Source organism: Pontibacter diazotrophicus, from assembly GCF_003367245.1.
Lineage (GTDB): Bacteria > Bacteroidota > Bacteroidia > Cytophagales > Hymenobacteraceae > Pontibacter > Pontibacter diazotrophicus.
Map to the genome: position 1 here is coordinate 1 of NZ_QRGR01000033.1, position 42621 is coordinate 42621.

39 protein-coding genes, 1 tRNA gene and 1 pseudogene are annotated in these 42621 nt (G+C 47.0%); 22 read left to right on the forward strand and 19 right to left on the reverse strand.

Going from position 1 to position 42621, the window contains the following annotated elements:
• Both DXT99_RS22325 and DXT99_RS22330 read left to right on the forward strand, forming a co-directional pair.
• Nucleotides 1-351, forward strand: a 351-nt coding sequence (locus DXT99_RS22325) for a DUF481 domain-containing protein (RefSeq protein WP_115567817.1), incomplete at its 5' end; no start/stop codon positions are given.
• Nucleotides 352-427: 76 nt separating this feature from the next.
• On the forward strand, nt 428-1723 hold the full coding sequence (locus DXT99_RS22330) for a serine hydrolase (protein WP_115567818.1): 1296 nt from the start codon (nt 428-430) through the stop codon (nt 1721-1723).
• Between the two features lie 193 nt (nt 1724-1916).
• Here the strand turns inward: DXT99_RS22330 and DXT99_RS22335 are convergent, their stop codons facing one another.
• Together DXT99_RS22335 and DXT99_RS22340 are read right to left on the reverse strand one after the other, a co-directional pair.
• Nucleotides 1917-2420, reverse strand: coding sequence for a hypothetical protein (locus DXT99_RS22335; RefSeq protein ID WP_115567819.1), 504 nt, complete (start codon nt 2418-2420; stop codon nt 1917-1919).
• 152 nt (nt 2421-2572) lie between these two features.
• Nucleotides 2573-3229: a pseudouridine synthase gene (locus DXT99_RS22340; RefSeq protein WP_246000958.1), complete on the reverse strand. Its 657-nt coding sequence runs from the start codon at nt 3227-3229 to the stop codon at nt 2573-2575.
• A 405-nt stretch (nt 3230-3634) separates the two neighbouring features.
• Here DXT99_RS22340 and DXT99_RS22345 point away from each other — a divergent pair, with 405 nt between their 5' ends.
• The 7 genes from DXT99_RS22345 to DXT99_RS22375 all read left to right on the forward strand — a co-directional run bounded on the left by DXT99_RS22345 (nt 3635) and on the right by DXT99_RS22375 (nt 7573).
• Entirely contained in the window at nt 3635-4258 is a 624-nt protein-coding gene (locus DXT99_RS22345; RefSeq protein ID WP_115567821.1) for a hypothetical protein, read from the forward strand.
• Nucleotides 4259-4324: 66 nt separating this feature from the next.
• A complete protein-coding gene (locus DXT99_RS22350) occupies nt 4325-4573 on the forward strand; it encodes a winged helix-turn-helix domain-containing protein (RefSeq protein ID WP_394851341.1) in 249 nt (82 codons plus the stop codon).
• Nucleotides 4574-4657: 84 nt separating this feature from the next.
• A complete protein-coding gene (locus DXT99_RS22355; protein WP_115567823.1) occupies nt 4658-4996 on the forward strand; it encodes a potassium transporter KefB in 339 nt (112 codons plus the stop codon).
• A 56-nt stretch (nt 4997-5052) separates the two neighbouring features.
• Nucleotides 5053-5382: a hypothetical protein gene (locus DXT99_RS22360; RefSeq protein ID WP_115567824.1), complete on the forward strand. Its 330-nt coding sequence runs from the start codon at nt 5053-5055 to the stop codon at nt 5380-5382.
• A gap of 49 nt (nt 5383-5431) precedes the next feature.
• A complete protein-coding gene (locus tag DXT99_RS22365) occupies nt 5432-5722 on the forward strand; it encodes a hypothetical protein (RefSeq protein WP_115567825.1) in 291 nt (96 codons plus the stop codon).
• A 142-nt stretch (nt 5723-5864) separates the two neighbouring features.
• Nucleotides 5865-7109 carry a DUF4153 domain-containing protein gene (locus DXT99_RS22370; protein ID WP_115567826.1) on the forward strand — a complete coding sequence of 415 codons (1245 nt, stop codon included), beginning with the start codon at nt 5865-5867 and terminating at the stop codon, nt 7107-7109.
• Nucleotides 7110-7306: 197 nt separating this feature from the next.
• Complete coding sequence (locus DXT99_RS22375; RefSeq protein WP_115567827.1) at nt 7307-7573, forward strand: hypothetical protein; 267 nt, start codon at nt 7307-7309, stop codon at nt 7571-7573.
• Between the two features lie 320 nt (nt 7574-7893).
• Here the strand turns inward: DXT99_RS22375 and DXT99_RS22380 are convergent, their stop codons facing one another.
• Complete coding sequence (locus tag DXT99_RS22380; protein WP_115567828.1) at nt 7894-8994, reverse strand: Gfo/Idh/MocA family protein; 1101 nt, start codon at nt 8992-8994, stop codon at nt 7894-7896.
• A 273-nt stretch (nt 8995-9267) separates the two neighbouring features.
• On the opposite strand from DXT99_RS22380, the gene DXT99_RS27155 reads away from it, so the two are divergent.
• A complete protein-coding gene (locus tag DXT99_RS27155) occupies nt 9268-9429 on the forward strand; it encodes a hypothetical protein (protein WP_181885223.1) in 162 nt (53 codons plus the stop codon).
• A 629-nt stretch (nt 9430-10058) separates the two neighbouring features.
• Here DXT99_RS27155 and DXT99_RS22385 read toward each other — a convergent pair.
• Nucleotides 10059-10754, reverse strand: a complete 696-nt coding sequence (locus DXT99_RS22385; protein ID WP_115567829.1) for a hypothetical protein — start codon at nt 10752-10754, stop codon at nt 10059-10061.
• A gap of 877 nt (nt 10755-11631) precedes the next feature.
• Between DXT99_RS22385 and DXT99_RS22390 the strand changes: the two genes are divergently transcribed.
• Both DXT99_RS22390 and DXT99_RS22395 read left to right on the forward strand, forming a co-directional pair.
• Entirely contained in the window at nt 11632-13665 is a 2034-nt protein-coding gene (locus DXT99_RS22390) for a serine hydrolase (protein WP_115567830.1), read from the forward strand.
• A gap of 833 nt (nt 13666-14498) precedes the next feature.
• The gene (locus DXT99_RS22395) at nt 14499-17027 is read left to right on the forward strand and encodes a glycoside hydrolase family 9 protein (protein ID WP_115567850.1); all 2529 of its coding nucleotides are present in this window, start codon (nt 14499-14501) and stop codon (nt 17025-17027) included.
• Nucleotides 17028-17482: 455 nt separating this feature from the next.
• Here DXT99_RS22395 and DXT99_RS27160 read toward each other — a convergent pair whose 3' ends face one another.
• From DXT99_RS27160 to DXT99_RS22405, 4 genes are all read right to left on the reverse strand, one after another.
• A complete protein-coding gene (locus tag DXT99_RS27160) occupies nt 17483-17626 on the reverse strand; it encodes a hypothetical protein (RefSeq protein ID WP_181885224.1) in 144 nt (47 codons plus the stop codon).
• Between the two features lie 85 nt (nt 17627-17711).
• Nucleotides 17712-18362, reverse strand: a complete 651-nt coding sequence (locus tag DXT99_RS27595; RefSeq protein ID WP_394851342.1) for a Rossmann-fold NAD(P)-binding domain-containing protein — start codon at nt 18360-18362, stop codon at nt 17712-17714.
• Between the two features lie 6 nt (nt 18363-18368).
• Nucleotides 18369-18779, reverse strand: coding sequence for an NAD-dependent epimerase/dehydratase family protein (locus tag DXT99_RS27600; protein WP_246000961.1), 411 nt, complete (start codon nt 18777-18779; stop codon nt 18369-18371).
• A gap of 73 nt (nt 18780-18852) precedes the next feature.
• Nucleotides 18853-19203, reverse strand: a complete 351-nt coding sequence (locus tag DXT99_RS22405) for a winged helix-turn-helix transcriptional regulator (protein WP_115567831.1) — start codon at nt 19201-19203, stop codon at nt 18853-18855.
• Between the two features lie 243 nt (nt 19204-19446).
• On the opposite strand from DXT99_RS22405, the gene DXT99_RS22410 reads away from it, so the two are divergent.
• The 5 genes from DXT99_RS22410 to DXT99_RS22435 all read left to right on the forward strand — a co-directional run bounded on the left by DXT99_RS22410 (nt 19447) and on the right by DXT99_RS22435 (nt 24606).
• On the forward strand, nt 19447-20238 hold the full coding sequence (locus tag DXT99_RS22410; protein ID WP_115567832.1) for an NADPH-dependent F420 reductase: 792 nt from the start codon (nt 19447-19449) through the stop codon (nt 20236-20238).
• Nucleotides 20239-20277: 39 nt separating this feature from the next.
• On the forward strand, nt 20278-21024 hold the full coding sequence (locus DXT99_RS22415; protein WP_115567833.1) for an NADPH-dependent F420 reductase: 747 nt from the start codon (nt 20278-20280) through the stop codon (nt 21022-21024).
• Between the two features lie 11 nt (nt 21025-21035).
• Nucleotides 21036-22424 (forward strand): NtaA/DmoA family FMN-dependent monooxygenase, encoded by a 1389-nt coding sequence (locus tag DXT99_RS22420; RefSeq protein WP_115567834.1) that lies wholly within the window; start codon nt 21036-21038, stop codon nt 22422-22424.
• A 43-nt stretch (nt 22425-22467) separates the two neighbouring features.
• Nucleotides 22468-23148 carry an NADPH-dependent F420 reductase gene (locus DXT99_RS22425; RefSeq protein ID WP_115567835.1) on the forward strand — a complete coding sequence of 227 codons (681 nt, stop codon included), beginning with the start codon at nt 22468-22470 and terminating at the stop codon, nt 23146-23148.
• A gap of 453 nt (nt 23149-23601) precedes the next feature.
• Nucleotides 23602-24606 (forward strand): LLM class flavin-dependent oxidoreductase, encoded by a 1005-nt coding sequence (locus DXT99_RS22435; protein WP_115567836.1) that lies wholly within the window; start codon nt 23602-23604, stop codon nt 24604-24606.
• A 72-nt stretch (nt 24607-24678) separates the two neighbouring features.
• On the opposite strand, the gene DXT99_RS26880 is transcribed toward DXT99_RS22435, so the two are convergent.
• Nucleotides 24679-25065 carry a hypothetical protein gene (locus DXT99_RS26880; RefSeq protein ID WP_147294278.1) on the reverse strand — a complete coding sequence of 129 codons (387 nt, stop codon included), beginning with the start codon at nt 25063-25065 and terminating at the stop codon, nt 24679-24681.
• Between the two features lie 538 nt (nt 25066-25603).
• Here DXT99_RS26880 and DXT99_RS22440 point away from each other — a divergent pair.
• Together DXT99_RS22440 and DXT99_RS22445 are read left to right on the forward strand one after the other, a co-directional pair.
• On the forward strand, nt 25604-26746 hold the full coding sequence (locus DXT99_RS22440) for an AraC family transcriptional regulator (protein WP_115567837.1): 1143 nt from the start codon (nt 25604-25606) through the stop codon (nt 26744-26746).
• An 88-nt stretch (nt 26747-26834) separates the two neighbouring features.
• Complete coding sequence (locus tag DXT99_RS22445; RefSeq protein WP_115567838.1) at nt 26835-28706, forward strand: serine hydrolase domain-containing protein; 1872 nt, start codon at nt 26835-26837, stop codon at nt 28704-28706.
• A gap of 160 nt (nt 28707-28866) precedes the next feature.
• On the opposite strand, the gene DXT99_RS22450 is transcribed toward DXT99_RS22445, so the two are convergent.
• The 4 genes from DXT99_RS22450 to DXT99_RS22465 form a co-directional block, all read right to left on the reverse strand.
• Nucleotides 28867-28938, reverse strand: a tRNA-Glu gene (locus tag DXT99_RS22450).
• A gap of 156 nt (nt 28939-29094) precedes the next feature.
• Entirely contained in the window at nt 29095-29988 is an 894-nt protein-coding gene (locus DXT99_RS22455) for a transglutaminase (protein ID WP_115567839.1), read from the reverse strand.
• 863 nt (nt 29989-30851) lie between these two features.
• On the reverse strand, nt 30852-31979 hold the full coding sequence (locus DXT99_RS22460; protein ID WP_147294279.1) for a hypothetical protein: 1128 nt from the start codon (nt 31977-31979) through the stop codon (nt 30852-30854).
• Between the two features lie 90 nt (nt 31980-32069).
• Entirely contained in the window at nt 32070-32864 is a 795-nt protein-coding gene (locus tag DXT99_RS22465; RefSeq protein ID WP_115567841.1) for an FRG domain-containing protein, read from the reverse strand.
• A gap of 323 nt (nt 32865-33187) precedes the next feature.
• Here DXT99_RS22465 and DXT99_RS22470 point away from each other — a divergent pair, with 323 nt between their 5' ends.
• Entirely contained in the window at nt 33188-34060 is an 873-nt protein-coding gene (locus DXT99_RS22470; protein ID WP_115567842.1) for a manganese catalase family protein, read from the forward strand.
• 403 nt (nt 34061-34463) lie between these two features.
• Here DXT99_RS22470 and DXT99_RS22475 read toward each other — a convergent pair whose 3' ends face one another.
• Nucleotides 34464-35525, reverse strand: a complete 1062-nt coding sequence (locus DXT99_RS22475) for a PA0069 family radical SAM protein (RefSeq protein ID WP_115567843.1) — start codon at nt 35523-35525, stop codon at nt 34464-34466.
• 215 nt (nt 35526-35740) lie between these two features.
• On the opposite strand from DXT99_RS22475, the gene DXT99_RS22480 reads away from it, so the two are divergent.
• A complete protein-coding gene (locus tag DXT99_RS22480) occupies nt 35741-37270 on the forward strand; it encodes an FAD-dependent oxidoreductase (RefSeq protein WP_115567844.1) in 1530 nt (509 codons plus the stop codon).
• Between the two features lie 306 nt (nt 37271-37576).
• Here the strand turns inward: DXT99_RS22480 and DXT99_RS22485 are convergent, their stop codons facing one another.
• The 4 genes from DXT99_RS22485 to DXT99_RS22500 all read right to left on the reverse strand — a co-directional run bounded on the left by DXT99_RS22485 (nt 37577) and on the right by DXT99_RS22500 (nt 41722).
• On the reverse strand, nt 37577-38155 hold the full coding sequence (locus DXT99_RS22485; RefSeq protein WP_115567845.1) for a DUF922 domain-containing protein: 579 nt from the start codon (nt 38153-38155) through the stop codon (nt 37577-37579).
• 84 nt (nt 38156-38239) lie between these two features.
• Nucleotides 38240-39583 carry an MATE family efflux transporter gene (locus DXT99_RS22490; RefSeq protein WP_115567846.1) on the reverse strand — a complete coding sequence of 448 codons (1344 nt, stop codon included), beginning with the start codon at nt 39581-39583 and terminating at the stop codon, nt 38240-38242.
• A 399-nt stretch (nt 39584-39982) separates the two neighbouring features.
• Nucleotides 39983-41149 carry a sigma-54-dependent transcriptional regulator gene (locus DXT99_RS22495; RefSeq protein WP_115567847.1) on the reverse strand — a complete coding sequence of 389 codons (1167 nt, stop codon included), beginning with the start codon at nt 41147-41149 and terminating at the stop codon, nt 39983-39985.
• A 207-nt stretch (nt 41150-41356) separates the two neighbouring features.
• The gene (locus tag DXT99_RS22500) at nt 41357-41722 is read right to left on the reverse strand and encodes a hypothetical protein (RefSeq protein ID WP_147294280.1); all 366 of its coding nucleotides are present in this window, start codon (nt 41720-41722) and stop codon (nt 41357-41359) included.
• Between the two features lie 470 nt (nt 41723-42192).
• Here DXT99_RS22500 and DXT99_RS28100 point away from each other — a divergent pair, with 470 nt between their 5' ends.
• Nucleotides 42193-42483, forward strand: coding sequence for a DUF7149 domain-containing protein (locus DXT99_RS28100; RefSeq protein WP_115567849.1), 291 nt, complete (start codon nt 42193-42195; stop codon nt 42481-42483).
• Here DXT99_RS28100 and DXT99_RS27400 read toward each other — a convergent pair.
• Nucleotides 42428-42621, reverse strand: a pseudogene (locus tag DXT99_RS27400) (IS110-like element ISCaa14 family transposase); the annotation flags it as partial. The gene DXT99_RS28100 and the pseudogene DXT99_RS27400 overlap by 56 nt on opposite strands.

The window sequence follows — 42621 nt, forward strand, 5'->3', positions numbered from 1 at the left end:
CTGCAGACCGAGCGAAATACCCTGACGCTAACAAATGCCATCATACATGAATCAACTAATTTCGTAGAGCGGAACACTATTGTCACGCAACGAAACTCTTTTCGTGTAAAGGGCAGCCATAGCTTTCACAGGGAAAGAATAAGATTCAATCACCTTACTTTTGTACAACCCTCGCTGAGGGACTTTTCAAACTTGCGCTGGAACACCGTTCTCACCCTGGAAATTCCCCTGAACAAATGGGTTGCTATCCGCACCAGTTTCGCCAATACCTATGAGAGCGAAGTGGAAGCCACCCGCAAACACAACGACTCTCACCTGACCTTTGGCGTTTCTCTGGGCAGGCAGCCATAAGCTGAAACATATTAACTCGCTGATACTTATAAGCATACACTCACAAGCCTTATTAATAGCTTTAAGAAATCAATTTATGACGAGATATTTACTGCTCTTAATATTGCTGTTTTTCATCTCAAAGCCTTCTATTTCTCAGCAAAGAACAGATGACTTCCTGAAAAATATTCTTCTCAAAGCAGGAAACGATAGTGTGAACATGCTGCTCAGAAACCCGGGCGAGTACCGGTTGCAGATTATTTACACTGAAATTAACCGCGATAAGAACAACAATCCCTCTTTCAAGAACTATTACTTCAACCATGATCCTGATCTCTACTTCAACCCGGCGTCTATGGTAAAGCTGCCACTGGCTTTTCTGGCATTGGAGAAACTGAACAGGCTTCAAAAGAAGGGGGTAAACAAGCATATACCGCTCGTTTTTGATAGTAATTATGTGGGGCAGAAGCCTCTCTATACAGATGCTACGTCTGCTAACGGCCTGCCTTCCATTGCGCATTTTATTCGGCGGGCTTTCCTGGTAAGTGAGAACGATCCCTATAACCGATTATACCAGTTTGTAGGTCAACAGGAAATTAACCGGAACCTTCACCGTAAAGGCTATAAAGACTCCCGCATCGTCCGGCAGTTTATGGGCTTTACAGAAGAGCAAAACCGCCATACGAACGCCGTCCGCTTTGTAAATGATGATGGCAGCACAAGATATTCCCAGCCGCCTGCGTACAATTCCGATTCACTTGATTTTAATAAGGTGGTACTATTGGGAAAAGCCCATTACAACAGCAGCGATAGTTTAGTGAATGCCCCCTTTGACTTCACGAAACAGAATAACCTTCCGCTGGAGGACCTTCAGCAGTTACTGCAATCCGTTATGTTTCCTGCGTCTGTGCCGAAGAAGCAAAGGTTTAACCTTTCAGAAGACGACTATAGCTTCCTGTACTGCTATTTGTCGCAGTACCCCTCCGAGACTCCCTACCCCAAGTATGAAGCAACTCTCTTTTATGACAGTTACGCTAAATTCTTTTTTCGCGATAGCAGTCAGCCTATGCCGGCAAATATCCGGGTTTTCAACAAAGTAGGTTGGTCTTATGGGTTCCTGACCGATGTTTCGTACGTGGTAGATTTTGAAAACAAAGTGGAATACATGCTAGCTGCCACCTTGTATGTAAACAGTGACGGCATATTGAACGACGGAAAGTATGATTATGACTCAGTCGGATATCCTTTTCTATACAACCTGGGGCAGATTATTTATAACTACGAATTATCAAGAGCGCGTACATTCAAACCCGACCTTTCTGCATTTCAGGTGCAATATGAAAAGCGAAACATCAATGATACCCGCCCTTCTTTGAAAGAGGTAGATAATTAACTTTTGTTGGTCAATCATAAAGAGAGGCTGCCTATTTCAGACAGCCTCTCTTTATAAGTTGAAGTAAAATTAGCTCTCCGTTACCTACCTTCATCTCCAGTGGCTTGACTACTGATGCTGCATCCTGTTGAACCAGCTGCGGCCATGAATTTCTTGTGGAGACCTGAACTTAGCCTGTGCTGATGTGGCTGGTTTACTGTGATTGCCGAAACGTCAGGTCTGCCAAATAAAATTTGTACTCTTTCTGCTTGGTATCATATTCAATGCGGTAGTTTTGAGGGTAATATCCTGTCTCCTGAACAGCAGCAGGCTGTTTGATGGCAATTGTCGCTTGGGGCTTGCTGAGAATGTAGTCCAGTATGAACATCGGTTCATAAAAAATCACGCTTTCCTGATACCCGCCAAAAAGAAAAGTCTGTGTAAAGGGAATACTATGTAATTCAGGAGAGGTAACGTCTATGAAGTGCGTCCCCATAGCCTGGATGCGGCCCGGTAGCATCACATAGTCAGTCGGGAGGTAAGCTGGAGCGGGTGGCGCCGGGTCTAGCTCCGTTGGCGCCAGACCTGGAATGGACTTGCGCAGATCATCTGAAATGGTGTAGAAGTGGAAGTCAAAATGAGGTTTGTCATATACCTGCTCCGGTATTACAAATAAATATAAAATAAATATTGTTATAAATAAATTACAAGGAGGCAAATCACTTACGCCTTTAAAAATATTCTCACCCTGACCAGCAGGGTAGGAGGCGTACTAGGCAAGGGGTTTGACTGTGACGTAAAAGGGGGCGTGAGTATATTCCCGGAGCACATTAAATAAAAAGGATTCACAGATTAAGTCAGGCAGCCGACTCAATCAGAAACCTCCTGAATCAAATCACTTATTTCTGACTGACTTAAATAGCGCCAATCCCCAGGTGCTAAATTTCCAAGTTCAAGGGTAATGATACGGATGCGCACGAGTTTCTCCACCTGGTATCCCAACTTGTAGCACATTCTCCTGATCTGCCGGTTGAGCCCCTGTTTCAGGGTGATATTAAAAGTTATGTCATTTACCTGCCTAACAACGGCGGGCCGTGTTTTTTTCCCCATAATGACTATACCAGCAGCGAGACTGTCTACTGACTGTTGTGTCAAAGGCTTATCCACTAGTACCTGGTATTCCTTTTCCTGGTGCCTCTCTGCGTGGAGTATTTTGTATAATAGTTCTCCATCGTTAGTGAGTAGCATAAGCCCTTCTGATGCTTTGTCCAGTCTGCCTACAGGAAATATACTTTGGGCAATGTCTAAAGCTTGTGAAAGATTGTTTTCTATTTGAACATTCATCGTGGATTCTATGCCACGTGGTTTATGATAGGCTATATATACTTTTTTTTGCTGCTCTTTGATAACCTGGTCATCCACCTGAACTTCGTCTTCTGATAGCAGCACCTGCTTTAGTGTCCCTTTTTTGCCATTTACCAACACCCTACCCGAAAGAATATGCTGGACAGCATCTTTATTTGACAACTTTAATTTCTGAACAATAAAAAACTTAAGGGAGGAATTGAGTGCTTTCATTTATAACAGAAAAGCTGCGTATGAACCAGGTGAAATTGATAGGGTGTAATTTAGCAAAGACTTATTAGTTTTAGCTGCCTTAAAGGCATTTGCTTTATAAAACCACCGACTATCAACCAAAGGATTAAAGCATCAAACTCTTATCTAAAAGGATTTTAAAGATGAAATGGGTTCTCTTTACCGACTATACCTGCTGTCCTAGAATACCTGCTTTGTTGATCAAGCACAAAGAAACAGTCTGCCAATGCAAGTAGAAGCTTTATTTTTGGTTTAAAGAAACGCAGGAAAAAATTAAAATCATTTTACTTGACTTTACGTAAAGCAATATTAACTTTGAAACACAAAGTACTTTATATGAATCAGCAGCAAGACCAGTTATCCACCCTGCACGAGATCCGCAACATCATGGATCGCTCTTCCCGGTTTATTTCGCTTAGCGGACTATCGGGTGTGGCCGCCGGAGTTTCGGCGCTTATAGGTGCAGGTGTTGTAAAGTGGTACTTGGTTACGCATGATATAAACTATCAACAGAACTTAAGCCTCCACCTGACAAGGGAGTCCATCCTGTTTATGCTTTCGGTGGCGGGGTTTGTATTTATACTGGCACTTTGCTCGGCTACTTATTTTACCGCACGCAATGCCCGCAAAACAAATCATCGGGTTTGGGACAGCAAAACAGAGCGGATGCTGGTGAACCTGTTTATACCACTGGCAGCAGGCGGCGTTTTCTGTGCGATACTTATATACCACAACCTGCTATACCTGGTGGCCCCGGTCATGCTTATTTTTTATGGTTTTGCTTTGTTAAATGCCAGCAAGTATACCCTGAGCGACATCCGGTATCTTGGTTTCTTTGAAATTATACTTGGCTTACTTACCAGCTTTTTTGTGGGGTATGGATTACTTGCCTGGACGCTGGGCTTCGGGGTGCTGCACATTGTGTATGGCATGCTGATGTACTTTAAATACGAACGATAGCAGGCTGTGAAAGCGTACCTTGAAAATATAAATAAAGCCTTCGAAAGTAAGGCGCGGCTTGGTATTATGTCGGTGCTGATGGTGGAGGACCGTGTAGATTTTAGTACGCTGAAGGACACCCTGCAACTAACGGACGGCAACCTGGCCAGCCACCTGCGTGCGCTGGAAGAAGCAGAATACCTGCAGGTAGAAAAGCAGTTTGTTGGCCGTAAACCAAACACGACGTACCAGGCCACTGAAACAGGTCGCAAAGCTTTCAACAGCCACCTGGATGCACTGGAGCAGCTTATTTTAAATAACAGGAAAGACAGCTGATATTTTTTTTATACTTACACTTTGTAACTCAAAGTACTTTATGCAAAAACGAAGAATTATTTTTAAGTCTAAAACTCAATTATCATGACACAAAGAAACGAATCACAAAACCAGCCGATCCATCCAGCTTCAGTGGGTAGACGCATGCTGCAGGGCGCAGGGATTGGTTTACTCCTTATCCTGTTTTTTCTGGTTGGAGCTGGTGAACCAGACCCGGAATGGCCAAAGTTCTGGATGGTTAAACCTTTGATTGTGGTGCCTTTAGCCGGTGCACTGGGTGGTGTGTTTTATTACAACATGGACCATCTGCGTTGCCTGGGCGGTTGGAGAGAGGCATTGGCTTATATATTGAGCCTGCTTGTGTTCTTCATTGTGCTGTGGCTGGGTACTGTTCTGGGGTTGAACGGCACCATGTGGGATTGATCGGCCAAACAAGTACCGGTTGAAAATTGATTTAAATATTTTAAAACTATAAGATCATGAAAGACAAAAACGAATTAAAAGGAGAAATAGCGGTGAACGACGGATCTACTGCTTTAACTATTATCAGTAGGATATTTGGTGTAGCTTTTTTTGCAATTGGCTTCATAAATACGTTTTGGGGGAACGACCCCGGTTTTGGAGTTTTTATTATTCTTCTTTCTCTCATTTATTTTCTTCCGGTAGATACCATTCTGGATAAAATGACAAATTTCTCAATTCCTATAATGAGATTAGTAAAAATCCTGTTGGGCATTTCTATTCTTTGGGCATCGCTAGGCGTGGGCGAATTGTTCGACAAGATTGAATTGATGATGATGGACTTCTAATCTTAAGAGTTAAACATCTAAAAATCTAATATCCATAAAAAATAAGACTATGATTATTCAAAACAAAAGACTTACCGGCATTGTGCTCGCAGTCGTATTTATTTTGCTTATACCACTAATAGCAATGCAATTCACAGAAGAAGTAAACTGGAATCTGTTCGATTTTGTGGTAGCTGGTGTCCTGTTGCTTGGCATTGCTCTCCTGTGTGAACTTGTCATAAGGAAGGTAAAGAATAGGGATTACCGAATCGGTGTTATTGCAGTTATTTTGTTGGCACTCTTCCTTATTTGGGCAGAGCTTGCAGTCGGCATCTTCGGGACACCGTTCGCCGGAAGTTAGGCAGTAGAACCATCAAGGACGGTGTAGGTGTAAGTGACCAGGGGTAATGATGGACTGATTAGATAAACAAAACCGCGGTGATGAATGAACCGAAAATGAGGAAAATCTGGAGTACGCTTTATACAAATCGAAAACAACAGCCATGAAAAATGAAATACGTACCCATTTGAACGATCCCGGGCAACTCGAAAAGCTTTACCGAACGAACAAGGTGCCTTTTAAGCGGGAGTTCAGTACCATGTACCCGGAACTAAAAGGCAACGCGCTCGCCGATTTCTGGAACGAAAGACTAAATTACGAAAGTGATGAGATTAACTGGGGAACGGGCAGGGAATTGCTATTCGTGATAATTGCTTCGCTGCTGGCAGGTTTTATTGCTAAAATACCTGCCATGTTCCAGATAAACGAAGAGTTCTTCTATCCAAGAAATATAGGTTTCATTTTTCTACCACTCCTGACGGCCTACTTTGCCTGGAAAAATAACTTGCAGCTTAAACAGATTGCTGTAATCTGCGGCGCGATGATCGTCTCACTCATCTATATCAACGTTCTTCCAGCATCTACTAAAAGCGACACCTTACTACTGGCATGTATCCATTTGCCTCTGCTGTTGTGGGTAATGTTAGGAGCTGCATTTGTAGGCAATAACCTAACAGATTATAATAAACGACTTGATTATTTAAGATACAACGGCGACCTGATTGTAATGACAACGCTTATCCTGATAGCCGGGGGCATCATGACGGGACTCACAATCGGCTTATTTTCGCTCATCGGGTTTCAGATTGGGGAGTTTTACTTTCAATATGTCGCTGTTTTCGGGCTGGCAGCTGCGCCTGTAGTTGGCACTTACCTGACGCAGACCAATCCACAGCTGGTAAATAAAGTCTCACCTGTGATAGCTAAAATCTTTAGCCCGCTGGTTTTAATAATGCTTGTCATTTACCTGTTTGCCATCGTCTTCTCAGGTAAAGACCCTTACAACGACCGGGAATTCCTGATCATATTTAATTTGCTGTTGATTGGGGTTATGGCTATTATTTTCTTTTCGGTGGCAGAAAGCTCCAAAACAGCTAGAAACACCACCGCTACCTGGGTACTTTTCCTTTTATCAGCAGTCACTATAGTTGTAAATGGTATTGCGCTGTCGGCCATCCTGTTCCGAATAGCGGAATGGGGCATTACACCAAACAGGCTGGCTGTGCTGGGTGGTAATTTACTGATGCTGCTAAACCTGCTCTTCATAACTGTACTTCTTTTCAGGGCACTTACAAAGAAATCTGATATAGCAGCAGTAGGGAAATCTATCGCCTTATTTCTACCAATTTATAGTATTTGGGTACTGATCGTGATCTTTTTATTCCCGTTGATTTTTGGATTTGAATAACAGCTGCAAATTATAAAGCTCTAGCTAATAATATTACGGGTACCAGATTTTAAGTTCTGACTAAGCTCATTTTGAGTGTCATAGCAGCGCTATTACGCTACAAATAGCTACCGTCAGGTTCTGAAAGCGCCCATTTGCAGCTCAAAGGATAAAGTTTAAATGCTCTGAGTTAACTATAAAAATAAGGAGAAACAGCTATGAATAAGACAGTACATGTTGGCAATATATTCAGTGGGATATTTGCCGCAGTTCTTTTTGCAATCGGCGTATTGAATATGTTTCTGGTACACCCCGTTCCGGGAATTGCTTACCTCCTGCTTTCTTTCCTTTACTTACCCCATGCAAATGGCATTATCAGGGTAAGGTTTGGTTTTTCTATTCCGCTTGTGGTGAAAATAATTCTGGGCATAGTCATTATTATGTTCACATTAGGTGTAAGTGACCTTGGAGACATGATTGATTGACCGGTGTAAGGTATCTTTAATGACAACAACAAACTTTTGCAAATAGAAGCACCATAGGTGAAGTTCGCTAACGGAGAGGAGCGGTAATGCCTTTATCAGAGGTAACATTTCAATGCCCGATTTACATTAGATATGTTTTTAAGTTCTACATCTATCAATACTGTATTAGAGGATTTATTCCTCAAGCACTATATTCCCTATTTACGGTGCAGAACAAATAAACAGGTTTATATATGCGCATGATGCGCCAAGTGGCAGCATAGAAAATGTACAAAAAGAACGTTTGCTTACCTGATGTATATAGGAAATTAATCCTGACCCTATAGCTTCACGCGCTGGCCCGACTCTGCGGCTTTATAGATCGCTTCCACTATCCGGATGTCGCGGAGGCCTTCCTCGCCTGGCACCAGCATCGGCTTGTTCTGCATGATAGCCATGGCGTCATCGTCCATTTGCTTTGCCTGCTGCCACGGCACCTCGTACGGGTAGTTGATTTCTCCGAGCGGGCTGCTGCCTTTTACACCGGCATAGCTCTGGTACGGCTCCATCTTGATTTCCCCTTTCTCGCAGGCGATGTTCAGGTAGTTAATGTTCTCACCGAAGCTGGTCTTGATGTCGGCGACCACACCACCCGGAAACTCCAGCTTTGCCACTGTTGTCTCGTCTATGTTGGTGTATATCTCAGGGCGCGTAGTGGAAATTTTCGCCGATGCAATGGCGATAGGCTCCAGGCCTGTTCCCAGTCGCGCACCTTGTATGGAATACACGCCCATGTCGTAGAGCGCCCCCCCGCCCAATTCCTTTGTTTGCTTCCAGTGGTTTGTGCGGCTCTCGCGGTAGCCGGCGCCGCAGCTTGCCTGCTTCACCTTGCCCAGCAGCTTCTGGTTCACGATACGCATGTACTCCTGTGTGTTAGGTTCGTGCTGCAGGCGGTAACCAATCGCCAGCTTTTTCTTGTTCTTGTTACAGGCATCAATCATCTCCCGGCATTCCTGCTCCGTCATGGCCATCGGTTTCTCGCACCACACATGCTTGCCGGCATTGGCCGCCCGCACCGTGTACTCTTGGTGCATGGACGGGGGCAGCACCACGTACACCACATCTATATCCGGGTTGTTGGCAATCTGGTCAAAAGTCTGGTAGTTATATATGTTTTTGTCGGGGATGTTGTACTTCTTCTTCCACTCCTCGGCCTTAGAGGGGGTACCGGTCACGATGCCGGCGAGGTAGCAATTCTTCGTTTGCTGCAGGGCCGGTGCCAACAGATCGGTGCTGTAGTAGCCCAGGCCTACCAGCGCCACACCGAGGCGGTCTTTTTGCTGGCGTGTGGCCGCCAGTAGCGCATGTGGTGAAAAAAGAGCGGCGGTAGTACCTAATGCAAGGCTTTTCAGGACGTCGCGGCGGGAGGAGGTAAATGTCATGGCTTCCGTTTTGGGGGTTTATATAGGGCAGGATATTTTTTTAAACTACCGGAGTTATATATACTGCTAGTTTAACTATAAAACCTGATGTTTCCATACGAAAAGGTTTAACATTTGGCTATCAATCAGTAACCTCCTGGTTCAAAAAATCCCATTCATCCTATTATACCCAATGCAGAAAATGATTTGTTTCGTTTAAGCGTATAAATAAGATGATGATGATGTTAGGGCTTAGAGGTCCAAAGATTAGTTACAAGTAAATTAATTTAGACAATGAGCACCAGATCAAGAGACCAACAAAAGAAGCAGCGCCAAAAAGAATTCAGGGAAAGGAAAGAACATCAGGAGTCTCTAAAAATTGCGGCAAAAAAAGCTAAGCGCGATTCATCTGGAAAAGATGATGAAACTGATAAGATGTCTAAAATCGAAGACTAAGCTTATTTCCTTTTTTTCAGAACATTATGCGGTTACTTGCTTTGATGTAGAAGTTTCCTTGAAATAAACAAAATTGATAATTTAGCTTCATATCCACCATTCTAAAACTGGGCAGGAATATGTTTTCTTCTGCTTTAATCTAGGATGCCCTAAACTTTGGGAGCCCTATAAAACGATTATAAGAGAACCCAAAGTGATACTTATTGAACCATAAAAGCCGCTCCATTTGATGTGAAGCGGCTATTTACATTAGTAGACCGAAGGAGTGAAATGTCGAACCACATCCACAAAGATTTGATGGCTTTGGATAAGTATATAGCTTTAGGAGAGGAGCAATAAACACCCTCTTCAACATTAGCAAATGACTATCTGTTTATCATTAGAAGTGTTATGAACTAGCCGAAGAGAGGATTGATAAACCTGCTTCTTAGCGCTTTGCCGAAGCACCTCCTCCACCTGCAAATAGGGTACTTCCCGCGCCGCTTCCTGGATGTGGCATGGAGTGGCCAGGGTGCGGCAGGGATGTGACCCAACAAAGCCGTTGCACCTCTCATTAGTACAGAAGCGCTTTGTGTACCTATAAGTACATGCAATTCCCAGGCATGCGTATCCATTTGCCATGAGAGGGGCTACTGTCCGCCACTAAAAGCACCCCCCCAAGCCAAGATTCCAATCAAGGCCACCAGAAACACAACCAGCAATGTAGAACTGATAACTAACCCAGCACGTGCTTTTTCTCTCCCAGCAAGCTTGCCAGGATTTTTTTTAATTTCTGAGAGCGCTGCTATACTCGCTATCATGCCGAAGACAGCTGCTAACGCCGCCAGCAGGAAAGGAACGAGGGAGGATATCGCTATTCCAACAAGGATAAGAGCCGCCGCCAGCAGGCTAAGCATCAAACCAATTCCGGCCTCTTTGCTTTTCTCCGTTTCACCCTCAGGCGTAGCCTGTACTCCCTGTCGCAGTGTTTTCTGCGATCTGCTATTTCCTTCTGGTCCTTTGGCCAGCCTGGCCGCCACTTTGCCTGGAGTTATAGCAGGCTTGTAATCAACAGGCTGCACTGGCCCAGGAGTAGATTCCGATAAATTTGCTGCTGTGCTGGCATTAGCTTCTGGGGGTAGAGTATCGGTTTTAAAGACTTTCTCCTGAGCAGATTGTAAAGTGAGCGCAGCAGCATGAGCCGGCATCCCCTCTGCTTTCCGGGCTTCCTTGTAAAAACCATAGGGATCGGCACCTTTAGAAATGAAAAGCGCTTCTTTTTGGGAACAACTTACTAAGAGCAGCAAGACAGCTGCCAAATGAAATGCAGAGTAGGCGTGTTTCATATGATATTCCCTCCACTTTTGATTATCCTACTCTGGGGCAGCTGCTGACATCAGGGCCTCTGACATGCCTTTGGTTACCTGTCTTTATACGGTAAAACAGGCTATTTGATAGTCTCCTTCCTCCGTGCTAAAACATTCAGATTAGGTATATTCATTGGCGGAAGCCCAAGAGAGAGGGTTTGTAAAGTCTATAGGTTAAGCTCCCTGTTACTGGCAACCTTAAACAAAGCTCTTTGGGCCTATAGAAAATAACAAAGCTCATCTGCTGCGAATAAGGAATGCTTCTTACATGAGGAGGCTTCCTTATTTTATTACGAAGGTATGTTTAGCAGGAACGCCAGTATAGCAACGTTAAAGCCCCTCTTTATACACTTACTTTTACATTCCTATTACTCCGAATGAGCAATTGATATTTGAATCATTTACGAGAGTGCCTGCATCAGATACAGTGTTATGAATGAAATCATTTTACAACAGTTCAGTTTTATAGAAGGAACTCACTTTTCTATAACTACTACCAAAATGGCGGAAAATATCGAGATTTGGGAGAGGAAGGTACATAATCCTATTTTGGGGCTTTAAAAATTTTAACAAGTAGAAACAGGAGGCTAACTCTTGGTTAGATTTTACGTATCATGAATTGGATTATGCTAATTATAAATTTCGCCTACACTTCCTGTTATCCTATTATCCACTCCTAAAGCGGTTGCTTGAGGAGCATGTGTTTGCACCCTTTCTTCTATGCCCTGGTATTTTGCCAGTTTCTTTATTTGATTTTCTGCCCGGGGTGCCCCAGTTGCACCTAGCCCTGCTCCATGTCTGCTCCAGTCAGTTACCTGTTGCCTCTATCTCATCTCCTTCCTTAAATCTACAAATAATGAAATACCATCTATACTCATTTATCAGGCGCATTGGCTCGCTGGTAATACTTTTTGCCATTAGTCTTGCATCATACGGGCAAGGGTTCGGTCCTGAGACGGAGGCCCGGCTGCAGGAGGTGATTGACAGTATCCAAAACGATACCTCCGAACCTTTTGTGGGGGGTATGTCAGTCGCTGTAAAGGTAGGCGACAACTTCCTGTGGGCGGGAGCCACCGGATACGCTGCCCGCAATATAGACGCGCAGAACAACCTGCTGCCTGGTGGTATTCCTTTCACCACTGGTACACTGTCCCAGATCTATAGCATCACCAAAACCTTCACGGCCCCGCTCGTGCTGGAGTTAGCGCAGGAAGGAGTGTTCAGTTTGGATGATCCTGTCAGCAATTACCTCCCGCTCAGCCAGATTAACCCGCGTCTCAACAGTGAGGTCACCATTCGGCAGCTGCTTGCCCACGAGAGCGGGTTCTCTGACTATGCCGTGGAGCAGCAGCTCCAGATAGCGGTGGCGGCTCAACCGGGAAGGATATGGTCACCCTTCGAGGCGATATCCTTCACCAACCAGATCTTCCCAACCGGCACTGAGCGCCGCTACTCCAGCACCAACTACATCCTGCTGGGTGCATTGGTGGAGGTTGTTACAGGTAAGCCAATAGAGCAACACTACCGGGAACGATTCTTTGAGCCACTTGGCCTTGAGTCGATGTACCTGGGGGTAAGAGAGCCCCTGGGAGACCGCGGTGTGCTGGCTGCGCCACACGATAATATTAGCCCCTTCAACCCGGTTTTTGCCCAGACCGGCCAACCCACTTTCCCGGATGCCTACACCAATATCTCACGGTTTCCCATGGATGCAATTGTGTCGCTGGCTTTTGCGGGCGGGGGCATCGTCTCCAATGCGACGGACCTTGCTGAGTGGGGAGATGCGCTGTTCAGAGGCAGGGCGACCAGCCAGGCAACACTGGACATGATGCTGGAATCTATTTCTTCTTCTCCAGACATGAACGGCAATTTCCTTGGATACGGTATCAAACAGATTCCGCACATTAGCGACAGCGAGGTCTTCCTGGGGCATAATGGGGATGCTGTTGGATATCGCACTGTTATGGTGCATCAGCCGGAGAGAGACGTAACACTGGCAGTGCTCTCCAACTTCGCCGGAGCCGATCCATACGCCATTGCCAGAGCACTTTACCGGGCTTTAGCCCCGCAAATAAGTTCTTTTTCACCTAAGCAGGGGCTGCCAGGCACCACTGTCACCATTGACGGCAAGAGACTGGCCACCACTACTTCCGTACGCTTCAATGGAGTGGAGGCAGATTTTACAGTTATCAGCGAGAACAGGGTAACGGCTGTTGTACCCGCCACGGCTTCCAGTGGTCTTATCACCTTAGAAGCAGCGGGCGGCACTGCAGAAAGTAAACGTTCCTTCACGGTACTTCAGCCCCGCATTCAAGCCTTTTACCCGGACAGAGGTTGGCCTGGATCAAAGGTGCTATTGGTGGGCAGGCATTTAGGAACTACGCGGGAGGTATATTTTAATGGTGTGAAAGCCGAAAAGTTTCGGACCTACTTTGATTTCCTTGTACTAGCTGAGGTGCCACAGGGGGCCACTACGGGCAAGATTAGCGTCCTGCTCTCTGGCGGCGGACAGGCCTACACCAGCTCAGACTTCACCATTTACACCATACCACTTTTAGCAGCCAAAGCTGAAGAGGCTAAATCTCAAAGCGAAGATAAAACCACCAGGCCAGAAGCTCTTATTCAGGAGCAGGAGCTAATGGCTTATCCGAATCCTTTCACAGAGCATGTGACCCTTGTCTTCACCTTAGCACATACGCAACCAGTAAACGTGAAAGTATATGACATCAAAGGGCGGGAAGTAGGGGTGTTGTACAGAGGGGAAGCCCAGGGCAACAGCAGGTATCAGCTGATGTGGAAGCCAGGGAAAGAGCTATCTCCGGGACTTTACATTCTCAGGCTACAAACCTCCAGCGAGGTAAGGCAGCAGAAAATAATGCTGACAAAATAGAATAAGTGCATTACTGTGATCCGTCCTAAAGTAGGCTGACATTTTCAGGCACACCATCAAAAGACCCTAATCTATGAAAAGTTAGGGTCTTTTGATGGTGTGCCTGAGCTGTGAAGTCACACCTACATCACCTAAAGGCAAAGAGTAGGGGAGGGCACCAAGAGGAATAATGTAAGCAACAGAAGCTTTACCTCCTCTAATAAAAATATTTATTGGCCTAATTAAAAGGTGTTAAATTTACAGGTGGCGGTTTTAGTATCCGGAGATAATAAAAGCCCCTCAGTTGCTACTGAGGGGCTTTCCTGTAGACCTGAGTATCGAATTATCGAACCATGTCCACAAAGATTTAGTGGCTGTTGATAAGTATATAGCTGTAGGAGAGGGTCAATAAACACCCTCTTCTATAATAGCAACTCATTGCCTGTTTATTATATGAAGTGTTATGGTAGAAACCGCCTTTCAAGCCTCTTGGAGTGGTTGCCGGTGAGTACTTTTGCGGGAAGCAGAAACTTTCTGCAGGTTGCTTAATACTAGCCCCATTCCGGTTTTTTGTAGATTCCGACAAATAAGCCGAATAGACTTCAGCTTATATTATAATTTAGTAAAAAATGCGTGCTGCTCACCAGATACCATCATTAAAAATGGTATTTTAATGATGTCTTGCAGAAAGTTCAATGTGCAGAGATAAATTGGCCACTGCACAAAAGTGACGATTAGCATTATTGGGAAATTTGTAACCTCTACTATTTTTATCTTTTTCTTTAATGTTAATGACTGTTTATTATATCTTTATAAGATTGCAATCGGTTTCATAAATGATTTTTACAATAAACATGAAAAGACGAATATTTTTATCAGTTGTAGTGCTGCTACTGGCGGCATTCAACTATGCTTCAAGCCAGGATCTGAAACTCAATGATCTTGAGTATTTCGAGACGCAAGGCATCAATGTCCTGGTGTACAATAATCTTTTTACAGGAGGTTTCAACGATGAGAAGAACGCCGGTATAGAAATAATTCACCATGGCGTCAGAACAGCGCAAGGCGGCGCTGTGAGACTTTCCAACACTCCCGAGCAGTGGGATCTAGTTCCGGAAATACTGAACCGAAAGGTAGACCGTGCCTCGAATACCATCGAGGCTACCTTAAGGTATAAAGAGTATGATTTTGATTCGCGGGTGGTTGTCACGCCGAAGGGTAAAGGGATTGAGATAGCTGTGTACCTTGACAAACCTCTTCCAAAGGCACTTGAAGGGGCCGCCGGATTCAATCTTGAGTTTCTACCCTCGCAGTATTGGAATAAGGCCTATTTGATGGATGGGCGTTATAATCGGTTTCCGCGCTATGTGGTAGGCAACACCGTAACGAGGCCTAACAGTGAAAAACCAAAGCAGTTTAAGGGGTTTGTAACTTCCGACGACAGGGGGACCGGCAAATATATCGATCCGCTCCCGCTCGAAACCGGCCGTACCTTTCTCCTTGCACCCGATGAACCCGAACGTTTGGTAAAAATCGCCTCGCCGGATGCCGATTTGATGCTTTTCGATGGGCGTATGCTGGCACAGAACGGCTGGTTTGTCGTTCGCAGTTTACTTCCGGCAGGAAAAACAGGCAAGGTGTTGACCTGGACCATTGAACCAAATGCAATAAAAGGTTGGAAAAGAGAACCAAATATCGGTTTCTCACAAGTGGGCTACCTCCCTTCGCAACAAAAAGTGGCTGTTATTGAGCTTGACAAGAAAGACAAACCGCTTGCAAAAGCCTCGTTGTATAAAGTGGGCAACGACGGCAAAGCTACCGAAGTATTCGGCGGTAAAATCGCGCCGTGGGGCAACTATTTCAAATATCACTATGTGAAATTTGATTTTACTTCAGTCAATACCCCTGGTATATACTATATCCAGTACGGCAATCTTAAAACAAACAATTTTTTAATAGAAAATAACGTCTACGACAAGATCACCGATGCCACCAGCGACATATGGATCCCCATCCATATGAACCATATGTTCGTCAACGAGGGGTACCGGGTATGGCATGGCGAGCCCTTCAAAGAAGGTTATCTCCAGGCTCCGCCCAACAGCGACCATTTCGACCTGCATGCCCAGGGACCAACAACCGATACCAAGTATAAAGCACTCGAATCGATCCCTGGTTTAAATGTAGGCGGTTTTTTCGATGCCGGCGATTTTGACATCGAGACTGGATCGAATATAAACGTGGTGCAGAACTTTGTTCATACCTGGGAGTATTTTAAACCCCAACGCGACCAGACGTTTGTAAGCCAGAAGCAGCGTTATGTTGATCTTCACCGGCCCGATGGAACGCCGGACATGTTGCAGTTTATAGAGCACGGAACATTGAACCTGGTAGCGCAGGCAGAGGTTATCGGCCACATGTCACAAACCCTTTCCAACGCTGTTCTTGATAATTACCATCACCTTGGTGACGCAGCCTCAGCAACAGACGGCCTCCCCTATAATCCGAACCTTGGCCCTTACGAAGTAGCCCCCGACGGCCAGTCGAGTGGCGTGAAGGATGATTTGTGGGCATTCACAAGCCGCAACCCCAGCCTCGATCTTCGTGCAGCAACCATGTTGGCCGCTGCAAGCCGGGCGTTGAAAGGATATAACGACGATCTTTCTGCAAGAGCGTTGGAACAGTCGAAAAGACTTCTAAAAGAGGCAACGGAACTACTTGCCAACCAGCCGGAGGATACCTCAAGATGGAGCAGATCAGCAAATGTGGGGACCAATCTCCAACTGTATATCGCAACCGGGGAGCAACAGTACAAGGATAAGTTTCAGGAACTTTTATGGCCTGCACTTGACCGTGGCGTTACCTTCCAACTTTTGACGGCACTAAACGCCATACCGCACATGGACGCATCCTACAAAGATAAGCTCCGCCCGTTTGTGGTAAAGTACAATGATTACATCAAAGGGCTTGAAAAGGATAATCCGTACGGAGTACCGATCGACCTTGGTAACTGGGCAGGTAGTGGATCTGTTACGAATTTTGGAACCACCATTTGCTTTGCCAACAAGTATTTCCCAGACGTTGTCGACGCCAGCCATGCTTTCAAGGCCACAAACTATCTGTTTGGCGCCCATCCGTATCACAATTATTCTTTAGTGGCAACGGTGGGTGCCACTCGTCCCAAAGCGGTCTTTTACGGCAATAACAGGGCCGATTTCTCCTTTATTCCGGGCAATGTTGCTCCGGGTGTATTATTCAGAAAACCCGACCACTTTGAAAACTACGACGACTGGCCGTTTCTGTGGGGACAAAACGAGGGCACGATTGCTGGAAATACCAGCTATTTAATTTTTGGATCAGCTTTCAAGAATTTAATAAAATAAACAACCTGTATTGAGCATATTAGAGTCAGCTACTGATTCGAACTGTTAAATTTTAGCGCAAGTGATAAGTCCATTCATTGATGGCTTATCACTTACGCTATTTTTTTGAGCTGTGCAGAAGGCTGAAAACGATTTGATAAACAGTACAATCAGGGGGTATACTTAACGGTTTACACCAGGGCTTTAAACTTTGAGTTTTGCTAACATGCGGTATAAAAAATGCCGGACAGTTGGCAATTCAAGGGTTGTAGCCCGCTTCCACTTACGTGTAACGTGACAGAATACCGCTTCAAACGGCAGCTTTTTATACCGCCAACGGTTGCCTCTCTATTAAGCATAATGGGGCTTATGGGCCACAAACATGTGAGGTTCCTCATCCAGGGGAGCCTTACATGTTCTATAACGACAATTATGTTAGACAGAAGCGTAACGGTTTCATATAGTTATCGGCCTCGTTAAGCTACAGATAAAGTTTGCGAAGCATAAGGAATGTCCTTCACCATTGTAGAAACGAGCAGGGCAGAAAAAGGCATTGTGGCTACCAGTGTTGGCAGTTGGTATTTTGTTCTTAAAGCAAAGCTGTCCGTTATTTTACTCATCCTAATTCAGCTTATTAGAGCTTTTAGCCCATCCTTTATCGATGTACTTGCTGTAAGATTATCTCTTTTTATGTGATGAAGGGCTTCAGGGAATCAAGCGGTCTTTGCGCAATTGCGTGAACAGGTCAAAAAACGACTCGTCGGTTCTTTGGTATATCAGGAAGCCCAGCTTGCGGCTCTTGGACATGTCGGTCATCACCTCAATGGGACGTCCCAGGTCCAGATCAGTGTGCCAGGGTGAAGCCAATCGATTCAGATCTGGTTCTGCCAGGCTGTACCGCCCGGCAATATCGCGCCACAACGGGCCATCCTGGGCCATTTGGTCCTCCAGGGGGTGAACGGTACCGTCAAAGCCAACAGGCTCCACATCGAACCAACTGGCCAGGCGCTTCCACAGCCATTTCCAGCGAAAGTACTCTCCGTTAACTACATTGAACGCTTCATTATGGGCTGCTTCCGTCGTTGCTGCCCATATCAAATGCTTGGCCAGCACCCGTACGTCGGTCGCATCCGACAGGCCGTTCCACTGTGCTTCTGAGCCGGGCCATCGGAACGGTCGCTTCGTTTCCCTGCAAATAGTGGCGTAAACGGCTAAGGTGGTTCCCAGGTTCATCTGGTTGCCTACCGCCTTTCCAATAACCGTGTGCGGACGATGAATGCTCCAGGTAAAGCCATCACGGGCGGCAGCGGCATACACCTCATCTTCCTGAGCATAATAAAAGTTCTCTATATCCAGCCGGGGCTACTCCTCGCGCAAGGGCGTTTCAGGCAGAAATCCTTCTTTAGCATAAGCTTCGAAAGGACCCAGGTAATGCTTCAGCCCTGTTACCAGGGCCACGTGCTGCACCGATCTCTTCGGAGACAAGGCATTCAGCAGGTTGCGAACCATCGCTGCATTCACCCTGATATTCTCTGCCTCTGTTTCCATGCGCATCCAGCTGGTGAAAAACACGTGCGTGGGCGCAGTATCGGCAAGGGCGGCCGACAGGCCTTCAGGACTGAGAAGATCTGCTGCAACTGGCCGTAAACCATCTATGCTCACATGAGGATTTCGAGCCAGGCCATAGGTAGTCCAATCCTGCTTTACCAGTTCTTCTGCCAGGTTACTACCTGTGATCCCGCTTACACCCACAACTAAGGCTACTCTGTTCATAATTCTTTTTTTAAATTCATCTAAAGCTTATAGGTACGACTTTTAACTCCAGGGGGCTACCAGCAAATCAGAATCATTCCTTTTCAAAAATTTTCTTCCGGTGGTTTAGCCCCCAGCCCTTCAAAGCTTCGATGATAGGAGTCAAGGTATCGGCATAGGGTTCTGGCTTATACAGGATCTTAACCGGGTAATCATCCACTACCACTCGCTTTATCAGCTGGTGCTGCTCCAGGTCCTTGAGTTCCTTGGCCAGAACCTTCGGGGTGATCCCGGGGATACTCTCCTGTATATCTGTGAACCGCTCGTTGCCGGTCATAACAGAGATGATGATAGGCAATTTCCATTTGCCATTAATTACTTCGATCGCATCCCGCACCGGCTTTACCGTGTCAAGGCAGGACAGGTACCCCATTTTATTAGCCATAAGTCATGAAATTAAGCATTTCACTTTCCTTTAGGAAAGTACTATACAAAGGAAAGTAAAAAACGGTAACTTTGCAACAGCTTAATCAACTGATGCACAGTATTTCTGGAGGGAGAGGCAATTTGAAAAAGTCTTAACGCCAGACCCCGTTGCTTTGGCCGAAGGGATCATCGAAAAGCGGATAAGTAAATACCGGATAACAGGCCGGTAGCTAAAAATTGATCATTAATAAAATAATACAACATGAAAATAGGAGTTATCGGTGCCGGCGTGATCGGCAAGACCCTGGCAAGAAAATTTAGTGAAGCGGGACACAACGTTACACTCGCAGATGCCAGAGGCGTGGCAGGCATTCAGGCAATTGCTAACGCAGCCGGTGTAAGGGCAGTAGAAGTAGATGATGTTGCAGAGGATGTGGATGTGCTTGTTGTGTCTATTCCTTTTATCAATATCCCGGACCTGGTAAAAACACTACAAGGCAAGATTGGTGATCGTGTCGTGATCGTTGAAACGACAAACTACTGGCCGCATCGGGATGGAAAGGTAGAAGCGGTTGAAAACGGTATGGTGAACAGTGTATGGGTGCAGGAGCAGTTTGGCCGACCGGTAGTAAAAGCATTCAGCAATATTGGCGCGTATAGCCTTGCTACAGAAGGAAGACCAAAAGGAAGTAAAGACAGGGTTGCGGTGGCCGTCTCGGGTGATGAGCAGAAATCAAAAGAGGTGGTGCTAGGCCTGGTGGATGACGCAGGTTTCGACGCACTGGATGCCGGTCTACTGGAAGACTCCTGGCGCCAGCAGGCTTGTTCCCCAGCCTATTGCACAGACCTGACATTGCCTGAGCTTGTCCAGGCCCGGGCATCAGCCAACAGAGAAACACTTAGAGAAAACCAGGAGCTGTTATTTGGCAAAATGCAGGACATAGGTGACGAGTACTTTAAGATTATCTTATCAGGAGATTACCCTGAAGGCTTTGTTGACCATGCGGTAGACATAGTCCGCGCTATCAATAATTTGCCTCCAAGAAAGCACTGATAGTTAAATTATTTTTTGAGTTTAAATTGAATACAAGATATGAAGTTAGGAATCATTGGCGTCGGCCATATCGGTAAAACGTTAGCACTAACATTAAGTGCGGCAGGACATGAGGTAAATGTCGCTAATTCCAGAGGCCCGGAAACTATAGATACTGATGTGCTTGCTACAGGTGCGAAGGCGGTTACGGTACAGCAAGCTGTTTTAGACAAGGATGCTATCATTTTATCCATCCCTCTAAACCGCATTCCTGAGATTGCGCCGCTTCTGGCAGGTGTTTCAGATGAAACAGTCGTCATTGACACCTCAAACTATTATCCCGGACGTGACAACAAGATTGACAGCATTGAGGCCGGGCAGGTCGAAAGCCTATGGGTGCAGGAACAATTGGAACGTCCGGTAGCAAAGGCCTGGAACGCCATTGGTTCAGATTCCTTTGCCAAGAAAGGTAAACCGGCCGAAAGCCCTGACCGGATTGCTATCCCAATAGCTGCAGATCGGGAAATGGACCGAAAGGTAACTATCGCATTGGTTAGTGATACCGGATTTGATGCTTTCGACGCAGATTCCCTGGCGGATTCCTGGCGGCAGCAACCAGGAGCGCCTGTATACGGCACGGATCTAACGCTGAAAGAAATAGAAGCTGCCATTGATACAGCCGAAAGAGAGCGGTTGCCCAAACGAAGGGATTTGGCTGTTGCGGCATTTCAAGAACGGTTGGGAGATGCCACCACCAACCCCGATGCGGATTATGGTGTCCGTTTAAGCCGCGTGTTGTATATGTAACTTATAAGGTCATGGATTCTTCCAGAGAAAAAGTAAAGCACGCCTCTAAAACAAGTAAACAGATGCTTATCGGCTTGCATATAGGCAATGGATACGGTTCTCAGCAGGGAGCATGGCGCATGCCCGGCGTTGATCCAAAAAGTTATACCAGCTATGACGCGCGGGTCAAACAGGCCCAGGCAGCTGAACGCGGTAAGTTTCACTTTATATTTTTGCCGGATGGCCCTGGTGCAGCTCTAACTGATATAGAAAATGAAGCGCCTAGTTTTAATCTCGATGTGATGCTCACCCTTGCTGCTGTTGCACGGGAAACCAAGCGAATTGGTTTAGTAGCCACCGGTTCTACTACATTCAACGAGCCTTTCAATCTTGCCAGACAATTTAAAGCGCTGGATGTTATGAGTCATGGCCGCGCAGGCTGGAATGCAGTCACCTCCAGTGGTGATGCCGTCGCAGCAAACTACGGAAGAAGCATTCCGTCCAGTGAGGAACGCTATGGACGTGCGCACGAGGTCATCCAGCTCATCCAAGCACTTTGGGGCAGTTGGGGAAAAGATGCCTGGGTACATGACCAAGAGAGCGGACAGTTTGCGAAGAGAGATCAGATCCTTCCAATAAATGTAGAAGGAAAGCATGTGGGCTCTCGGGGACCACTCTATATTCCTCCGTCGGAACAGGGGCAGCCCCTCATTTTCCATGCAGGAGGCAGCCCTAATGCCCATGAACTGGCAGGTCGTTTCGCCAATGCGGTAATTGGAGCAGCATTTACCATTGAAGATGCACGTGCCCAACGTAATGCATTCCGGGAAGCGGCAAAACGTTACGGCCGGGACCCCGACGAGATCAAATATATCCCCGGCCTGATGACTACCATCGCCAAAGACAGACGCACGGCACTTGATCGCCGAATCAAGTTAACGGAACGATTATTCCCTCAACGAGTGGTGTATCTCCAACAGATGCTTGGCATACGCCTTGATCTGAACAGTCTGAATGAACCGCTCTCAAAAGAACAATTGGATGCTGCGCGTCCATCACCGTTTGATCCTCGCTCAGCCCATGCTCTGAAGATTGCAAAGGAAGGCTGGAGCCTGCGCGATATCATTGCCCATGGTGTAATTGATTATCATCCAGTGATTGTGGGGCCGGGTATTGAGGCTGCCGATCATATGCAGGCGTGGTTTGAAGCCGGTGCCGCGGACGGTTTCTGGATTTCCGCCGACGTTGACGAAGATGGCATCGATGCCTTTGTGGATGAAGTGGTTCCCATCCTGCAGGAACGTTGTCTCTTCCACCAGGATTATCAGGGCAAGACTTTACGCGAACACCTTGGTGCTCCCGATCAGTATGGAACTGACCCTCGCGTTTCCACACAAGGCAAAGGCACCATGGAGGAGTAAGGAATGATTAATCTTCAACGAATTAAACCAAAACAGATAAAATATGGAAATAGGAATAATCGGCGCCGGTAACATAGGCAGCACACTGGCCGGATATTTGACAAATCTCGGACATCAGGTTACGATTGCAAACTCGCGTGGTCCGGAATCATTAAGTGAAATTGCTGCGAAAACCGGTGCCACTCCCGTGACGACGCAGGAAGCAGCCGGAGCAAAAGACCTTGTCATTATCGCAATTCCCGACAAAGCGATAGTAAATCTCCCAACAGATATATTGTCTGCTTCTAAAGCCATTGTTGTAGATGCGGGTAATTACTACCCTTCCAGGGATGGTAGGAACGCTGCTATCGAAGGCGGGTTAACGGATAGCGAATGGGTAGCCCAGGTGCTTGGCCATCCGGTGATCAAGGCTTTCAACAATATCGTTGCCCCAAGCTTAGCTTCGAAGGCTGTTCCAGCTGGGAGCCCGAATCGAATTGCTCTCTCGGTTGCCGGTAATGATGAGCGTGAAAAACAAATGGTCATGGAGCTCATTGATAAGATTGGCTTTGATGCCATAGACGGGGGGGCTTTGTCGGAGTCATGGAGACAGCAACCGGGTGAGCCTGCCTATTGCCAGGATCTTGATAAAGATGCGTTGAAAGCCGCCTTGCAAAAAGCCGACATCAGTAAACGTGCGGAAAATCTTGAACAGGCAGATGAAATAGCACGCCCATATCTTTAGAGGTATGGGAAGTGATACTGAAACGGAGGGCGGCGGAAGTCTTGCTGGATCGTGGAGACAGGAGCCGTGTACGCCTGCCTGTTGTACCGAACTGAATGCAGCGGAAAAGGGAAAAGCCCCTGCCGTAAGCGATGCTGTAATGCAGAAATTTCAGAATTTGAAGTCCTTTCCTTCTCACAAAGAAATGGTTGCTCTAAATCGTTCGGCTGCCGTTGGAAATCTAAAGTAGATTTGTTTGTTTTTGTACTTGACTGAAAGGCTACTATTAGCATCGTTGTACGCTCACTTGTGCTGGTGGTAGTTGCTTCAGCAAGCATGCTCGGTGCCTGATAAACCGTAAGGCTAAGAGAAGAGAACCCAGCAGATGAAACATGATTAACCAACTGTTTGGCTTGTAAATAGCTGTACCCGGTAAACAGAAACGTCTAAGACTTTTAATAAGAATCAAGTACTATGGATGATCAGAAGATAGCCTATTCCATTTTAGAACTAGCCATTGTTTCCCAAGGCGAAACAATAAAACAAACCCTGAACAATGCACTGGCTTTGGCAAAAGAAGCGGAAGCAAATAACTACAAACGCATCTGGTTTGCCGAACATCATAACTCAGATAACATTGGCAGTAGCGCCACCTCCATCCTCATAGGCTATGTGGCAGAAAACACTTCCAGCATCAGAGTCGGTTCGGGTGGTATAATGCTTCCCAACCACTCTCCCTTGATTGTGGCAGAACAATTTGGAACCCTCGCCCATTTGTATCCCGACCGCATTGATTTAGGACTTGGAAGAGCACCTGGTACCGATTCTCAAACTGCACAAGCTATACGGTCTGATTTTATGAAGGCAGCGCAGTCGTTTCCCGAAGAAGTGGCTAAAATACAGCGGTACTTTTCGTTGGAAAACAAAAACTCAAACGTCAGAGCAGCCATTGCTGAAGGCACCGATGTACCGCTGTATATATTGGGCTCCAGCACAGACAGTGCCCACTTGGCGGCCAAAAAGGGATTGCCCTATGCGTTCGCCAGCCACTTTGCTTCAACCTACTTATTAGAGGCATTGAAGATCTATCACCAGGAATTTCAGCCTTCTGAGTTTTTAAACCAGCCCTATACCATAGCCGGGGTAAATGTCTATGTCGCCGATACTGATGAAGAGGCGGAAATGATGTTCACCAGCCTTATCAGAATGTTTGTGGGTGTGCTGACCGGAGCTAGAGATCCATTACACCCGCCAACAGAAATGACAGAAGATTTGAAAGCACTGTTGAAGCACCCTTCCTTGCACCAAATGCTGAAGTATTCCTTTGTGGGGAGCAAGGAAACGGTGAAGAAGCAAATAAAAGCATTTTTTGACCAAACCCATGTGAATGAGCTCATTGCCGTATCCACCATGTACAATCTGAATGACCGCTTAAAATCCGCAAAACTGTTTGCAGAAATCATGACAGAAATAAATTAAGGCAGATAAAAAGGAAGGGAATTATTCTAATAAAGAGCTATGCCAGTTCTATGCTTCGATAGCATTTGGTATTTAGTCCTTATCTACCCGCTTTTGCGTCTCATCAAACGGCTGAATTCTGTTACGGCAAGGGAGCAGTTGCTGGCTGGGCACCGGTGCTTGTAACTTCCCCTGCACTGATCTGGCGGTTTGATGGCTGTAAAGAGGAGGCTGTCGGTAGGATATGTGGCGGCTTCTTGGGAGCATCCAGCGCAAGACCCCGGCCCGTGCACTAATAAAATATAAGAAAAGTCTTCTTACAAGCGGGTGTATCACCCGCGCCAACCGTTGCTGGATAGCTACGATAGGCACCCGCCGCAGGTCCGCGCAATACCAGAAAACGTGGGAATGATAAGATTGTGGAACCTGCAGCGGTATCTGCCCCTGCAGCCTGTATGGCGTCTCATTTTGTCGTCTCACAAATCAAACCTATAATTTATTTTAAGAGATGAGTAGCTGAGACCGTTCATAATATCATAAACAGTGTGTCAAAGGCTAATAAGATAGATTTACCTAATGGCAAATAATAGGGGAGGGCACCAAAGGGAATAAGGTAAACAACAGAAGCTTTACCTCCTCCAAAGAAGTAATATTTGGTTAAATCGAGAGGTATTAAATTGATAGGTGGCGGTTTTAGTGTCCCAAGAAAATGAAAAAAGCCGCTCCAGTTTTATCTGAAGCGGCTGTTGTAGACCGAAGGAGTGAATTATCGAACCTTTTCCACATAGATTTAGCAGCTTTGGCAGAATTTATAGAAGCTCAATGACGTACCTAAGGTAGCCTGCGGTTTTTCACTTAGCTATTGTTGTAGAACCTGCTCCTAGCTTTTTTGTAGAGCTTTAATATGAGCAAACCTATAGATGGGTAAGTTCAAATGTTATATATTGACCTACATGTGCAAGTATGGTGGTTCATTTATAGGCACCAAAATGTGGCTGCAAAACAAGCATTATGAACTATGGATAACCCTTTGCTAATCGGCTTAACCTGCGGCGGCGCTTTTTTGCTTGCCTTTCTGCTGGTCAACCACCCGGGTAGGAGCAATACCGTCGCCAACAGGTGGCTCGCTTTTTTCGTGTGGACCTTCGCCTGTGCCATGCTGGAGATATTCCTGCATAACTTAAGCCTTCATGTACAATACCCAACAGCCTTTGCTTTCGTCGAAGCCGTTCGGTTCCTATCTGCGCCTACGTTATACCTGAGCATCCTCTTTTTCACCACACCCTCTAAGCGGTTCAAATTACAGGACCTTTGGCACTTTGCCCCTTTTGCGTTCTGGATACTATACCAGGTGGTCAACGTTTGGAGAGGAGAGAACTTGCGGTTTGACAGTGAGCTTGCACAAAGCGCTTTTCTGCATATTATACGGATCGTCATCCCGCTGCAAGCAGTGGCTTACCTGTTTATTTCCTTTATAAGACTGCGGCAACACCAGCGCAACATTGAAAAGGTAGCCTCCGCAACCAAGGCCGTTGATCTTTCCTGGCTGAGGCACTTTCTTCTTGCTCTGGTTGCCGTGGTACTGGTTTGGTTTAATCTTGCCTTCTTTAACATTACGGAGCTGTTCAGCTATACGCCCTTCCTGTATCTAGCAGGGCTCTACTCGCTGGCCTACTTTTCCCTGCGACAGAAGGAGGTGTTTTCCTTTGCTCCGGCGCAACTCGCGGAGTTGGAGCCGATCATAGGGTCAGCCGGTTCCGATAAGAACGAGAAGCAGAAAAGGCTTTCCGAAAGTATGGTGCAGTCGCTTCAAGTTAAGCTGGAGCAAGTGATGCAGTATGACAAAGCGTTCCTGGAAAACGAGCTCAGTTTGCCCGTGCTTGCCCATAAAGTAGGCGTGTCGGCACATGAGCTCTCTTACCTGATAAATGAGGTGTACGGAGAGAACTTCTACGCTTTTGTAAACAGGCATCGGGTGGAGGAAGCAAAACGCCTGCTGTCCTCCACGCAGCATGACCAGCTGAACATGCTCGGAGTGGCCTTTCAGGCAGGCTTCAACTCCAAGACCACCTTCAACACAGCTTTTAAAAAATTAACAAGACAGTCACCAACGGAGTTTGTGAAGCAGTCACTCCAACAGCAACAGGCGAAAAACGCCTGAAATATGTTCTTTTGGATACACCCGAACGCTAGAATACGGGGCGTTCGCCATCTTCAGGTCAAAATATTTTTAACTGAAAAGACAAAATATGACGACCCGCAGAAAAGCTCTTTTTCTCTTTCTTTGCCTGATTAGCTGCCTCTCCAATTCAAAGGCTCTCTGCCAGGAAGTACCTACCCCTCAAACTTTGGAGGAGCTGAAGTCGCTGTTGGAGAGCGAAATGAAAAGGCAGCACGTGGCGGGCATGATGCTGACGATCGCTACCCGTGACTCCACAATTTATACGGGCGGTCTCGGCTATGCCGATGTAGATAAGAAAGTCCCCGTAACTGACCGACACCTCTTCCGGCAGGCATCCATCACCAAGCTGTTTACCGCTCTTGGCGTACTGAGCCTGGTGGATGAGGACAAATTAGAACTTGATTCCCGCCTTCGGGACATTGCCCCTGAAATACCCTTCCAAAATGAATGGGAGGAGGCGAATCCCGTCACCATTGCGCAACTCATGGAGCACAGTACCGGCTTTAGTGATAAGTCGCCTATGGAGGAATTTAACTTTGAGCGTGAGGAAATAAAAGGTTTGAAAGGCCTCGAGGTACTCCAGGATCATATGGAGTCAAGGTGGAAGCCAGGGGAGAGGCACTCTTACTCAGGAGTCAACTACGCCATACTCGCCTATGTGATTGAGAAGGTCTCTAGTGAATCTTTCCAGGATTACATGCGGGGGAAAGTGTTTTCCCGATTAGGTATGCCTGACGCCAATGTGAGCCTTACAGATGAAGGATCGGGAACTTACAGCAAGGGGTATATTTGGAATGGCAGCAGATTTCAATTGGTACCGCATCAGCCGCAGTATAACCCCGGATACGGCTCCCTAAATGCCAGTGCCATGGATTTTGCCCATGCCCTGCAGGCCTACCTGCACGACTGGCAAACGCCCAAAGAACAGTTTCTGTCCAAGGAGATGCTGCATGATTCTGAGACGCCGCATACCTACCTATCCGCCCAGGCCGGGCTTCACAACACCTACGCCTTCGGGAACGAGAGCAGGGAGATAGGCGGTACGGTTTTCAGAGGCCATTCTGGATCGATAGCGGGTTACCTGTCGAACTTCCTTTATAACCGGGAGTTGGGCCTTGGGTTTGCCTTCAGCGTAAACACCTTCAATCCCGGTTTCCACCGCTATGCAACAGACCTGATCGCGCGGTTTCTGACACAGCACCTTGACACTCCGACAGACCCGCCCGTCTACCCGCTTCAAGTATCTGAGGTCAAGCCCTTCCTAGGGTATTACAGGCTCAGTAGCGGCTCTGACCGCTACATGGGTTACTTTCAGAGCCTGCAGAGCACGTTCAAACTGGAGCGGCACCAGGATGTGTTGAATGCAAACTTCCTTCTTGGCGGCTCCATGAACTGGAAAGCGGCAGACAGCCGTCGCCTGTTGTTTACCAATGAATGGGCAAAGGACCCAAGGATTATGTTGCTGAGGGACGGTGAGAACCAACCGGCGATAGTGGAGGACACGATGTATTTCGAAAGAATAAGCGCAGTTGAGGCGTGGGCACCGATTGCCTTGCTGTTCCTTTGCCTTCTCATCATGGCAAGCTCTATTGTGTTCGGTCTCGTGTCAGCCACACGCTTGCTTCTAATTAGGAAGAAAAGTCTAAACGCATATCTTCTGCGGCTTTCACCGGCCTTGGCTACGCTTGGCCTGCTGTTGGGCATTTGGGCAATTTCCCAGTTCATACACCACATCACGACGGGGGTGCCTATTAGCGACATTACCATAATGTGGACGACTGGAAGATACCTTTTTGCTTTCTTTACACTTGGCTCTGCAATTTTGCTGGTGTTGCGCTGGAAATCTTTGCAGAGTAGGTGGCTGAGGGTCTATATGGCAGCGGTGGCTCTCTGTGGCTGCTACTTATTTACAGTTCTGGTGATTAGCAACTGGTACTAATGCTGCCGCTAGCAGGGGAGCTAAGGCCTCCTACTGTAGGGTTTTAATCCTAAAAATAAGAGGTTATAATATGAGTGGTTTTAACCGAAGGGAAATTATAAGGCTTTTATCGAACTGAAAAAGCCGCTCCATTTAACATGGAGCGGCTTTTTTGCTGTAGTAGCCCGTAGGGGAATCGAACCCCTGTTACCAGAATGAAAATCTGGCGTCCTAACCCCTAGACGAACGGGCCTTGTTGCTGTATTGCGATGCAAATATAGGAGGCTGTTTTTTAATTACAAGGGCTCCAGGGGAAAAAATATCTCTTATTAGCTGAAAATGCTGATATACAGAGCTAAAATATTAAAACGGCACTGTTTCATCTTCTTTTATCAACCTGCAAGGTTGCCTACTTCTCAAAAGAAATTACGCTATACAGCTCAGGCTCTAAAAAAGGCCCTCCGGGGTGACTGCCCGTATAGTCAAAGTTAATCCAGAGATTGCCACCTGTTTCGTGAAAGTGTATTTTACCGCCGGCTACCTCATCCGGAAACAGCGTGCGGATGGCATAGCTTATTTTATCTAAATCGTCTACAGTGCCAATCTTAACTTCTGTATACATGTGGCTCGGTGATATCACCACGCGGGCTTCGCCGCCAATCGACATGACAGAAGATGCCATCAGAATGGCGTAGTCATCGCAGTCGCCAGCCAGCAGGCCCATACTTTCTACCGGCGGAGAATAATAATCCATACCAAGCGGATCGTTCACATACTTCCAGTTCAGGCGAATATGCTTGAAGAGCGAGAAGTAGCGGGTCATTTTACCAAACTTCTGGTAGTACTCATCGTGGAAGTACCTGGTAGAGTTTTCTACGGCAAAGGCCCGAACCCTCGGGTCATTCGGTTGCATAGCGCTTTTAACCCGCTGGTTCTGGAAATACGTGCCGCGCACCGGTTTAAAGTAGGACACCTTGTGGGGGTTGCTCGTCATGTTCACCAGCAGGGCGTTGTAGTCGTCGTACAGTCCCTCAAAAGTTTGGTTTTTGAAGGTGCTGTTAAAGCCAAACAGTCCTAAGATACTCACAAACAAGAGTAAAGTCAGTTTGGGGCTGTACCGGGTGACAACTACCGAAATAAAAGCAGAGAAAAGAAGGCACAACAGGAAGTGCAACTCGTAATCCATGGAGTTATAAGGCGGAACATAAAAGCTAAACAACACCGCCATCGGGAATACGATGATGATCTGGATGAACCGCATGGTGAGGTTCATTAGGCGTAAAGAATGTAGAAACTGCAACATATGTTTCTAATTTAAGGGTTTAGGCGGTATGGACAACTACATCCTGCACAAGCAGTGGAAAAGCATCCTCATTCGCTATAAATTATAACGCAAAAAACATTCCTCGTTTTACGCAGCAGCCACTTTTTTTTTTTTATATAAGTGGGTGGTGTCTATATAAATCAAAGGTTTTAAGACAGAAAAAATTCCCTAATTAGGAGCAAAATTTTATAGCTGATTTAACCGCACTTTTAGAGCATGTTTAAATTTCGTTTTTGCAGCGCAAAGTATGAATTCTAAACATGCTCTTAGCTGAATAAATGCTGGTGCCGCATTCTGAAATAAGGTTTGCTGCATCATCCTTCTCAAGTTAATTTTAAAGCAGCTATACCATATCCTTTGCTGAAATATAATCGATGAGAAAAAAGCACTGCAGTCTATTTTCTCTTATTTTTCTCATCTCTTAAAGGAGCCACTTCTCTGAAAACACGAAAAGGCTGAGTAGGTTTAGAATGATTTTTTCTGTTCTAAAAGCATGTTCACATCGCTCTCATGAGAGCTTGTTTTAATATAGCGAAACAAGAAGAAATTAGCAAGCTTATTACCGCTGTTATCCAATAGGCAGAGGTCTGCTTCTGTGCCTTTGTCTACCATGGGTCAATCTTTTGAACCGGCAGGAAATGCTAACACCTTATGTTATAGGAAACAGAGCAGGCGCTGTGCACTGGCTGACAATAAAATGGCTTTAACCTGCTGCGCCACCTGCTTTGATTTACAGGTGGCGCAGCAGGTTAAAGCAGGTAAAGTAATGGTGGCGTAAATGGTGCAGCCGATCAGGGCGCTTATGTATTTGCATTTTGTTTACAGCACACCGTCAATTTCACTTACTGATACTGAATGTACAGTGGCTTCGGATCTAAAGAGAGCAATTCCTCCGGTGTCATCAGGCGCCCCGGTGGTTTTTTGAGGTCGTTTTTGTAAAAGATTTTAAATCCGGTAAACTGCACAGGCTCTTTTTGAATGTAGGCGCGATATGTATCTTTCTTAAGCACAGGACCACCCCAGCCATCCATGTGCATGACTACTTGCACTTCCGGCCTTAAGGTAATATTCTCTGTGTTGGTCACCATGCCCTGTGTAAAACGGTGTACCACAAGTATCTTCGGCGGCAGGTTGTGCTCTTTCGCTAAGTCTGCCAAATACTTTGTCGCGTAGTTAATGTCTTCGGCATCATACGTGCCGACGCGGCGGCCAGGTACTCCTCCTCTTTTCATAGAGAACTCCGGGTCTATACCCAGGTGTACGTGGGGCAATTTCAGGTATTTCTCCAGGGCTGGTATTTCCTCCTGCAAGGTGCTCTGGCCTACCTGTATATCCAGGAAGACAATGGCATCACGCTGCTTGGCTATCTCCAGTACGTCGTCAATCATCTTGTCTGCCATACGGAGCCTGTATTTTCCACCTGCGCTGGGGTGCCCCTGCGCTGTTACCACGATGGCGTGCAGGGCCGGCTGCACTGGTGTCTCCGGATCGGCTTCGTTCCATTTGGCCACCTCTTCATCGAGCTTTTGCAGCATTTGTTCCGGGGGCAACTCGCCCAATATGCCCATGCGCTTCGATAGCAGGTTACCGTAATAAGCAATAATGCGTTTTTGAGGCAGTATAGCTCCTGCTAAAGGCCTGGGGCCCGGGTAATCATAGGCAGCGGTGTCTGGTATTGGTGTTTCCTCTACAGGGGCTGGAATAGCAGCCAGGGTGTCCTGTGGCTGTGCGCTGCTATCTGCCGGCACGGCAGGAGCAGTGGTATTGGAATCTGCCTGTGCAGTGGCAATAACGGCTGAGCTTGTGTCGCGGTCCTGAGTGCAGGCGCTTGTCAGCATCAAGCCGCAAAGTAGCGCAGCTGCTCTGGAGGTATACTTTTTAAAATGAAAACGGGTGCTTATCCCGTTGGTAGTTGTAACTGGAAATATGTGTAGAAGGGAATTCTCACAAAACAATCGGCGCAGATTCATTTAAAATTAAAATAGGTGTATAAGGTAGTGCTGAATATAGCAGTTTTACGGTTAGCCTGCTACAAATCGCTCATTTACTTAGTGAAAAAATCAGGAGTGGGTGTAGTGCCGTTTCAGCCACTGGCTCAATCCGGAGAGTCCGGGGAACAGCACCCGTTCTGTAATGTTGGCCTGGTCCAGTTTGTCACGTACTTCCCATTTGAGTTTAGCAGGTATTATCACCCTGAAGTATAGGTCCGGGTGTTGCTTGAGCCACTGACTCAGTCCTGCCTTCACATCCGACATCATCGAGAAAAGGGCATACTGGTGTACTATTCGGGCATCAAGGGAAGGTGGCTCCAGAAAAACGACAAACTCTTCCTCCTTAAAGCTCTTCAGGGCCTTTAGAGAGGGCGCTACCGGTTCCAGTACCTCAGGCGTGAATACGTTTGAGCCCTCTTCTTCCAGCACCCGCTTCAGGGGCACAGGAAGGTACTCGCTTGTTTTAACATAGTTGATACACACCACACAACCGTCATGGTCGTACTTGGACAGATCTTCTGTAGCAAAATGCAAGGCTACATAAGGGGAGTAGGTCCAGTCTAACAGCCGGGTGGGCAGGCCGTGGTGCTGGGCAATGGCCAGCCAGTTCCAGATAGAGTCGCCGGTAGGGTTAGAGTTGTCGTATGCATATTTCCGGAAGTTCCGGAGCAGGTGCGGTTCCAGCTTTTCATACTGGCTGCCAATGCGCATAATACTGGTACTCAGGTCAAAGCTCTTGTTCCAGGTTCCGCGGTAAACGTAAGAGGACCGGAACCGGTTGATGTTCTCGTCCCAGGTATGGTCAAATAGAATCTGTTGCAACTCTATCCAACTTTCCACTACAATGTCTTTTCCCAGTTCCATCTCTGTGCCTTATCTTGAAAGTAATAAGAAAAATATGCTATGCGATTACATACTTCTCTACGTGCTATATGTTACACCTGCTTTGCCAGTAATGGGGTTGGGTAAGTAAAGGATAAATTTAAGTTATCGCTTTAAATAATTGTTTATTAATGCTTTAAACAAGGTTAAACGAGAGTATATAATATTGCGTTATTGTACTATTTATATTATTTATTATACGTGTTATAACAAGGTGTCTTAATATTACGTGATCTTTATATAGAAAACTGATAGGTAAGGGTCCCGTAATTTCTGTTATGTTTCATATATAAATACTATACACTATGTTTTACCATGATAACAAACTACAGTACACGGTAAAAGTGGACAAACCTAATCCCGCTTTTGCCAATATGTTACAACAAGCTATCGGAGGTATCGAAGGAGAGATAAGAGTCTGTATGCAGTACCTGTTCCAGGCCTGGGGCTTCAGAGGTGATGTGAAGTACCGCGACATGCTGATGGAAACAGGTACCGAAGAAATAGCACACATCGAGATGCTGGCTACCGCAGTTGCCCTGAACCTGGAGGGAGCACCACAGTCTCTGCAGGAAGAGATGGCCAAGGATAAAATAGTCGGGGCTATAATGGGTGGTATGAACCCGCGCCACGTATTGTCTGCTGGTATGAGTGCCATGCCTGTAGATTCGAACGGTGTTCCATTCAATGGTTCCTGGGTGGTAGGTAGCGGAAACATTGCCGCTGATATGTATGCCAACGTAATGGCCGAGTCCACAGGAAGGCTGCTGGCTACCCGCTTATGGGAGGCTACAGATGATAAAGGCATGAAAGACATGCTTTCTTTCCTGATTGCCCGCGACACGATGCACCAGAACCAGTGGCTGGCAGTGCTTGAAGAGCTCGGCGGACTGGAAGGTGTGCACCCGATTCCAAACAGCTTCCCGCAGGCAATGGAAAACCAGGATGCGAACTATACTTTCATGTCAACCCGATTGGATTGCAAGCCTGAAACTGACGGACGTTGGACACAAGGTAAATCTATGGATGGCAAGGGCATGTTTAAATATGAGCTCGGAAGGCCGCAAGGCCAGGAGCCGGAACTGGCAGCGCCAGCTCCAAAAGGACATGCTCAGAAAGAGCAGATGATGGGATCAGGAGCCAAAGGTTTATTGAAAAGAGTGAAGAAGAACCTGTAGGCATTTGTTATAGCCAATCATTTTTATAAAAGCGGAGGGAACAGCAGTTCCTTCCGCTTTTGTTTTTTACGTACCATTCAACTCTTCCAAATGAACACCGGGGCGGCATACTTTGCAATTATCTGTCTGTGGTCCTTTCTGTCCCACTTAAGAGGAATAGGGCTGTTTCATTCAACATATTTCATAGCGCGAGCCTCCAGGCTCGTGATTGATATCACGCGGCCTCTGGCCGATTGGTATTAATTAAAGCGGCCAGAGGCCGTAGAATAGTAGACACGAACGAAGACGCTCGCGCCATAATATATGGCATTGAAACCTTTTGAATGTAAATGAAACGACCTACTCCCTTCAAAGAGGGACTTGATACACATCATACGCTTTGTATATAATCCTCTTATAACCATCAAAACAAACCTAGCTGTTTGCCGCTGCGGGTGCAGAAGTGGCTGTAGTTATAAGGCTTGGTGCTGCGGTGCTGCATATATTTCTGCTTGCTCATCCGGAACAGGTTCGCGATTGCCTCTGCAAACTTGCCTTCGCCGCGCATGCGGGTGCCAAAGCGGCTGTCGCTTAGCTGGCCGCCATGGCAGTCGGCAATCTGGCGCAGCACTTTCTCTGCCTTTTCGGGGAAAGTCTCCCGTATCCAATCCTCGAAAATAGGGCCAACGTTCCCGTTCAGGCGCACAATGGTATAGGCCGCGTTACAGGCACCTGCCGCTGCAGCTTGCTTTATGATTTGCGGGATTTCTGAGTCGTTGAGGCCCGGGATAACGGGGGCTACCATGACGTTAACTGGCAAACCGGCAGCAGTCAGCTGCCGCACCACCTCCAGTCGCTTTGCCGCCGTAGCTGTACGGGGTTCCAGCTTCTGCCGTAGTTTCTCGTCGAGCGTAGTGATGCTGATATTTACGTGTACCAGGTCCAGTTTATTCAATTCCTGCAACAGGTCCAGGTCGCGGAGGATGAGCGCGTTTTTTGTGATGATGCTGACTGGGTGGCGGTACTGCAGCAGCACCTCTAAGATCTGGCGCGTCAGTTTCTTCTTTGCCTCTATCGGTTGATAGCAGTCGGTGTTTCCCGCCAGCATAATAGGCATCACCTGCCAGTTTTTGTTTTCCAGCTGCCTTGCCAGTGTCTCAGCTGCATTCTCCTTTACAACTATCTTCCGCTCAAAGTCGAGGCCTGCGCCATAGCCCCAGTATTGGTGCGTGTTGCGGGCATAGCAGTAGATGCAGCCGTGTTCACAGCCCTGGTAAGGATTCAGGGAATAACTGAGCCCCAGATCCGGGCTCTCTACTTTATTTACAATTTTCTTTGGGTACTCTTTAAAAAATTCGGTGCTGGAGTTAGACAACATCGGCTCATCCAGCCCCTCTACATGCTCCGACACATACTCCTGTTTCAGGTAAGGATTGGCGGGATTGTATTGTGCTCCACGTCCTTTTATAAATTCTTCTGCTTTCATAGTTGTTTTACGTTTTGCTAATATAGTTAGTTTGCTAATGTTATTGGTATATGGCTTCGGTTTTATTTTCTTTCTGATATAGGAATATGCATTCACGAGCCCCTGAACACAGCTTTAGAAACATAAGCCCCGCCACACCGTAATCCTATGCAACAGGCTTCGGTGCCTGCACAAAGCCTATTCTAACTACAGTTAGTGCCAAAAATCAAAAAACTATGAAACAAGAATCCGGAGCTACACTACCCATCTGGGACAAAAACATAAAACTACCTAGCACAGAGCATCTGCACGAAAACATGACTTGCGATGTATGCGTGATAGGAGCGGGTATAACAGGACTCACGACAGCATACCTGCTGGCGAATGAGGGGAAACGTGTTATTGTGGTGGAATCCAAAAGTATTGGCGGGGGTGAAACAAGCCGTACGACTGCCCACCTTTCCAATGCCCTTGATGATCAGTATTACAACCTGATAAGTACATTTGGAGAAGAAGGGGCAAAGCTTGCCTGCCAGAGCCATGCAGCTGCCATTGATAAAATAGAGCAGATAGCGAATGATGTCAGCATCGACTGTGATTTCGCCCGGGTAGACGGGTACCTGGTGGCACACAACAAGGAGCAGGAGAAGTTTGTGCTACAGGAGTTAGAAGCCCTGCAGCAAATGGGTTGGGACGAGGTGGTATTGCGGAAGGAGAGTCCGCTGGATTCACTGACAACGCTTCCCAGCCTTCATTACCCAAACCAGGGCCGTATCCATCCTATGAAGTACCTGGCGGGCCTGGCGGATGCCATCATAGATAAAGGAGGGCAGATATTTACCAATACGCATATTGTTGACTTCAAGAGCGGGCCTGTTACTACTGTGGTGTCAGAAACGGGCCATGCGATATCGGCAAACCATCTGGTGGTGGCTACTAACACACCTGTAAATGATAAGGTGACAATGCACACCAAACTGGTTCCTTACCGCACCTATGCTATAGCGATGAGGGTTCCGAAAGATTCGGTGCCCGATGCGTTGTTCTGGGATATGGACGAACCTTATCACTATGTCCGGTTGCAGCGTAGCGAAGGAGAGGATGTTGATTACGATGTTTTGATTGTTGGCGGCGAAGATCACAAGACAGGACAGGACGACCACCTGATGAAACACTTCAGGGCACTGGAAAGCTGGACACGCCTGAAGTTTCCGATGGTCACTGAAGTAGATTACCTCTGGTCGGGGCAGGTTTTTGAGCCTGTGGATGGGCTAGCCTATATCGGTCGCAATCCCGGCGACTCAAACGTGTACATTGCCACCGGCGACTCCGGGCACGGCACTACCCACGGCACCATTGCGGGCATGCTTATCACGGACCTCATCATGGACCGCCCGAACCCATGGGCAGGGCTGTATGACCCGAGCCGAAGTGGCTTGAAATCTGCCGGTGAATATATGAAGCACAATGTGAATGTGGTGGCGCAGTTTAAAGACTATGTAACGCCCGGAGAGGTAGAAGACCCGATGGAGATAATGCCTGGCACCGGCCGGATCATGCGCGACGGCACTACAAAGGTAGCCATGTACTGCGACCAGGACGGCGTCCGGCACAAATTCTCCGCCGTTTGTACACACATGGGGTGTGTCGTTAATTGGAATGAAGTAGAAAGTTCCTGGGACTGCCCTTGCCACGGCTCCCGCTTCGACCCACTTGGGAAAGTGATTACCGGCCCGGCTACCAAAGATTTAGAAGAGAAAGAGTAAAAGCTTTTAGCGTATAAAAAAGAAGCCTCTGCTGTGTCCAAACAGCAGAGGCTTCTTTTTTATACGTCAGTCAAAGGTGTGTTCATCATATTATTGTTGTTACCAGACACTGATGAGACAACCATAGCACGCCTGTTTCCTGCTCTTTCAGACTTCATAGTCGGAAAGCCAGCTGAAGGGGATTTCCTAATCCCCGTTTTTTGAGCTCCCATAAAGCGGATTATGAAATCCCTTTCAGGTTTAGTTCTGGATTAGGAAATCCAGAACAGCGGTACGCAATTATAATAAGAACTCAACAGTTTCTGCTTACTTGTATGACTCCAATGCTCTCAGACGCTGGGCGATGGTGGCTGCCCACTGGCGCTCCTTTTCTGCGTTCACCCCATGTTTGGAGGCCGTGTCAAAAGCTTCCTGATCAGCTTTCCATTTCGCGAAGGCACGACTAACGGTGGCGTTAAGTTTCTCTTTCAGGTTTGCGCAGTTCAGGTTTTGTAACTCTTTCCGCAACAGCCGGGCGTGTACCTCAGTCAGGTCGAAGTGCAGCTGCTCATGCTCCAGCAGTTGCTGCGACTTCTTGTTCTTCGTCCACGACTCTGTTGGCAGGAACACACAGTTCACCTGGTACGTGAACCCCTGGTTTTTGCAGTTGGCGTTTACGGCTAAGTTTGCAGCTGTTAAAGCATGATGCGGGTTTTTCTCGTCAGGCTGGCCTCTAAAGTCTTCCCAGGATAGGCGGCGGTTCATCGACCAGGTCACCTGATCTACCACAATGTTTTCTACTACAGGTGCAGTGATTTCTCTTTCCTTTGCAGTAGCAGCATCAGGGAAGAGGAGGGGAAGCAGTATTCTTGCCCACAGCGACAGGAATAAGGTAAAGGTGTACATTTTACTCTGGCTAAATTTAGAACATGCTAAACAAAATGGTACGAGCCAGGGTGTAGTTTGCAGGTAAATTAACCTCTCTCTGCTTTAGGTGTGTATCAGGCGGCTGCTTAACGCGCGGAACCGGAACGTGAGCAGCAAAGCTGCGACGGATAAACCCGTCAGCAGTCCCATCCAGATGCCGTTGACCCCGAAGTCTGCTTTAAAGCACAGATAATACCCCACCGGCAAACCAACTCCCCAATACGCTAGCAGCGAGATCAGGCTCGGTACTTTTACGTCTTCCAGACCGCGTAAAGCGCCCAGGCCCACCACCTGTATGCCATCCGAAATCTGGAACAAGGCCGCTATCACAAGCAGGGAGGACGCAATGCGTATGACCTCCGGGTCATCAATGTAAAGCATCGGGATTAACTTATTCCCGAGTATCATCAATAACCCGCTGCAGACCATAAACCCAACGCCCATCACTAAATTGCTGATGCCCGCCATGCGCATAGACCTGTAATTGCCCAATCCTTTCTGGTTGCCTACCCGGATGGTGGCTGCTGCCCCTATGCCACTCGCCATCATGTATGTGACGGATGCTACGTTGATAGCAATCTGGTGAGCAGCCAGTTCTTTGGCACCCAACCAGCCGATCATGACAGCAGAGAAACTAAAGGCCCCCATCTCAAAGATCATTTGCCCAGAAATAGGCAGACCAAGCTTGAAGATGCGGTACATGTGGATGAAAGACAGGTGGCGCAGGCGCAGGAAATGATGGTACACTACAAACCGCTTCCCATACATCACATACCCTGCCATCATCATGGCCATCACCACACGAGAGATTAGAGTTGCCCAGCCAGCACCTACCAGTCCCATTGGCTCGAATCCTAATTTACCAAAAATTAAAATATAATTGAGAATAATATTTAAAGAATTTGCAACAATTGAAATCCACATGGCCTGCTTCGTCAGCGAGAGGCCTTCGGCAAACTGCCGGAAGGCCTGGAACACCATCAGCGGCACCATAGACAGGAAAAGGATGTTTATATAAGGCACTGCCAGCTCCACGACACGGGGCGGCTGGTCGAGCAATGTAATGTAGGGGGAGAGAAAGTAACCGGCGATAAAAAGCAGAATGCCGAGCAACACGTTAGACACCAGCCCGTTTAGCAGCAGCAGCGAAATACGGGTGTAATTCCTTCTGCCATCTGCCGCTGCAATCAGTGGGGTAATGCTGTAAGACACCCCCAGGCCGAAAACAAGTGTAATGGTAAAAATGCTGTTTCCCAATGAGGCCGCGGCCAGCGGTAGGGTGCCGATCTGGCCTACCATCAGGCTATCGAACACGCTCACCATAATATGCCCCAACTGGCTCAGCACCACAGGGTAGGCAAGGGTAAAGTTTCTCGAAAAGTGTTGTTTATAGGTAAAGGAATCCATGCGTTGCGGTAAATCATAAATCGGCCCGCAAAAGTAGCGCTTTTCTCCGGATGCTTCGTGGTTTATTCGGGAGGTTGTAGGATGGGGGAGGAGAGGGAATAATTTACAATAGCAGCTTATTATATAGATATTGCAAGTCAACACCCCCTTCAAAGGGGGGTTTTCTGGTATAGCGTGTGCGGAGGTGTTGATTTGCCATAGTGACGAACAGGCTGTTATTATGAATTTCTTATTGTGATACTGCCAGACTATATCTTGCTGCTTCTGAGCGGCCAGAGGCCGCGCGATAGTAGACACGAGCGAGGACACTCGCGCCATGGAGGGGCATATTAACAGAGACAGCCTTTGCAGAATTTAAACTGCGGAGGCTGTCTCTGTCTTGTTTACAAACTTACTTCATTACGATACCACCGGCCTGGCATAGGCCTGGGCGTCCTCTAGCGTGATTTCGTGGCCGCTCATAATTACGAGGCGTTCTACCACGTTGCGGAGCTCGCGCACGTTGCCGCGCCAGTCGAGTTGCTGCAGGAACTGTACCGCTTCGGGGGTGATGGTTTTGGGCTTGTTGCCATAATCGTTAGCTATGTCGTTGAGAAACTTCTGCACCAGGTCCGGGATGTCCTCGCGGCGGTCGTTTAGCGGCGGCACGTGAATCAGGATAACGCCCAGGCGGTGGTAAAGGTCTTCGCGGAAGTTTTTCGCTTCAATTTCCTCTAAAAGGTTTTTGTTGGTGGCCGCCACTACCCGCACATCCACCTGTATATCTTTGTCGCCACCTACGCGCGTAATGCGGTGCTCCTGCAGGGCGCGCAGTACCTTTGCCTGCGCCGACAGGCTCATGTCGCCTACCTCATCGAGGAAGAGGGTGCCGCCGTTAGCCTGCTCAAACTTACCAATGCGTTGCTTTACCGCTGAGGTGAAAGAGCCTTTCTCGTGGCCAAACAATTCGCTTTCGATGAGCTCGCTGGGTATGGCGGCGCAGTTCACCTCTATCAAAGGGCCGTTGCTGCGGTTGCTGTTCTCGTGTATGGCACGGGCCACAAGCTCCTTACCAGAGCCGTTTGGACCCGTAATCAGCACGCGGGCATCAGTGGGGGCTACCTTTTCGATGGCGCCCTTCACGCGCCCCAGCGCAGCAGAACTGCCTACCATTTCGTAGGTCTTGGAGATTTTCTTTTTCAGGATTTTCGTCTCCGTCACCAGGCTCGATTTGTCCAGGGCGTTGCGTACGCTCACCAGCAGGCGGTTCAGATCCGGTGGCTTCTGCAGAAAATCGTAGGCTCCTTTTTTAGTGGCTTCCACGGCCGTATCTATGGTGCCGTGGGCGGAGATCATGATGAAAGGGGAGTCCGGGGAAATTTCCATTGCTTTCTCCAGCACTTCAATTCCATCCATACCCGGCATTTTGATGTCGCAGAGTACCGCATCGTATTTCGATTTGGAAATAAGTTGCAGTGCTTTTTCGCCATCTTCGGCCTCGTCTACAGTGTAATTTTCAAATTCAAGTATTTCTTTCAGTGTGCTACGGATGGCCCGTTCATCATCTACTATTAATACTTTGGGCATAGTTCTATTAGGTTATCAGGATGAAGACTCTGTTTAAATTCCATACTGCAAGCGCAGGCAATGCATTCAAAACACAGTCTAAGTTTATACATATTTCAACGTCTTATCAAGACAGCGGTTTATTTTTACGCAAAAGCTCCTGTTACGATACCGCTTCAGGAGCCTGTAAAAGCCGTGCCTTTAAACAACGTTATATTCCTGATGTAATTATGCGTGTGCCTTGGCTGGTTCTAACGCTTTCAGTAAAGGTTCTTCCTTCTGGTAAATCAACAGGTACCCGCCTTTACAGCCGTTCAGGGATTCCACGTACTGTATGGCTGTCTCCAGAGAGTCTTTCGCGGTATTGCAAAGGCCATCTATACTTTGGTTGATATAGTTGCAAAACCTGTTTTGCCCCTCATGTGGGACGTGCTTTACAAAACTTTTGGCTTCTTCTTCTGTTATGTCATCAAAGGCCAAAGCACATGCGACACCAATTCCTTTGGATTCGCACAAAGTTTTTGCCCGCTCCACTTCCTTTTGGCTTCTAAAGGACAGCATCATAAATCCTGTTCGAAGATCAATACATTCCATAAAATTTAAGCTTTGTTAGTAAAATCGAATTGGTATAAGGTGGTACTAGTAGCAAGGATAATACTTATAACGCGTTCGTTTAGTTTTAATTAGAAGGGAAATTTAGTTGCGACAGCATCTGTTATAATCAATAATTTCTACTAAAAGTGCTTCATCTCTTAGTATACAGACATTCAGGGAGTGTAAATTTTTTGAGATTTTATTTCTGAATTTCTAAAGCAGGGTACATAAAATTACCATATACAGCGGTCTTAGCAGAATAAATAGATGAGATTCAGTTCTTTGGTAGAGCAAATCGTTTTAAGGGTGTTGTAGTTGGATGCAAGTGACACAGGAAAATGACGGGAGTTGGCTACAGTGAACCGCGCAGCCAGGGCTCGTTCAGCAATATGCAACAGGAAACGAACAACGGGCAACGAACAACAAATAACGAAATTTCGCTATATTGGCTCTGAAAACAAGTATTTCCTATGCAGCACCACATCCTGCGCCCGCGCCAGGCCCTGAACAAGGCTTACTTACAACTCAAGACATCCCGCGCTGAAATTGAGCAGTTCAAATATGGACTGCGCACGCTTCTGGACAGCATTAACCTGCACGAAAGCGAAGAGCACGCCAGGAACCATTTGGCTGATTTTCTACAGTCGGTATTTTATGAACTGTGTCAAAAAGCAAGTGTTTTCGTCTGTTTTTTAGCAGTTACATTCAACTATTTGCACAGTAAACCTCCCCTGAATTTACGATACCAAACACCTGCTTAAGTAGTTTATTAATCACCGCTACCAAAGCCACTTTTTTTGCTTTCCCTGCCGCGACCATCCGCTCATATAGCTCTCGGCAACCTTTATTGTAAACCTTTGCTGCCATGGAACACATGTAGAGCGTGGCTCTTATATTTT

Excerpts from the sequence above, each read along its gene's own strand:
- DXT99_RS22445 (WP_115567838.1), top strand. The coding sequence starts at position 26,835 with ATGACGACCCGCAGAAAAGCTCTTTTTCTCTTTCTTTGCCTGATTAGC.
- DXT99_RS22470 (WP_115567842.1), top strand. The coding sequence starts at position 33,188 with ATGTTTTACCATGATAACAAACTACAGTACACGGTAAAAGTGGACAAA.
- DXT99_RS28100 (WP_115567849.1), top strand. The coding sequence starts at position 42,193 with ATGCAGCACCACATCCTGCGCCCGCGCCAGGCCCTGAACAAGGCTTAC.
- DXT99_RS22415 (WP_115567833.1), top strand. The coding sequence starts at position 20,278 with ATGAAGTTAGGAATCATTGGCGTCGGCCATATCGGTAAAACGTTAGCA.
- DXT99_RS27600 (WP_246000961.1), bottom strand. The coding sequence starts at position 18,779 with ATGAACAGAGTAGCCTTAGTTGTGGGTGTAAGCGGGATCACAGGTAGT.
- DXT99_RS22435 (WP_115567836.1), top strand. The coding sequence starts at position 23,602 with ATGGATGATCAGAAGATAGCCTATTCCATTTTAGAACTAGCCATTGTT.
- DXT99_RS22365 (WP_115567825.1), top strand. The coding sequence starts at position 5,432 with ATGATTATTCAAAACAAAAGACTTACCGGCATTGTGCTCGCAGTCGTA.
- DXT99_RS22330 (WP_115567818.1), top strand. The coding sequence starts at position 428 with ATGACGAGATATTTACTGCTCTTAATATTGCTGTTTTTCATCTCAAAG.
- DXT99_RS22500 (WP_147294280.1), bottom strand. The coding sequence starts at position 41,722 with ATGGAATGTATTGATCTTCGAACAGGATTTATGATGCTGTCCTTTAGA.
- DXT99_RS22385 (WP_115567829.1), bottom strand. The coding sequence starts at position 10,754 with ATGAAACACGCCTACTCTGCATTTCATTTGGCAGCTGTCTTGCTGCTC.
- DXT99_RS22355 (WP_115567823.1), top strand. The coding sequence starts at position 4,658 with ATGACACAAAGAAACGAATCACAAAACCAGCCGATCCATCCAGCTTCA.
- DXT99_RS22455 (WP_115567839.1), bottom strand. The coding sequence starts at position 29,988 with ATGTTGCAGTTTCTACATTCTTTACGCCTAATGAACCTCACCATGCGG.
- DXT99_RS22475 (WP_115567843.1), bottom strand. The coding sequence starts at position 35,525 with ATGAAAGCAGAAGAATTTATAAAAGGACGTGGAGCACAATACAATCCC.
- DXT99_RS22370 (WP_115567826.1), top strand. The coding sequence starts at position 5,865 with ATGAAAAATGAAATACGTACCCATTTGAACGATCCCGGGCAACTCGAA.
- DXT99_RS22485 (WP_115567845.1), bottom strand. The coding sequence starts at position 38,155 with ATGTACACCTTTACCTTATTCCTGTCGCTGTGGGCAAGAATACTGCTT.
- DXT99_RS22380 (WP_115567828.1), bottom strand. The coding sequence starts at position 8,994 with ATGACATTTACCTCCTCCCGCCGCGACGTCCTGAAAAGCCTTGCATTA.
- DXT99_RS27155 (WP_181885223.1), top strand. The coding sequence starts at position 9,268 with ATGAGCACCAGATCAAGAGACCAACAAAAGAAGCAGCGCCAAAAAGAA.
- DXT99_RS22490 (WP_115567846.1), bottom strand. The coding sequence starts at position 39,583 with ATGGATTCCTTTACCTATAAACAACACTTTTCGAGAAACTTTACCCTT.
- DXT99_RS22425 (WP_115567835.1), top strand. The coding sequence starts at position 22,468 with ATGGAAATAGGAATAATCGGCGCCGGTAACATAGGCAGCACACTGGCC.
- DXT99_RS27160 (WP_181885224.1), bottom strand. The coding sequence starts at position 17,626 with ATGAGTAAAATAACGGACAGCTTTGCTTTAAGAACAAAATACCAACTG.
- DXT99_RS22360 (WP_115567824.1), top strand. The coding sequence starts at position 5,053 with ATGAAAGACAAAAACGAATTAAAAGGAGAAATAGCGGTGAACGACGGA.
- DXT99_RS22390 (WP_115567830.1), top strand. The coding sequence starts at position 11,632 with ATGAAATACCATCTATACTCATTTATCAGGCGCATTGGCTCGCTGGTA.
- DXT99_RS22480 (WP_115567844.1), top strand. The coding sequence starts at position 35,741 with ATGAAACAAGAATCCGGAGCTACACTACCCATCTGGGACAAAAACATA.
- DXT99_RS22460 (WP_147294279.1), bottom strand. The coding sequence starts at position 31,979 with ATGAATCTGCGCCGATTGTTTTGTGAGAATTCCCTTCTACACATATTT.
- DXT99_RS22375 (WP_115567827.1), top strand. The coding sequence starts at position 7,307 with ATGAATAAGACAGTACATGTTGGCAATATATTCAGTGGGATATTTGCC.
- DXT99_RS22395 (WP_115567850.1), top strand. The coding sequence starts at position 14,499 with ATGAAAAGACGAATATTTTTATCAGTTGTAGTGCTGCTACTGGCGGCA.
- DXT99_RS22405 (WP_115567831.1), bottom strand. The coding sequence starts at position 19,203 with ATGGCTAATAAAATGGGGTACCTGTCCTGCCTTGACACGGTAAAGCCG.
- DXT99_RS22410 (WP_115567832.1), top strand. The coding sequence starts at position 19,447 with ATGAAAATAGGAGTTATCGGTGCCGGCGTGATCGGCAAGACCCTGGCA.
- DXT99_RS22420 (WP_115567834.1), top strand. The coding sequence starts at position 21,036 with ATGGATTCTTCCAGAGAAAAAGTAAAGCACGCCTCTAAAACAAGTAAA.
- DXT99_RS22440 (WP_115567837.1), top strand. The coding sequence starts at position 25,604 with ATGGATAACCCTTTGCTAATCGGCTTAACCTGCGGCGGCGCTTTTTTG.
- DXT99_RS22350 (WP_394851341.1), top strand. The coding sequence starts at position 4,325 with ATGTCGGTGCTGATGGTGGAGGACCGTGTAGATTTTAGTACGCTGAAG.
- DXT99_RS22465 (WP_115567841.1), bottom strand. The coding sequence starts at position 32,864 with ATGGAACTGGGAAAAGACATTGTAGTGGAAAGTTGGATAGAGTTGCAA.
- DXT99_RS22495 (WP_115567847.1), bottom strand. The coding sequence starts at position 41,149 with ATGCCCAAAGTATTAATAGTAGATGATGAACGGGCCATCCGTAGCACA.
- DXT99_RS22345 (WP_115567821.1), top strand. The coding sequence starts at position 3,635 with ATGAATCAGCAGCAAGACCAGTTATCCACCCTGCACGAGATCCGCAAC.